This is a genomic window from Bradyrhizobium sp. CCBAU 53340, from assembly GCF_015291645.1.
Classification (GTDB): Bacteria; Pseudomonadota; Alphaproteobacteria; order Rhizobiales; family Xanthobacteraceae; genus Bradyrhizobium.
The window spans coordinates 401175-458135 of the sequence record NZ_CP030056.1 but is presented as its reverse complement, the minus strand read 5'-3'; the positions used below and the strand labels follow the sequence as shown (position 1 = coordinate 458135).

Annotated in this window: 56 protein-coding genes and 1 pseudogene (3 of these 57 only partly in view); 25 read left to right on the top strand and 32 right to left on the bottom strand. The window is 60.1% G+C overall.

Features of this window, described 5'->3' with window-relative positions:
- Window positions 1-872, top strand: the 3' portion of a protein-coding gene (locus XH89_RS38785; RefSeq protein WP_232995548.1) for a benzaldehyde dehydrogenase. Its footprint begins 601 nt before the window's first position; only the last 872 of its 1473 coding nucleotides appear in the window; its start codon lies off the left edge, out of view; it ends in the stop codon at window positions 870-872.
- 139 nt (window positions 873-1011) lie between these two features.
- Here XH89_RS38785 and XH89_RS41140 read toward each other — a convergent pair whose 3' ends face one another.
- From XH89_RS41140 to XH89_RS38760, 6 genes are all read right to left on the bottom strand, one after another.
- Window positions 1012-1188 carry a hypothetical protein gene (locus XH89_RS41140; protein ID WP_188637392.1) on the bottom strand — a complete coding sequence of 59 codons (177 nt, stop codon included), beginning with the start codon at window positions 1186-1188 and terminating at the stop codon, window positions 1012-1014.
- A gap of 90 nt (window positions 1189-1278) precedes the next feature.
- A complete protein-coding gene (locus XH89_RS38780; RefSeq protein WP_128930017.1) occupies window positions 1279-2073 on the bottom strand; it encodes a GGDEF domain-containing protein in 795 nt (264 codons plus the stop codon).
- A gap of 313 nt (window positions 2074-2386) precedes the next feature.
- Window positions 2387-3052: an RraA family protein gene (locus tag XH89_RS38775; protein WP_128930018.1), complete on the bottom strand. Its 666-nt coding sequence runs from the start codon at window positions 3050-3052 to the stop codon at window positions 2387-2389.
- Window positions 3053-3068: 16 nt separating this feature from the next.
- Window positions 3069-3728, bottom strand: a complete 660-nt coding sequence (locus XH89_RS38770; protein WP_206733112.1) for an RraA family protein — start codon at window positions 3726-3728, stop codon at window positions 3069-3071.
- Entirely contained in the window at window positions 3725-4114 is a 390-nt protein-coding gene (locus tag XH89_RS38765; RefSeq protein WP_128930019.1) for a RidA family protein, read from the bottom strand. Before XH89_RS38765 ends, XH89_RS38770 begins: the two co-directional genes overlap by 4 nt.
- A 20-nt stretch (window positions 4115-4134) precedes the next feature.
- Window positions 4135-5133, bottom strand: a complete 999-nt coding sequence (locus XH89_RS38760; protein ID WP_128930020.1) for an amidohydrolase family protein — start codon at window positions 5131-5133, stop codon at window positions 4135-4137.
- Window positions 5134-5242: 109 nt separating this feature from the next.
- On the opposite strand from XH89_RS38760, the gene XH89_RS38755 reads away from it, so the two are divergent.
- Together XH89_RS38755 and XH89_RS38750 are read left to right on the top strand one after the other, a co-directional pair.
- Window positions 5243-6301 (top strand): extradiol ring-cleavage dioxygenase, encoded by a 1059-nt coding sequence (locus tag XH89_RS38755; RefSeq protein ID WP_164935432.1) that lies wholly within the window; start codon window positions 5243-5245, stop codon window positions 6299-6301.
- Between the two features lie 172 nt (window positions 6302-6473).
- On the top strand, window positions 6474-7211 hold the full coding sequence (locus XH89_RS38750) for a TetR/AcrR family transcriptional regulator (RefSeq protein ID WP_164933590.1): 738 nt from the start codon (window positions 6474-6476) through the stop codon (window positions 7209-7211).
- Here XH89_RS38750 and XH89_RS38745 read toward each other — a convergent pair.
- The 7 genes from XH89_RS38745 to XH89_RS38715 all read right to left on the bottom strand — a co-directional run bounded on the left by XH89_RS38745 (window position 7186) and on the right by XH89_RS38715 (window position 14054).
- Window positions 7186-8352 (bottom strand): cytochrome P450, encoded by a 1167-nt coding sequence (locus XH89_RS38745; RefSeq protein ID WP_128930023.1) that lies wholly within the window; start codon window positions 8350-8352, stop codon window positions 7186-7188. The two genes, XH89_RS38750 and XH89_RS38745, sit on opposite strands and share 26 nt — an antisense overlap.
- Complete coding sequence (locus XH89_RS38740) at window positions 8349-9509, bottom strand: cytochrome P450 (protein ID WP_128930024.1); 1161 nt, start codon at window positions 9507-9509, stop codon at window positions 8349-8351. Before XH89_RS38740 ends, XH89_RS38745 begins: the two co-directional genes overlap by 4 nt.
- Window positions 9510-9578: 69 nt before the next feature.
- Window positions 9579-10301: an ABC transporter ATP-binding protein gene (locus XH89_RS38735; protein ID WP_232995550.1), complete on the bottom strand. Its 723-nt coding sequence runs from the start codon at window positions 10299-10301 to the stop codon at window positions 9579-9581.
- Window positions 10294-11046 (bottom strand): ABC transporter ATP-binding protein, encoded by a 753-nt coding sequence (locus XH89_RS38730; RefSeq protein WP_128930026.1) that lies wholly within the window; start codon window positions 11044-11046, stop codon window positions 10294-10296. The genes XH89_RS38735 and XH89_RS38730 overlap by 8 nt, the downstream gene beginning before the upstream one ends.
- Before the next feature lie 63 nt (window positions 11047-11109).
- A complete protein-coding gene (locus XH89_RS38725; RefSeq protein WP_128930027.1) occupies window positions 11110-12027 on the bottom strand; it encodes a branched-chain amino acid ABC transporter permease in 918 nt (305 codons plus the stop codon).
- Window positions 12024-12887, bottom strand: a complete 864-nt coding sequence (locus XH89_RS38720) for a branched-chain amino acid ABC transporter permease (protein WP_128930028.1) — start codon at window positions 12885-12887, stop codon at window positions 12024-12026. Before XH89_RS38720 ends, XH89_RS38725 begins: the two co-directional genes overlap by 4 nt.
- Before the next feature lie 3 nt (window positions 12888-12890).
- Complete coding sequence (locus XH89_RS38715; RefSeq protein ID WP_128930029.1) at window positions 12891-14054, bottom strand: ABC transporter substrate-binding protein; 1164 nt, start codon at window positions 14052-14054, stop codon at window positions 12891-12893.
- Between the two features lie 154 nt (window positions 14055-14208).
- On the opposite strand from XH89_RS38715, the gene XH89_RS38710 reads away from it, so the two are divergent.
- Window positions 14209-15822, top strand: a complete 1614-nt coding sequence (locus XH89_RS38710; RefSeq protein ID WP_128930030.1) for an acyl-CoA synthetase — start codon at window positions 14209-14211, stop codon at window positions 15820-15822.
- Between the two features lie 62 nt (window positions 15823-15884).
- On the top strand, window positions 15885-16823 hold the full coding sequence (locus tag XH89_RS38705) for an SDR family oxidoreductase (protein ID WP_128955140.1): 939 nt from the start codon (window positions 15885-15887) through the stop codon (window positions 16821-16823).
- A 269-nt stretch (window positions 16824-17092) separates the two neighbouring features.
- Here the strand turns inward: XH89_RS38705 and XH89_RS38700 are convergent, their stop codons facing one another.
- Entirely contained in the window at window positions 17093-17521 is a 429-nt protein-coding gene (locus XH89_RS38700) for a DoxX family protein (protein WP_128930032.1), read from the bottom strand.
- A gap of 108 nt (window positions 17522-17629) precedes the next feature.
- Between XH89_RS38700 and XH89_RS38695 the strand changes: the two genes are divergently transcribed.
- A complete protein-coding gene (locus XH89_RS38695; protein WP_128930033.1) occupies window positions 17630-18517 on the top strand; it encodes a LysR family transcriptional regulator in 888 nt (295 codons plus the stop codon).
- Window positions 18518-18560: 43 nt separating this feature from the next.
- Here the strand turns inward: XH89_RS38695 and XH89_RS38690 are convergent, their stop codons facing one another.
- Entirely contained in the window at window positions 18561-19484 is a 924-nt protein-coding gene (locus XH89_RS38690; protein WP_128930034.1) for a LysR family transcriptional regulator, read from the bottom strand.
- A 110-nt stretch (window positions 19485-19594) separates the two neighbouring features.
- Here XH89_RS38690 and leuC point away from each other — a divergent pair, with 110 nt between their 5' ends.
- The 7 genes from leuC to XH89_RS38655 all read left to right on the top strand — a co-directional run bounded on the left by leuC (window position 19595) and on the right by XH89_RS38655 (window position 27304).
- A complete protein-coding gene (gene leuC / locus XH89_RS38685; RefSeq protein ID WP_128930035.1) occupies window positions 19595-21019 on the top strand; it encodes a 3-isopropylmalate dehydratase large subunit in 1425 nt (474 codons plus the stop codon).
- Window positions 21016-21624: a 3-isopropylmalate dehydratase small subunit gene (leuD, locus tag XH89_RS38680; protein ID WP_128930036.1), complete on the top strand. Its 609-nt coding sequence runs from the start codon at window positions 21016-21018 to the stop codon at window positions 21622-21624. The genes leuC and leuD overlap by 4 nt, the downstream gene beginning before the upstream one ends.
- 74 nt (window positions 21625-21698) lie before the next feature.
- Window positions 21699-23018, top strand: a complete 1320-nt coding sequence (locus XH89_RS38675) for a 2-hydroxycarboxylate transporter family protein (RefSeq protein ID WP_237864939.1) — start codon at window positions 21699-21701, stop codon at window positions 23016-23018.
- A 24-nt stretch (window positions 23019-23042) separates the two neighbouring features.
- On the top strand, window positions 23043-24257 hold the full coding sequence (locus XH89_RS38670) for a mannonate dehydratase (RefSeq protein WP_164933591.1): 1215 nt from the start codon (window positions 23043-23045) through the stop codon (window positions 24255-24257).
- Between the two features lie 21 nt (window positions 24258-24278).
- Window positions 24279-25586, top strand: a complete 1308-nt coding sequence (locus XH89_RS38665; protein ID WP_232995552.1) for a lipase family protein — start codon at window positions 24279-24281, stop codon at window positions 25584-25586.
- Between the two features lie 282 nt (window positions 25587-25868).
- Window positions 25869-26189 (top strand): putative quinol monooxygenase, encoded by a 321-nt coding sequence (locus XH89_RS38660; RefSeq protein ID WP_128930039.1) that lies wholly within the window; start codon window positions 25869-25871, stop codon window positions 26187-26189.
- An 83-nt stretch (window positions 26190-26272) separates the two neighbouring features.
- Window positions 26273-27304 (top strand): aldo/keto reductase, encoded by a 1032-nt coding sequence (locus tag XH89_RS38655; protein ID WP_128930040.1) that lies wholly within the window; start codon window positions 26273-26275, stop codon window positions 27302-27304.
- Window positions 27305-27450: 146 nt separating this feature from the next.
- Here the strand turns inward: XH89_RS38655 and XH89_RS38650 are convergent, their stop codons facing one another.
- The 10 genes from XH89_RS38650 to XH89_RS38605 form a co-directional block, all read right to left on the bottom strand.
- Complete coding sequence (locus XH89_RS38650; protein ID WP_128930041.1) at window positions 27451-28347, bottom strand: hypothetical protein; 897 nt, start codon at window positions 28345-28347, stop codon at window positions 27451-27453.
- 58 nt (window positions 28348-28405) lie between these two features.
- Window positions 28406-29140 carry an amino acid ABC transporter ATP-binding protein gene (locus XH89_RS38645; protein ID WP_128930042.1) on the bottom strand — a complete coding sequence of 245 codons (735 nt, stop codon included), beginning with the start codon at window positions 29138-29140 and terminating at the stop codon, window positions 28406-28408.
- Window positions 29124-29771 (bottom strand): amino acid ABC transporter permease, encoded by a 648-nt coding sequence (locus XH89_RS38640; protein ID WP_128930043.1) that lies wholly within the window; start codon window positions 29769-29771, stop codon window positions 29124-29126. Before XH89_RS38640 ends, XH89_RS38645 begins: the two co-directional genes overlap by 17 nt.
- Window positions 29772-29786: 15 nt before the next feature.
- Window positions 29787-30470, bottom strand: coding sequence for an amino acid ABC transporter permease (locus tag XH89_RS38635; RefSeq protein WP_128930044.1), 684 nt, complete (start codon window positions 30468-30470; stop codon window positions 29787-29789).
- A 34-nt stretch (window positions 30471-30504) separates the two neighbouring features.
- Window positions 30505-31302 (bottom strand): transporter substrate-binding domain-containing protein, encoded by a 798-nt coding sequence (locus XH89_RS38630; RefSeq protein WP_128930045.1) that lies wholly within the window; start codon window positions 31300-31302, stop codon window positions 30505-30507.
- A 354-nt stretch (window positions 31303-31656) separates the two neighbouring features.
- A complete protein-coding gene (locus XH89_RS38625) occupies window positions 31657-32451 on the bottom strand; it encodes a shikimate dehydrogenase (RefSeq protein ID WP_128930046.1) in 795 nt (264 codons plus the stop codon).
- 17 nt (window positions 32452-32468) lie between these two features.
- Window positions 32469-32942, bottom strand: coding sequence for a nuclear transport factor 2 family protein (locus tag XH89_RS38620; protein WP_128930047.1), 474 nt, complete (start codon window positions 32940-32942; stop codon window positions 32469-32471).
- Between the two features lie 4 nt (window positions 32943-32946).
- A complete protein-coding gene (locus XH89_RS38615) occupies window positions 32947-33675 on the bottom strand; it encodes a ribonuclease activity regulator RraA (protein ID WP_128930048.1) in 729 nt (242 codons plus the stop codon).
- A 138-nt stretch (window positions 33676-33813) separates the two neighbouring features.
- Entirely contained in the window at window positions 33814-34920 is a 1107-nt protein-coding gene (locus tag XH89_RS38610; RefSeq protein WP_128955142.1) for a mandelate racemase/muconate lactonizing enzyme family protein, read from the bottom strand.
- Window positions 34921-34937: 17 nt separating this feature from the next.
- Entirely contained in the window at window positions 34938-36590 is a 1653-nt protein-coding gene (locus tag XH89_RS38605; protein WP_128930050.1) for an IclR family transcriptional regulator C-terminal domain-containing protein, read from the bottom strand.
- A 293-nt stretch (window positions 36591-36883) separates the two neighbouring features.
- Here XH89_RS38605 and XH89_RS38600 point away from each other — a divergent pair, with 293 nt between their 5' ends.
- On the top strand, window positions 36884-37471 hold the full coding sequence (locus XH89_RS38600) for a type IV toxin-antitoxin system AbiEi family antitoxin domain-containing protein (RefSeq protein WP_232995553.1): 588 nt from the start codon (window positions 36884-36886) through the stop codon (window positions 37469-37471).
- Between the two features lie 218 nt (window positions 37472-37689).
- Here XH89_RS38600 and XH89_RS38595 read toward each other — a convergent pair whose 3' ends face one another.
- The 3 genes from XH89_RS38595 to XH89_RS38585 all read right to left on the bottom strand — a co-directional run bounded on the left by XH89_RS38595 (window position 37690) and on the right by XH89_RS38585 (window position 39893).
- Window positions 37690-38280 carry a mobile mystery protein B gene (locus tag XH89_RS38595; RefSeq protein WP_128930051.1) on the bottom strand — a complete coding sequence of 197 codons (591 nt, stop codon included), beginning with the start codon at window positions 38278-38280 and terminating at the stop codon, window positions 37690-37692.
- Complete coding sequence (locus XH89_RS38590; RefSeq protein WP_128955143.1) at window positions 38277-38729, bottom strand: mobile mystery protein A; 453 nt, start codon at window positions 38727-38729, stop codon at window positions 38277-38279. The genes XH89_RS38595 and XH89_RS38590 overlap by 4 nt, the downstream gene beginning before the upstream one ends.
- 246 nt (window positions 38730-38975) lie before the next feature.
- The gene (locus XH89_RS38585; RefSeq protein WP_128930053.1) at window positions 38976-39893 is read right to left on the bottom strand and encodes a LysR family transcriptional regulator; all 918 of its coding nucleotides are present in this window, start codon (window positions 39891-39893) and stop codon (window positions 38976-38978) included.
- Window positions 39894-40132: 239 nt separating this feature from the next.
- Here XH89_RS38585 and XH89_RS38580 point away from each other — a divergent pair, with 239 nt between their 5' ends.
- From XH89_RS38580 to XH89_RS38570, 3 genes are all read left to right on the top strand, one after another.
- Window positions 40133-41368, top strand: a complete 1236-nt coding sequence (locus tag XH89_RS38580; protein WP_347341926.1) for an MFS transporter — start codon at window positions 40133-40135, stop codon at window positions 41366-41368.
- Between the two features lie 55 nt (window positions 41369-41423).
- The gene (locus XH89_RS38575) at window positions 41424-42611 is read left to right on the top strand and encodes a mandelate racemase/muconate lactonizing enzyme family protein (RefSeq protein ID WP_128930202.1); all 1188 of its coding nucleotides are present in this window, start codon (window positions 41424-41426) and stop codon (window positions 42609-42611) included.
- A gap of 83 nt (window positions 42612-42694) precedes the next feature.
- Entirely contained in the window at window positions 42695-43945 is a 1251-nt protein-coding gene (locus XH89_RS38570; RefSeq protein WP_164933592.1) for a beta-propeller fold lactonase family protein, read from the top strand.
- Between the two features lie 83 nt (window positions 43946-44028).
- Here the strand turns inward: XH89_RS38570 and XH89_RS38565 are convergent, their stop codons facing one another.
- The 3 genes from XH89_RS38565 to XH89_RS38555 are packed head-to-tail and all read right to left on the bottom strand — an operon-like array spanning window position 44029 to window position 47667.
- On the bottom strand, window positions 44029-45324 hold the full coding sequence (locus tag XH89_RS38565; protein ID WP_128955144.1) for a glycerate kinase: 1296 nt from the start codon (window positions 45322-45324) through the stop codon (window positions 44029-44031).
- Between the two features lie 9 nt (window positions 45325-45333).
- Entirely contained in the window at window positions 45334-46410 is a 1077-nt protein-coding gene (locus tag XH89_RS38560) for a tartrate dehydrogenase (protein ID WP_128930057.1), read from the bottom strand.
- Window positions 46411-46437: 27 nt separating this feature from the next.
- Window positions 46438-47667, bottom strand: a complete 1230-nt coding sequence (locus tag XH89_RS38555) for an MFS transporter (RefSeq protein ID WP_371825248.1) — start codon at window positions 47665-47667, stop codon at window positions 46438-46440.
- A 216-nt stretch (window positions 47668-47883) separates the two neighbouring features.
- Between XH89_RS38555 and XH89_RS38550 the strand changes: the two genes are divergently transcribed.
- Window positions 47884-48801, top strand: a complete 918-nt coding sequence (locus XH89_RS38550; RefSeq protein ID WP_128930059.1) for a LysR family transcriptional regulator — start codon at window positions 47884-47886, stop codon at window positions 48799-48801.
- A gap of 608 nt (window positions 48802-49409) precedes the next feature.
- Window positions 49410-49664, top strand: a complete 255-nt coding sequence (locus XH89_RS38545) for a hypothetical protein (RefSeq protein WP_232995554.1) — start codon at window positions 49410-49412, stop codon at window positions 49662-49664.
- A 443-nt stretch (window positions 49665-50107) separates the two neighbouring features.
- Here the strand turns inward: XH89_RS38545 and XH89_RS38540 are convergent, their stop codons facing one another.
- Window positions 50108-51013 (bottom strand): LysR family transcriptional regulator, encoded by a 906-nt coding sequence (locus XH89_RS38540; RefSeq protein ID WP_128955145.1) that lies wholly within the window; start codon window positions 51011-51013, stop codon window positions 50108-50110.
- Window positions 51014-51455: 442 nt separating this feature from the next.
- On the opposite strand from XH89_RS38540, the pseudogene XH89_RS38535 reads away from it, so the two are divergent.
- Window positions 51456-52440 (top strand): annotated as a pseudogene (locus tag XH89_RS38535) (pyruvate kinase).
- Between the two features lie 232 nt (window positions 52441-52672).
- Entirely contained in the window at window positions 52673-53650 is a 978-nt protein-coding gene (locus XH89_RS38530) for a LysR substrate-binding domain-containing protein (RefSeq protein ID WP_128930062.1), read from the top strand.
- Window positions 53640-55307: a GspE/PulE family protein gene (locus tag XH89_RS38525; protein WP_128930063.1), complete on the top strand. Its 1668-nt coding sequence runs from the start codon at window positions 53640-53642 to the stop codon at window positions 55305-55307. Before XH89_RS38530 ends, XH89_RS38525 begins: the two co-directional genes overlap by 11 nt.
- A gap of 4 nt (window positions 55308-55311) precedes the next feature.
- On the top strand, window positions 55312-56526 hold the full coding sequence (locus XH89_RS38520; protein ID WP_128955146.1) for a type II secretion system F family protein: 1215 nt from the start codon (window positions 55312-55314) through the stop codon (window positions 56524-56526).
- Between the two features lie 20 nt (window positions 56527-56546).
- A protein-coding gene (gene gspG / locus XH89_RS38515; RefSeq protein ID WP_128930065.1) for a type II secretion system major pseudopilin GspG crosses the window boundary here: on the top strand, window positions 56547-56961 show its 5' portion. Its footprint extends 56 nt past the window's final position; only the first 415 of its 471 coding nucleotides appear in the window; its start codon is at window positions 56547-56549; its stop codon lies beyond the right edge, outside the window.
- Window positions 56899-56961, top strand: the 5' portion of a protein-coding gene (locus tag XH89_RS38510; RefSeq protein ID WP_313753858.1) for a GspH/FimT family pseudopilin. 510 nt of this gene lie beyond the right edge of the window; 63 of the gene's 573 nt are visible here — the first part of the coding sequence; it begins with the start codon at window positions 56899-56901; the stop codon falls past the right edge of the window. Before gspG ends, XH89_RS38510 begins: the two co-directional genes overlap by 119 nt.

Sequence of the window (56961 nt, the reverse complement as noted above, 5' to 3'; positions counted from 1 at the left end):
TGGCGGGTGTGCCGAAAGGCGTTCTTCAGGTGCTGCCCGGTCGAGAGGATGCTGGTGAGGCTCTGTGCAAGGACCCCAATGTGGCGATGATCCAATTTACCGGGTCGAGCAGGGCGGGGCGAATGGTCGGACAGGTGGCTGGACAGCATCTCAAGAAGGTGTCCCTCGAACTTGGCGGCAAGAACTCACTTATCATCCTAGACGACGCAGATCTGGATACCGCCGTTCGTGCCGCCGCCTTTTCGGCGTTCTTTCATCAAGGACAAGTTTGCATGAGCGCTGGACGCATTCTCGTGCAGAGAAACATCTTCGACGCTTTCAGCGATGCGCTCGTCAGATATGCGAAGACTTTGAAAGTTGGCAACCCTCTCGACCCTTCCGTTGCCCTCGGTCCGATGATCAATCAGCATCAGCTAAATCATGCACTAACCCTGATTGACCGCTCCGTCACCGAGGGAGCTCGGCTGCTAACGGGAGGCAAGGCGGAGGGCCTGTTTCTTCAGCCCTCCGTGCTGGCGGAGATCTCACCCACCAATCCGGCCTATCGTGACGAGCTCTTCGCTCCGGTCGCGGTGCTTGTCCCATTTGAGACGGATGTACAGGCCGGGCAAATGGCGAATGATACCGAATATGGGCTCTCTGCTGTGATCATCTCGCGCAACATCGGCAGGGCAATGGCAATTGGCGAGCAATTACGAACGGGTTTGCTACACATCAATGATCAGACGATCAACGACGATGTGGTCAATCCCTTCGGCGGCTCCGGCACATCGGGCAATGGCACATCGATCGGCGGTATCGCTAACTGGGAAGAGTTCACTCAATGGCAATGGGTGACGATCAAAGCTGAGCTGCAGCCCTATTCACTCTAAACTCGACACTCGATCACTGACTGAATGACCAATGCGCCCGTGGCGCTGATTGTTTCTCTAAGTTCCCGGCGGAGTGTTCACCAAGCTCCCTCCCACTTGGCCGTACTCTACTACCAAGAGTACGGCCTCTCTTTTCGGATCAAGGCAAGATCTGTTCGAAGGCTATCGAGTTGATCCGGACTCGTAAAGCTCGATCAACGTCTGTCTTCGACACACGCAAATCTTTTTTGGGTAGATTGGCCAAAGCCTTGGCCATCCCGATCTTAGCTTTGAGCAATAGCAGGAAGCGCTCGCTCGCGGCGGCTTGACCTGCCACTGAATTTTCATCCAGCAGCAGTTAGAGTCTCGGAGTTCGCGCCAAGTGAGGCTGCTGCGCGCGCGTGGAGAAAGAGTGCGGTTGCTACGATTAGGTGAAGCCCAAAGCGGAAACGCCAATGGTATCGCTATAGCGCACCGAAACCTGATCTCGCCCTGCACGCTTGGCGCGATACAAAGCTTCGTCTGCAAGGCCAAGTACTTTCGACAATCCCTCGCTTCCCTTGGAAACCGCCAGCCCAATGCTAACCGTGACCTTGGTCAAGGCACCATTTCGGGCAACTTCTCTCTGCCCGCAAGCCTGCCGCAACTGCTCAGCGAGTAAAACTGCATCGCTCGGAGATACGCCCAACAGCAGCGCCGCGAATTCTTCGCCTCCATGCCTGCCAATCACGAGGCTATGCTCCTTCGCGAACGACTTGAGCACGTCCCCGATTTCAACCAGCACCGCATCACCGAAATCATGACCGTATTGATCATTTATGCCCTTGAACCGATCGATATCCATCATCAAGCCTATAGCGGGAAGGTGACGATCGTATGCCTCTGCGAGAGCCTTGGCTGCAACCTCGTTAAATCCTCTTCGATTCAAGAGACCGGTGAGTTGGTCAACTCTCGAAAGTCTTAGGAGCTCGGCCTGGGTCGCGATCAACTTTTGCTGCAGCAGGTTGCTGCGCAGGCTCATGGCGCCTCCAATTCCAATGGAGGCGAGCGTACCAAGCAGAGCGACGCAACCTGTCGCATAAAGGCTGCTCACGTTGCCCTCCGGTCCGAACAGATAGGCGTATGCTAGCCAAACCAGCGGAACAGTTAAGACAAGCCCGATCGCAACGTCGCGAACCGTCCGACGGTACACATCTCCCAACGTCATTAAGGGATCATTCATCAATCGCGCTCCGTGACTTTTTGAAAGCCTAGGAGGGATCGACTGGTCGTCATCTTAAAATGCTTGGGGACTTAACAGCGTTACTAACAGGAGGTTAAATTCGGAGCCAGAAATAGGCATTGACGCTCTCCTGTCGAGTCGCCTGCCGGCACGCGCCCGGCGCAGGCCCGCTGCCACGACCGGTATGCGCAACATGCATGGGCTAATTTCCACTATTGGCAGGCCTCTAGACCGCCTGCAGCTTCCTTGAAGCCAGAAACTGCGTGAATCGCAAAGCCGAGCCATCGTCTGCCGAGCAGACGCGTCTCTAAATTCAAGCCTTGGCGCCGCTCTCGCGCGTTTGCAGCGCATGGTAGCGCAACTTCTTCCGTGTCTCGTCGAGGCGATCGCCGCGCAGCACGGCTTCGCGGATCTTCTCCTCTGCGGCTGCGATCTGTCCGGCGACTTCGATCACCTCTTGGACGCGGCTCGCCGGGATGCAGATCACGCCGTCGCCATCCCCGACCAGCCAATCGCCAGGCGCGATGCGGATACCGGCAATTTGCACGGTCACATTGTAGGCGTCGGCAGTGACGCGATCCTTGCCAGTCCGCATCGTGTTGGCCCGGGCATAGATCGGATAGTCGAGTTCGATGCTGCGGTCGATATCGCGGCAGACGCCGTCAATGACGGTGCCGCCGATGCCGCGGCGGTCGGCGACCAGGGTCAGAATGTCGCCCCAGACCGTGGCGTCCATGCGACCGTCATTGTCGATGACGACGATCTGGCCGGGCTGCACATCATCGATATAGTCGCCGACCGAACCGCCGCTCTGGCCGGTCGGTAGCATTCGGATCGTAAAGGCCGGGCCGGCAAGACGCATCGAGCGCGCAAACGGCATGATCCCGAGACACTGCCCCTCGATGCCCAGTCGATCCAGTGCATCTGACAGGGTCGTCACCCCGAATGTCTTGAGGTTTTCAGCCGCGTCCTGTGTCATTTGCTGCGCTACCCTTTCAGCATATCTTCGTAGTTCCCGGCCATGACGTTGCCGATCGCTTCGCCGCGATCGATGGCTGCCGCCATCGCCCGCTCGCGCCCAAAAATGTCCTCGGCTCCGTAGCGATGATCTCCTCGGCGCGGAGTTGGTCGACGAACACCACGCCGCTGCCATCGGCTAGGACATAGTCTCCCGGCTTGACGGCGACGTTGCCGAACGTGATCGGCTCCTGGAACGAATGCTCCGCGATCCGGCCGCGAGCGGTCACGGGTACGGCTGCGCGCGCAAAGACCGGAAGCCCGAGCGCGCGACTTTCATCAAGGTCTCGGCAGGCGCCGTCAATCAGAATAGCGGAAACGCCCTTCTTGACGGCGCCGAGGCTGAGCAGGCCGCCCCAGCCAGACACATCGGTCCGTCCGCGATGCTCGACGACGATGATGTCGCCACGTTCTGCCGCCATCACCGCTCCCGCGCCGAGGTGGCGTTTCGGGAGGTTCGGCAGAGGTGCGCCGAGCTTCGTCGTAACGGCTCGTCCGGCGACTCGCGTCGGGCCGGTGAGGGCCGAGACTCCGATGACAGCGCCCGGCAAGTTGAGCTTGTCGAGCGCGTCGGACACCGCGCAGGTGTCGAGTTCCATCAGTCTGGCGACAATGTCAGATGTCGTTGAGGTGGTCACTCGAGAACCGCCATGGCATCGCATTGGACCAGCATGTTGGCCGGCAGATGATCGTTCTGGAATGTATGCCGTGCAGGTCGCGAAGCTGCATCGGGGAACGCTTCCAGCCAATGCTTGTTGACGGCCGGTCGGGCTTCCGGAACCTTGACGTAAACCGTCATCTTGACGATGCGATCCATCGCACCTCCGGCTGCCGCCATGATGCGCTTGAGATTGTCGAACATCAGTTCAACCTGTTTCTCGACCTCGTCAGGAATCTTTCCTGCCGCGAGATCCAACCCATAGACACCGCCGGTCATGACGATATTGCCGACGCGAGACGCTGCGGGTATCGGCTGAGCGCCATGGCTGAAGCCTTCGATTTCGATGCTGCGGCGTGCAGTCATTGCTGCTCCTCCCCAACCGGTCAGACGTCAAGCCGCGCGAACAGACGGCGCGCGTTGCCTTCGAAAATGCCCTTCTTGTCAGCTTCGCTGATCTCGGTGATCGATTCGATTACCGGCCTGATGTCGTCATAGGGCTTGCCCGAATTTGGATCGATGCCGCCGCCGCTGCCCGGCCGCTCGGTGCCGAAGACGCACCGATCGGCGCCGACCACGTCGAACAGCAGCTCCAGCGATTTCTTGTAGTGCAGTACCGTATCGAACCAGAAGCGCTTGAGCGTCTCGTCGAAAGTCTCGGCCTTCGCCCCCGAGGCGGCGGCGAACATTTGGCGATTCGAGCGCCAGCGACCGACTTGATACGGCACGGAGCCGCCGCCATGGCTGATCAGCAGCTTCAAGCTGGGAAAGCGCTTGAACACGTCGGACCGGGAGATCGAGGTGATGGCAAGGCTCTCTTCCGTGATGAAGTGCTCGTCATACGTTTCGCGGCCGCAGCAGGCGCAGCTGTGGATGTGACCAGGGATATCGTGCTCGCAGAGGAATTCGTATAGGGGATACCAATAGGAATCGCCCATCGGCGGCGACTTGCCGGCCCCCTCCGAAGGATCGGGATTGATCAACACGCCCAGAAAGCCGAGATCGTTGATGCACCGCTTGATCTCGTCGAACATCTTTTCAACCGGCACGCCCGTCGCTTGAGGCAGGCCGCCCACGCCGCGGAAGCGCTTGGGGTGCAACTTGATCGTGCGTGCGATCATGTCGTTGTTGTCCTGCGCCCAGCTGACGATGTCGTCCCAGCGGTTCTCGCCATGCAGCATCATGAAAGGCCGGGGTGAGAGAACCTGGATGTCGGTGCCGACGCCGTCCATGATCTGCACGTTCTGGGCTGCTGATTTCTCAAGCTCTGCATCCGGGATCTTGGCGTGATAGATGCCGTATTGGCCGCGCGCGACCTGGAGATTTCCGCGATGGGCGTAGAAGCTCGGCGGCGCGACGAGATGCGCGTGGGCGTCGATGATCATGCGGACATTTCTCCCTGGATGGATAGCGCGGGTCTTGCGACCACTAAATCTTCCACATGGTATAATTAAAAAGCGACCGTCGCAAGCCCTGGGAATTGCGTCGAGGCGATTGCCATTCGCGATCGCTCGTAGCAATATAGTCCATCTGGTAAAATTAAAAGAGAGGAAATGTCCAATGGCGAAAATCGTTCTCGGCCTCGCCGCGTCGCACACCCCCATGCTCGCGCTGGAGGGAAAGCGTTGGAGCGAGCGCGCGGCTGACGATCTCAAGAACAAAGCTCTCAATCTCTCCGATGGCCGCTATGTGTCCTACGACGAGCTCGCCCGCGAAAACGGCGCTCCTTATGCGGCGCTGGCGACCGAGGCGAAGTTCCTGGAGATCGAGGCCGCATCGCAGAAGGCTCTGGATTACATGGCCGACCGCCTGGCGCAGGTTGCACCCGACGTCGTGCTGATCGTGGGGGACGATCAGGCCGAATTGTTCAGCCTATCCAACATGCCCGCAATCTCCATCTTCTATGGAGAGGAGATCCTGACGCATGAGCGCCATCTCACGCCGCAGACGCCGAATTGGATCGGCACGGTCATGAAGGGATATGCCATGGATGCAGTCCATACGTTTCCGGGCTGTCCAGAGCTCGCCCGCGAGCTGATCCATGGTCTGATCGAGAACGACGTGGACATCGGAGCAGCAGCGAAGGTGGATGACCCGCACAAGGCCGGATTCGGCCATGCCTACGGCTTCATCATCGAGCGGCTGTTCAAGGGAAAGTCCATTCCGGTTCTGCCGGTCCTGCTGAACACCTACTTTCCGCCCAATGCCCCGACGGCACGACGCGCCTATGGCGTCGGACAGGCGATCGCGAGCCTCATTTCACGGTCGAAGTTGGATGCCCGAGTGGCCGTGGTGGCCAGCGGCGGCCTGAGCCATTTTGTCGTGGACGAGAAGCTCGATCGCAAGGTGCTCGATGCGATCAAGCGCAAGGACGTGTCCGTCCTCAAGTCGCTGACCAGGGGAGAGTTGAACTCCGGCTCTTCGGAACTCCTGAATTGGGTGATGGTCGCGGGCATGTCCGAGCATCTCGACAACGACTGGACGGAATACTATCCAGGCTATAGGACCCCGGCCGGTACAGGCACGGGTATCGGCTTCGCCGTCTGGTCCTAAATTTCCCGGCACAGCGAGCGACTGCCGCCGGCGAGGCGACTTGCCGGCGGAGTTCACGCCTGTGTCGCTCCGGTCTGTGTGTTCCGCTTGTGCGCGTCGGGCGCGGTGTTGACAAACCGGTCGCTCCGGCGGATAGGCTTCGTGCGGACATGGCATGCCACGCGGAGCTGTTTTGGCGACGGATCTGACCAAGGAAACCCTCGACGAGGTCGTGAATCAGCGCCGGCGCCAGCAGCGTTCCCTCGACACAAGGGAACGGATCCTGGAGGCCGCTTTCGAGGAATTCGCCGAGCGTGGCTTTGAGGGAGCGTCGACACGGACGGTTGCAGCCAAGGCCGGCGTTCAGCATCCGCTCGTGACTTATCATTTCAAGAACAAGGACGGGCTTTGGCGCGCCGTCCTATCAACGACGAGCGTGAATTTCAGCCGGCACTTCCAAGACTACCTTGCCGGCGTCTCTAAGCAGGACGAGGTGGGACAGCTCAGGGTTCTCCAGGAGCAGTTCATCCGCTTCGCCGCTGCCAATCCGAACTTCCATTGGCTGATGTCACACGAGGGAAAGCGCGAGAGCGAACGGCTGACCTGGCTAGTCGAAGATCGGGTCCGCAACTATTTCAACGTCGTCGCGAAGCTCATCCGTGCGGCTCAAAAGCAAGACCGTTACGTCGAGGGCGATCCCTATCATCTCCAGTATCTGTTCATCGGTGCGGTAACGCGTATCTTCATGCTTTCGGCCGAGGTCCAGCAGGTGATGGGCCACTCGCCTTTTTCAAAGAAATTCGTTGATGAGCACATCCGCACCTGCTGCGCGCTGTTTTTCCGCGAGCCGGCAGAGCAACCTCGCCGGCGTAAGCTCGCTCCGCGAAACAAAGACGCAAAACGCGTTACCAAGCGAGCGGCAAGCTCCTGAAGCCGCGCACCATCAGGTGACGAACACGAACTGCGCGGGCGAGGTCAATCTCGAAGTCCCCGAAAGTGCTCAGCACTTTCGGCAGAATGGTGCGGAGCATGGCGCGTGTCGCGGGGGCGCCGAGGCAAATATGCGGCCCCGAACCGAAGCCGAAATGGCGAACCTTGCCCCGGTCGACATTGAAGGTCTCGGCATTTGTAATTGCGCTCTCATCGCGATTGGCGGAGCCGTAAAGCAACACCACCCGGCTGCCTGCTGGAATGTCGGTTTCGCTGAGGGCGACCGGGCTGGAAGTGATCCGCGCGAAACACTGTGTCGAGGTATCCCAGCGCACACCCTCTTCGATGGTAGCTTCGACCAAGCTCTGATCGGCCAGGATGCGCGATCGCTGCTCGGGGTGGCGCCAGAGCGCATGGACCAGGTTGGGTAGAAAGTGGCCGATGGAGGCATTGCCGGCCAGGAGCACGGTCATCATGTTTGCGACGATCTCGGTATCCGTGAGGGGCGCTCCATCCTGTTGAGCAGCGATCAGGACCGAGAAGAGATCGTCCCCACGTTCGACACGCCGGCGTTCCAACTCCTCGGACAGCAGCGCAATGACCTTGGCGCGTTCTTCCTCGGAGAGCGCAGGCCCCGCGGGGCCGGAATTCCCGCGAAATAAACGCTCCGACAGCTCGGCTGCGCGCTGCGCCGAATCGGGTCCCAGCCCCAGCATCCTGCCTAGCGCGCCGAACAGCACCGGGCGGCTCACTTCGGCGACAAAGTCGCATCGGCGCCGGGTGCCAAGCGCTTCCAGGCCCTTAGCGAGAGTATCGCGGATCCAGGGCAGAACCAGCTCGATACGCGCCGGGCTCAGTCCCCGCATGATGATCCGGCGAAGCTCGTCATGCCGTGGCGGGTCGATCGAGCCGAGCGTCTTGCCCACGCGCAGCGGAGAATCGCTGAGGGCGTTCCCGGCGGAGGACGAGAGCAGGACGGGATTGTTCAGTGCATAGGCGATATCCGCATAGCGGCTCACGAACCAGAGCTTTGTGGTAGGGCAATGATAGACCGGACATTCGGAGCGCAGGCGACGATAGGTCGGATAGGGGTCATCGAGAAACCCATTGCCGGTGAGGTCGAACTCGCTCACCTCGTTCACCAGCGGATCGTCAGCTTGTAAAAGCCGCGTACCATCATGTGAGCGACGCGTTCGGCGTTCGCGACGTCGAGCTCATAGTCGCCGAGCGCCGGCAGCAGAGGGGTCATGACCGTTCGCATCATGGCCCGTGCTGCGGGCGCCCCAAGGCAGATATGGGGGCCGGAGCCGAAGCCAAAATGCCGGGTCTTTGGCCGGCTGATGTCAAAGCGGTCCGGATCCGGGATAGCGCGTTCGTCGCGATTGGCGGCCGCGAAACAGACCACGAGCCGGCTGTCTGCCGGAATTGCGATTCCGTGCAGCTTGACCTCCTTCGTGGTCTGCCGTCCGAAAGCCTGGGTTGACGTATCCCAGCGAACGCCTTCGTTCACGGCGGCATCCAGCAGGGCCGGATCGGCCTGCAACTTGCGACGCTCGTCCGGATTGGTCCAGAGCGCGTAGATCAAGTTAGAGAAATAATGCCCGATGGACGCGTTGCCCGCGAGCAGGACGGTCGACATGTTGCCCAGAATCTCGCCGTCGGAAAGTGGTGCTCCCCCCTCCTGTGCGTCGAGCAGGAACGAGAACAGATCGTCACTGCGGTCCTTGCGACGTCGCTCGAGCTGCTCGGTGAGCAGTTCAAACACCCCTTCCATCAAGCCCGGCCTCGCAGCCGGGCCCATCGGTCCCGTATCGGTATGAAAGATGTCCCGCGACAAATCCGCCGCCCGGTCCGCAGCTTCGCCGTCCAACCCGAGCATCCGCCCGAGTGCGCCATAGAGGATGGGCCTGCTGATATCTGCCATGAAGTCGCACTCACGACGGGTGCCGAACTTGTGCAGCAGTCGATCGACGTCGCGCTGAATGGCGGGCAGCATGGATTCGATGCGCGCGGGCGTGAAGCCCTTCATCACCACACGGCGAAGTTCGTCATGACGCGGCGGATCGGTCGATCCGAGCGTCCTGCCCACCCGCAAGGGTGAATCGACCAGCGCATTGCCACGCGCCGAAGAGAAGACCTCGTAGTCGTTGAGGATGCGCGCCACGTCCTCGTTTCGCGTGATGATGTAGAACCCGCTCCCTTCGTGCAGATAGACCGGATGGTCGTCGCGCAACACCTTGTAGGTGGGATAGGGGTCGTCCACGAAGTTCCGCTCCTCGGGATCGAAACGAAAGGCCATGTGGTTCTCCCAGGAAATTATTATTACGCTAAATCTACCATATGGACAGTATAATGAGCAAGCCTTCGGCTACGCGGCGCGACCGGGTTTGCGGATGCCGACATATTGTTCGAGGGCACCGCGATCCGCCGCAATAGCGCTGCTTTCTCCGTTGCGAACGGCAATGCCGCGCTCCAGGATGATCGCCTGCCGCGCCAGCCTGAGCGCGAAGCCTGCGTGCTGCTCGATCAGAATGACCGCCATGCTCTCGGTCTCGGTGATCGCGGTGATGCAGCGCGCGACGTCCTGCGCGACGACGGGGGCGAGGCCTTCGAGCGGCTCGTCGAGCAGCAGCAAGCGCGGGTTCGTCACCAGGGCTCGACCGATCGCCAGCATCTGCTGTTCGCCGCCCGACAGCTGATCTCCGAAATTGGTGCGACGTGCCTTCAGACTTGGAAACATCTCGAAGATGCGCTCGATTGTCCAAGGTCCGTTCGTCGCGGCAATCTGCAGGTTCTCCTCGACAGTGAGGGGGGCGAATATCTCGCGGCCTTGCGGCACCCACCCGATGCCCAGTCGGCATCGCCGGTGTGGCGCTAGGTCGGCGATCTCGTTGCCGCGAAAACGAATTCGCCCCGAGCGGGGCGTGAGATGACCCGCAAGGGCGAGCATCAGGGTTGATTTTCCGGCCCCGTTTCGGCCCAGAACCGCAAGAGAGCCGCCGGCCTCAATCGCGAAGGACAGTCCGCTGATGACGATTCCTTCACCATAGCCCACGTTGAGCTGGTCGACCTCGAGCAGCGGCTCAGTCACGGTCATCTCCGAGATAAATCCGCCGCACCTCCGGGTCGGTCGCGATCTCGCCGGGCTTGCCTTGGCGAAATACCGAACCGGCGACGAGAACGGTGATCGTGTCGGCAAAACGAAAGACCAGATCCATGTCGTGCTCGATGAAGAGAACGGCGATCTGATCGGGGAGGGATTCGATAGCCTGCATCAGCTCAAAGCTCTCGCCGGCGGGAACTCCCGCCGCCGGCTCGTCCAACAGCAGCACGCGGGGACGGCCGGCGAGGGCGAGAGCAATCTCCACAAGGCGCTGGCGACCGTAAGATAGTTCGGCAGTCCGCCGCAGGCAGTCGCGGTCAAGCCCGACCGAACGCGCCAACTCATACGCCTCGTCCGTGGTGTCGGGCTGCCGATGTAAGGCCTGAAGAGGCCTGCCAAGCCGTCCGCGGCGCCGGGCGACCGCGAGCATGATCGATTCCAGCGGCGTCAGATGCGGGAACAGGGCGTTAATCTGGAAAGTCCGCCCCAATCCGCGTGCGACACGCTGATCGGTGCTCAATCGATCGATTGGCTCGCCCTCCAGCAGAATGCTGCCGCTGCTCGGGGCCAGCACGCCGGTGAGCAGGTTGATCAGCGTGCTCTTGCCGGCGCCGTTCGGCCCGATCAGGGCATGTCGACCGCCTGCCTTTAGCACGAGGCTGACGGCATTGGTGACCTTCAAGGCGCCAAATTGCTTGCAAAGGTCGCGTGTCTGGAGCGCGGCAACCGTCATCTCGCTCGCCTCCAGCGCACGATCTTGCTCCGAACCAGGCTCACGACGCCGAGTAGGCCGCCTCTAGCCGTCAACACGATCGCGATCAGCACCAGGCCGAGCCAGAACATCCAATATACAGGATTGACCGTCGACAGCAGGTCGCGCATCCAGATGAACGCGGCAGCCCCAATGAAGCCGCCGATAAGCGTGCCAATTCCGCCGACGATCAGCATGACGAGGGCCGACACCGATCGTTCGAAGCTCAACGTTTCCAGTGCGACGATCTGTGTGGTCTGCGCCAGCAGCGCGCCTCGCCGCCGATATCGTGAAAGCGATCATCTTGCGCCGTGTGATGGAGACGCCGAGCATCGGAACGCGGGTCTGGTTCTCGCGAATGGCCTGCAGCGCGAGACCCTCCGGCGAGTGGACATAACGCCGGGCGACAAGATAAAGCGTCAATGCGCTGCAATAGGCATACCAGAACGCGGTTCGGCCGAAGAGATCGAACTCGAACAGCCCGAGCAGCGGCCACATCTCGATTCCCTGGAGACCGCTGTCGCCGCCGGTGAGCCAAGGCAGGCGGCTTGCGCCTTCATAGAGCAGAAGCCCGATGCAAAGCGTCACCATGAGCACTGCGGCGCCGCGGACTTTTGCAATCAGCGTGCTGAAGGCGAAGCCGAGAGCGCCGGTCACGAGCCCGGCAGCAAGAACGCCGGAGATCGGCTCGCCCCAGCCATGCGCAGCGAGCAATCCCGCCGTGTAGGCGCCGAGTCCGAAAAAGGCGGCATGTCCGAAGGACGGAATCCCGCCATAGCCGAGCAACAGATCGAGCGACATCGCAAACAGGCCGCCGATTAGGATCTGTGTGAGAAGGACGAGCTTGCCGGGAAAGAGGACATAGCAGGCCGCTGCAGCGATCCAAAAGACCAGCTCGACCAAGGTCCATCTGGCGCGAAAGCGCACCGCAGTTCGCGCGAGGTCGAGAGTGATGTCGCTCATTGCGGACGGCCGGCTAGGCCTTGCGGGCGCACCGTCAGGACGGAAAGCGCCGTTGCATAGATGATAAACGCGCCGATCTCCGGAAGCAGATATTTCCCGGCCACGTCAAGGACCCCGAACATGAGGCAGGCGGCAAACGTTCCGCGCAAGGAGCCGAGCCCGCCGACGCTGACCACGATCAGCAACTCCGTCAGAAATTTGATGGGGAAGTTCGGGTCGAGGCCAAGGAGCTTCACGCTGAGCGCGCCGCCTAGTCCAGCAAGCGCGGAGCCGAGAGCGAAGGCGAGGGCGTACAGTCTTGCGACGTCGATGCCGCAGGATGCCGTCATCCGCCGGTTGAAAACGGCCGCCCTTATCCTGGCGCCAAAATTCGTATGATCGATCAGAACAAGCAGCGACAGAAGAAGTGCCGTGCCGAAGCCGATCAGAAAAAGCCGGTAGCGGCTGACCTCGACAGCGCCGATGCGGACGTTTCCGTCCAGCCATGAAGGCACCGCGATCGCCATCTGCTCTGGACCGACCAGATAGGTGGCTGCGGCAATCGACACGTAGACGACGCCGATCGTCAGCAGGACCTGTTCCAGCTCCGAGGCCTCGTACAGTCTCCGGAAAAGGCTGCGCTCGAGGATCGCACCCACGGCGGCCGCGATGGCGGCAGCCGCTGCCACCGCCGCAAGGAACGGCCACCCGGCCTTGCCGATCAGCAATGCCGCCGTGTAGCCTCCAACCATGGCCAGCGCCGCATGCGCCATATTGGCGAAGCCCATCAGCCCGAGCGTGATGGAGAGGCCACCAGCCATCAGAAACAGCACGAACCCATAAGCGATGCCGCCGATCAGAACGTTGACGAAGCCGACCATGATCTAGCGCGCCGATCCAGGATCCTTGACGTCGGGAATGGTCGCAAACTCCAAATTGACCATCTGTCCGTCCCGATTCTCGACCCTTCGGAAGTAGATGTTCTGCACGATCTCACGGGTCGACGGGTCGATCGCAATCGGGCCGCGCGGGCTTTCGAATCTTGTTTGCTTCAGAAGCTCGATCGTGCGCTCGGGATTGAGATCGCCCTTCTGCGCATCAACGACCGTATAGATGGCACGCAGGACGTCGTAGCTGACGACCGGTATGAAACCGAGCGGCCGGCCCTGCGCGACCGCGTTGAACGCGGCTGCGAACTCTCGGTTGACCTCCGAATCATGCGTCGGGGTGTAATGGAAGGCCGTAACAACTCCGAGAGCGGCCTCGCCCGCGGCAGGTAGTGACGATTCGTCCGTGATGTCCCCGATGCCGATGATCTTGGCCGGATCCAGCCCTGCCTCCTTGAACTGGCGGAGAAAGATCGGCGTCAATTCGCCGGCAGCCATGAACACGAAGATGCCATCCGGGTTCGCGTCCTTGATGCGCTGGATATAGGCGGAGAAGTCCGTGGCCTTGAGCGGCGCCCGCACAGATCCGGCAATCACGCCGCCGGCCGCTTTGTATTCACGGACGAACATCGCCTCCGCATCGAGGCCCGGCTCGTATTCATGCACGAACGTATATACGGATTTCAGCTTTTGCTTGGCGGCGTAGAGCGCGAGCTGCTGCGCCATTTCGGTGGTCGTGAAGCCGAACCGAACGGCGAAGGGATGCTTGGCGAGGATGCCCGAAGTTGCCGAGTTGACGATGAGGAGGGGCACCTTGGCGCTGGTCGATAGCGGCGCAACAGCCATTGTGTTGGGCGTGTAGTCCATTCCTGCGAGGAAATCGACATTCTCGCTGACGATCAGCTCCTGGGCCAGGCGGCGGGCCACGTCAGGTGCGGGTCCCGTCGTGTCGCGCTTGATGATCTCGATCCTGCGACCGGCGACCGTAGTGCCGAACTTGCGGAAAAACACCTGGATCGCGGCATCGGACGCGGCGCCGGCCGCGGCGCCCGGCCCGGTATAGCTCATCAGCCAGCCGATCTTCAGCGGACGGTCGTCGGCCTTTGCCTGAATGCTGACGGCCAACATGGCCGCGGCCACGATTGCGATCCTGGCGATCATGCCGCTTATCCTCCCTTAGACTGATCATGCGGGGTCTCTCCCGGACCCTTGATACAAATTAGACCATATGGAAAATATATGCAAGATAGCGCGAGGCCGGTGGGGCTGCCCTAGCAGGACACGGTCTGACAGAAGCGAGCACAAGGGAGGGGAGATGAACGCAGATATCGGAGTTACGATCGCGAAAGCCCGCGAGCATTCGATTGGCGATCTCTTGCGCCGCTCGGCTGCCCGCGAGCCGAGCAAGCTAGCCTTGAGCTGCGGCGCGGTGCGCTGGACGTTTGCCGAACTGGACGCGATCTGCAATCGACTGGCGCGTGGCCTACCCGGCCTCGGCGTCGGGAAGGGCGACCGTCTCGCCGTGCTGTCGCGCAACTCGCATGCCTTTGCGGCGCTGCGCTTCGCGGTAGCGCGGATCGGCGCGGTGCTGGTGCCGATCAACTTCATGCTCAATCCCGACGAGATCAATTTCATCCTGAAAAGCTCCGGCGCCAGGCTGCTCGCGACCGGCCCCGATTTCGTCGAGGCCGCACGCGCCGCGAGCAGTAAGGGCTGCGCGGTGGAGAAGCTCATCTGGTTGCCGGGCGAGGATCCCGCTGCGCAGCCGGCGGGCCTCACCAGCTTCGACGATCTTCTCGATGCCGACAGCTCGTTGTTTGAGGCCTCCGTCGACAGCCGCGATCTCGCACAGATTGTTTACACCTCGGGCACGGAATCCCTGCCCAAGGGTGCGATGCTGAGCCATGAAGCCGTGATGTGGCAGTATGTGAGCTGCATCATCGACGGCGGCATGAGCGCCGACGATAAAGTGCTGCACGCGCTGCCGCTCTATCATTGCGCTCAGCTCGACGTCTTCCTCGGCCCGCAAGTCTATCTCGGCGCCTCCGGCGTGATCACGGGCAAGCCGACCGCAGACAACATTCTGGCGCTGATCCAGGCGCACGGGATCACCTGCTTCTTCGCGCCGCCGACGATCTGGATCGCGATGCTGCGCTCGCCAAATTTCGACAAGAGCGATCTGTCGTCGCTGCAAAAGGGCTATTACGGCGCTTCGATCATGCCGGTGGAGGTGCTGCTCGAGCTCCAGCGCCGCCTGCCCAACGTCAAGTTCTGGAACTTTTACGGTCAGACCGAGATCGCGCCGCTTGCGACCGTGCTGACGCCCGAGGACCAGCTCCGCAAGGCGGGCTCCGCCGGCAAACCCGCCATCAACGTCGAGACCCGCGTCGTCAACACGGCAATGGAGGACGTTGGCGTCGGCGAGATCGGCGAAATCGTACACCGCTCGCCGCATCTGTTGTCGGGCTATTACAACGATCCCGTGAAGACCGCGGCGGCTTTCGCTGGCGGCTGGTTCCACTCCGGCGACCTCGCCACCGTCGATGCCGAGGGCTACATCACCGTTGTCGACCGCGTGAAGGACATGATCAAGTCCGGCGGCGAGAATGTCGCCAGCCGCGAGGTCGAGGAGATGATCTACAAGATCCCGGCGATCTCCGAGGTCGCCGTCGTGGGCCTGCCCGATCCGCACTGGATCGAGGCCGTAACCGCGATTGTCGTGGTTAAGAGCGGCGAGAAGCTCGACGAGGATGCCGTCATCACGCATTGTGCGGGATCGATGGCGCATTTCAAGGTGCCCAAGCGCGTGATCTTTGTCGACAGCCTGCCGAAGAATCCGTCCGGCAAGCTGCTCAAGCGGGAATTGCGCCAGCGTTTCATCGGCGGCGAGACGCTCGACAAGGCGATCCAGAAAAACTTCGGGGCTTGAGGCGGCCACCCAGCCGCTCGCGGCAGGTTGGGGCCTTCGCCAGGGTTTATTGAGGTCTGTTAATGCGACACGGTCAGAAGAAGATTCCGAGCACGATTCTCATTTTCGGTGCAGCGGCTCATATCGGCGGCCCACTTGCGCACTTCTTGCGCGAGGAGGCGCCGCAGATCAAGCTGCGCCTCGTAACAAGCAATCCCGCCAATTGTGACGTCCTTCGCCGCGAGCACCCGCATGCGGAGGTCGTCATTGCCAGCTATTTTGATCTCGCATCGCTTGAGAAGGCGGTCGACGGAATGGAAGGAATCTTCGTACTGACCAGAAGCGGCACGAACGAGGCCGACGCGATGACAAATCTCGTTGTCCTGCTCAAGAAGGCAAGGTCCGCCGTTCACGTTATACGTCTTGTCGGCCTACAACCCGAAGCGAATCGAAGGCGAATTCCTCAGTCTCTCCGCGAGCATGGTCTTGGTTTACCCATCCAACACCCCATCGCAAAAGAAATCCTCGACGAAAGCGGTCTGCCTGTCACCTACCTGAACATCGGCGCAACCTTCATGGACAACTTCTACTGGATGAAGGACGGCTTGAGGAAGGAGCGAAAGCTGATCTGGCCCGAACGCTTGATTCCCTATATCGATCCACGCGACATTGCGGAAGTGGCCGGACGTCTTTTCCTGTCGAGCAATCATCGGCACATTGGTCAATTTCACACTCTGAACAACGGACAGGACATACTGAGGTTCAGCGACGTCGCCGATCTCATGACCAAGGTTTTTCAGGAAAGAATTGTTCACGACGGCAGCAGAGCGGGCTTCTTCGAGGCGTACCGGGAGCTCGGAGAGATCCGGCTGCACTATCTCTGGGATTTCTTCCAGTACGAAGAACAGAACGAGGTGGTTTGGGCGCGCAATGACTTCGTTGAGCGCACCCTAGGACGGATGCCCGTCTCCTTGAGCGAATGGCTGGCCGAACATCGGCAAGCCTTGCTGTTCGGAATATAGGCCTAAAGCGCCCTCGCGCGATGGAGATCTAGGGATCATTGCCCAGCGGGACCTCCGCTATATCGTACTCATGAAACGCTTTAAGTGGCGCGCAACTGGACACCCGGTTTGCCTGAGGCTGATTGCTGCTACCATCCATTTGGAGGGGCGAAGACATGCTGCGATGAGCGAAGCTGCATCGTGGGAGCGTGCCGCCGGGATAATTCGACGCCAATCGATCCCCTGAGAGCCTTCGGGAAGCACCGCCATGGCTGGTTAGGAGCTCGGCATCAGGATCGGCGCGGCGCGACCGGTATCTTGCGCCCGCGCCCCCAGACAACAAAGACGCTAAGGGCCAGCAAGATGAAGTTGAGAGGCGTGAGCTCGGCCTCGCCGCGAGAGACATGAAAAACGATAGCGAAGACCTGCAACACGGAGCAGCCAAGCGCGGCAAGCACTGTCAGCCGCGGCATAATCCGGGTTAACGCAGGCACGAGAACGCCAATTCCTCCGGCGAGGTCGATCAGTCCGATGACCCGGACAAATGCTTCAGAGTGCTGACCTGTCCATGGCATCATTGCCGCTAACTGCGGAATCGGCATGAACAGCTTCGCGAGCCCGGACGAAGCGAACACGCAAAAGAGGAGGGCTTGAGCGATCCAAAGGCTCACGCATAGGGGACGTTCCCGCGGGGCGGCTTGGGCGGTGGCGGTGGACATGGCAGGCACTCCGACGATCACAGGGCTGTCACCATGTTTGGTCGCTTCACGATTTTGGATCATTATCTGTTTTGGGATGGATTCATTTCCTATATGTTGATGATCTGAATGGATACGCTGGTCAGCATGAAGGTCTTTTGCCTGGTTGCCGAGCTCAAGAGCTTTGCAGCCGCGGCAGAGCGGCTGGGCATCTCGCCCGCCATGGCGAGTAAGCATGTGATGCAGCTTGAGAAGCGTCTGGGCTCACGGCTGCTCAACCGCACGAGCCGACGCGTCAGCCTGAGCGAAAGCGGCGCATTATATTTCGAGCAGACGCGTCAAATGCTCGAGTCCCTGGATGAGGTAGAGGCGGCCGTCAGCAACGTGACCGTAGTTCCTCGCGGCACATTGCGGCTAACCGCACCGGTCTGGATGGCCAATCCGAAGTTTTCGAAAGTCTTGGCAGACTATCAGGCTCGCTATCCACAGGTGCGGCTGAACATCGATCTCAGTGGACGATTGGTCAATCTGGTCGAGGAAGGTTTTGACCTGGCCTTGCGTGCGACGGGCACGCCTGACGAGGCATTGATCGCGCGGCCGATCACAAGGGTCCCATTTTATATGGTTGCCACGCCCGCTTATCTCGATCGCGCAAAGCGCCCGAAGAATCTGGCTGAATTGTCCGGACACAGCCTCTTGCACTATGCGCTGCACTCTCCAGGCGAGAGTATCACCATCCAGGGCGAAAGTGGGACGCAGACTATCAAATTCAACCCCGTTTTGCTCAGCGGCAACGAGACTCTGCTGCACCTGGCCGCCCTGGAAGGCATGGGGCTCGCGGTGCTGCCCAAATGGCTGATCAGCGAGGATCTCGCCGCCGGGCGCCTGGAACAAGTGCTGCCGGAGCAGAGCATCTTCGAAAGCCAATTGTTCGCGGTTTATCCGACGCGCAAATACCTCTCAGCCAAGGTCCGGACATTTATCGACTTCATCGCTGCTGATAAGCGACTGAGATAGCCGGGCCAAAAGCGTGACTGCTGCGGCATCAACTTTACTTACGTCATCGTGAATGTGTGGCTGCTTTCTCGATGTGCTGCCAGAATGCCTCCGCCGCCTGGGCGAGCCGCAGTTTAGGCCGGAATACGTGGATCTCGATCGGCACGTACCACTGCTGCCCGCCTGCCGCGACAATCTCGCCAGAGGCAAGCTGATCACTGATCAGGCTTTCCGGCAGCCACGCCATGCCCCGGCCTGCCTGAACCATCGTGACCAAAAGCTTCGCCAGATGCGACGTGAATGTTGTGTGAAGATGAGCTTGCAAGGGGGAGGTGGCACGCACCGCTTCCAGGATCCGTCCCATCCCTGATTCTGAACGGAAGCTCAAGAACTGTACAGGCGCGCCCTCCGTTCCCGGAAGCTTGAAGCGAGGCTTGCGGTTGCGGCGCGAAACCGGCACCGATGCGGGGATCAGCCGATCGTCACCAACATGCAGCGAGCGAAAATGCGACGGCGTCAACGCCGTCGTGGCGGCCGGATGATAATGGCAAAGCAAAAAATGGGCATCGCTCGCCAAGAGGATCCGTTCGCAGCCTTCCATATGATTGGCAACGAGCTGTACGTTGGGCACGAATGGTAGCTCGGTCTCGATGCGACGCAGCCAATCCGGAAAGAACGTCAGCGACAGCGCATTGGTCGAGGCGAACTTCAGTACGTCCGAGGCACCGCGCGCCCGCTCCTGCGCCTCGAGCCGGCCGGCACTCAATCTGCGCACGATATCGTCAGCAGTGTGACGAAAGGCTTCACCAGCGGGCGTCAGATTGACGCTGTGCGTGGTGCGATCGAGCAGCGATGCGCCAGCCCAGACCTCGAGCGCCTGTATCCTCCGGCTGAGCGCCGGCTGGGAACAGTTTCGCTCCTCTGCGGCCCGTGAAAAACTGCGCGCTGTCGCAACCGCGATGAAATCGTATAACCAGTTGATCTCCATGGAGAGCTCTCGTTTATGCAGGCCTTGCATAACGATATCAGCATCCGGCATTGGATTTCTAGTCGCGCGCGCGTCACGGTGGCCGGAAAGAAGCTTTGGAGGAAGGCGGGATGGCCGCGCGCACGTTGTATGACAAGCTGGTGGACTCCCATGTGGTCCGCAATCTGGATGATGCCGGGCTCGTCCTGCTGTACGTCGACCGAACCGTCCTCAACGAGTATACCAGCCCCCAGGCGTTTGCCGGCCTGCGCGCCGCGGGGCGGAAAGTTTGGAATCCCAAAGCGGCGCTGATGGTGGTCGATCACGTCAACCCTACAGCCGCACAACGCACCCGCGCCATGCCGGATAGCGGCGCCGCGCGCCAAGTTGACTACTTCGCTGAAAACGCCCGGGATTTCGGCATCGAATATTTCGATATTCTCGATCCGCGCCAAGGCATCGAGCACGTCGTCGCCCCCGAGCAGGGCCTCGTCATGCCAGGTATGGTCATCGCCGCCGGCGACAGCCACAGCACCGCCTATGGCGCCTTCGGCGCGCTCGGCTATGGCATCGGGACCTCCGATATCGAGCACTATCTTGCAACCTCGACGGTGCGCTACCGACGCCTCAAAACGATGCGCATCCACCTCACCGGAGACGTCCCGTTCGGGGTCACGCCGAAAGATATCGTCATGGAGATCATCCGGCGGATCGGCGCCGACGGGGCTACTGGCTATGCCGTTGAGTTCACTGGCCCCGTCGTCTCAAACATGAGCGTCGAAGGCCGCATCGTCATGTCCATCATGATCGTCGAAGCGGGCGCGCGTGGTGTCGTGGTCGCCCCGGACCAGAAGGTGCTGGACTATTTAAAGGGCCGGCCGCGCGCGCCAAAGGGCGAGATGTGGGAGCGAGCGGCCAAGAAATGGCTGACGCTCGCCTCGGACCCCGATGCCCGGTTCGACCGCGAGGTTGCGCTCGATGTCGCGGATGTCGCCCCTCTCGTCACCTGGGGAACCAGCCCCGACCAGGCAATTGCAGTGACCGATATTATCCCCGATCCTGCGCAACAGGTGGCGCCTGAACGCAAGGCCGCGGCCCTTCGCGCCCTGAGCTATATGGGGCTTCGAGCCGGTGATCCCATTCAATCCGTCCCGATCGATTTTGCGTTCATCGGCTCCTGCACGAATTCGCGCATCGAGGATTTGCGCGACGCGGCCGAGGTCTTTCGTGGCCGCCGTGTTGCGGCCGGTGTACGGGCAATCGTAGTGCCGGGATCGACCCACGTCAGAGCGCAAGCCGAGGCTGAAGGCCTTGCAAAAGTGTTCACGGATGCCGGCGTCGAATGGCGGCAATCCGGCTGCTCGATGTGCCTTGCCATGAATGACGATGTGCTCAAGCCCGGAGAGCGGTGTGCGTCCTCGACCAACCGAAATTTCGAAGGCCGCCAGGGACCAGGCGCCCGCACGCATCTCATGAGTCCGGCAATGGTGGCCGCGGCCGCGGTCACCGGCCACATCGCTGACGTTCGTTCACTGCTGGGAGTTGCAGGCCAATGATGCCATTCGATCAAGTTTCAGGCGTCGCTGCACCCATGATGTCGCCAAACATCGACACCGACGTGATCATGCCCAAAATGTTTCTTAAGGGCGTGGACCGGAGCGGGCTGGGCGAGGGCGCCTTCAATCTGCTGCGCTTCTCCGCCGGTAAACCCAATCCCGAGTTTATTCTCAATCAGGACGGTTATCGCAACGCTTGCTTCCTCGTGGTCGGCCCAAATTTCGGCTGCGGTTCGAGCCGCGAGCACGCGGTGTGGGGGCTTCAACAGCTCGGCATCCGGGCATTGATCGGCACCAGCTTCGCCGGGATATTCAATGACAATTGCGGCAACAACGGCCTGTTGACGATCTCGCTCGAACCCGATCTCGTAGCTGAGATCGCTAACGCTGTGGCACATCGTGAGCGCAACGACGTCTTCGTTGATCTTGCAGCGCAGACGATCCGCTTCGACCGTGGCCGCCGCCCGATCAAATTCGACATCGAGCCGACGAGGAAAGAGGCGTTCCTGACGGGCCGGGATTTCGTCGCATCAACCCTGGTCCTTGCTGACGACATCCGCGCTTTCGAAGCACGCCATGCTGCGGAGAATCCCTGGATCTTCTGACTGGCAAGCCAGTCCTCGCGGCCAGCAGACTGGCCGCAGCCCGGATGACGAAAATAACAAAATTGGAGGGAACTTTGGTTGACACGACTTTTCGTCCGGCCGCGCCGGAGGCAATCCCTTCGACGAAGCTCAACGGCGTCAAGATCGGCCCGTTGCCAATCAGCATATACGTCGGAGCGGCCATCGTCTGTGCTGCCGCGGTTTACTCTGGAAAGCTCCCGAACGATGTGATCGGCGGTCTCCTGGTCCTCATGCTGCTCGGCTTTCTGCTGGGCAAGCTTGGCCAGACGATACCGGTTCTCAAGCAGATCGGTGGGACCGCGATCCTATGCCTGTTCGTTCCGGCAGCACTGGTAAGCTATGGCTTGATGCCGGATGCCGCCCTTAAAGCAATCACCACGACGTTCCGGACCGCCAATTTTCAATACTTCTTCATCGCCTGTCTCGTCGCAGGCTCAATCCTCGGAATGCCCTACCGCGTCTTGGTTCAAGGCTTCATCCGCATGTTCGTTCCGCTTCTGATCGGGACCATTGCCGCCGTCTCGGCCGGCATTCTGGTCGGGCTGGCATTCGGGTATACTCCCAAGGACACGTTCTTCTTCATCATCATTCCGATCGTCGGCGGCGGCCTTGCCGAGGGCGTATTGCCGCTCTCCATTGCTTATTCCGAGATCTTGCAGCGGCCGCAAGCCGATCTTGTCGCACACATGGTGCCTGCGGCATTGCTCGGCAACGTGGTCGCAATCGTTTGCGCCGGGCTTCTTGCGCGCCTTGGCGAGAGACGGCGCGATCTGAGCGGGCAGGGCATGCTGGTCAAGACCGGCGACAATGACATCCTAGGCGACGTGCGGCCCGATCGGCCTATTGATCTCGGATTGCTGGGAGCAGGTATGGTGCTGTCCTGCGGTCTATTCGTGCTTGGCATGACCCTAGCGCCATTTACAGGGATACCTGGACCGATCATGATGATCATCGCGGCGGTCGCGTTGAAGCTGACCAAGATCCTACCGAACGAGATGGAGCTCGGCGCCTACCAGATCAACAAGTTCATGTCGACCAACCTGACCTTTGCGATCCTCGTCGCCATGGGCGCATTGCTGGTCAAATGGGAACAACTCGTCGCCTCCTTCAACCCGGGATACATCATGATCTGCACCGCGACCGTGCTGGCCATGATTGCCTCCGGCTTTTATGTCGGCAAGTGGCTAAACATGTATCCGGTCGAGGCTGCGATCGTCACCGCCTGCCATTCGGGACTGGGCGGCACCGGGGATGTTGCCATCCTTGGCGCCGCCGATCGCATGGGCCTCATGGCATTCGCCCAGATCGCCACTCGTGTCGGCGGGGCGATCATGATTGTGATCGCGACCCTGCTGCTGAAGTCGCTATCCTGATCTGGCGTGTTGGAGATGCAACAAATGGATCGGCGCGACTTTACAAAGGCCCTATTGGCCATGTCCGCCAGCGCTGGCATGTCAGGTGCAGCGGTCGCGGAGCAGGAGCCAAGCGGCGGCGTCCCTTCGCTTGCCGTGCGCGTCAACGACAAGATCAGGCTGGGTGGCCAACGCAACTTCGACAGAGGACCGGTGACCTCGCGGCAGAACATGCAGTGGCACCAGCGGTGGGGCATTCGCTATCTCGATGTCTCGCTGGAGACGAGAAACGCCGCTCCGGACGTCTTTGGAAGCGATACGCCCGACGAGGGTGCGCTTGCTCGCGCTCAGGCGCTCGGCACGGGCATGGGAGGCGCGCGGCTTCAGCCCACCACGCGCTGGAGCCTCGAAGGCATGATGCGCATCGCCGACACGCTGCAGAAAAACGATCTCATCTGGGAGAGCATCCGGATGGATTCGGCGTACATCGCGATGGCGCCGGGGCCGGAACGCGACCGTTATCTGGATCTGATTTGCGAAAACGTCCAAACCGCCGGCCGCGCCGGGGTCAAGATCATCAGCTATCATTGGAATTTGACCCCGATCCGGCGCAATCGCAAAGTTCAGGGCCGTGGTGGGTCGGAATACGACGCGTTCAAGCTAGAAGACAATTGGCGCGACCTCCCGCCGACCCCTGCAGGCCGTGTCTCAGCGGACGACTATTGGGAGCGCCTGCATGTTTGGGCGTCCCGCGTCATCCCCGTGGCCGCGGAGAGCGGGGTCAAAATGGCTTGCCACCCCTACGATCCGGGCGGCCTGCCTCTCGGCTATCTCGGTGTCGACAGCTTCGATGCCGGCGATTATGCGAACGCGCTGCTCAAATACGAGAAGCTGTACGATTCACCTCATAATGGCTTTCAATACGATACCGGGGTCTCACGGGAATCGATGCCTGAAGGGGTTGATCAGCTTGCGCTGTTATACGGTTTGATCAAGAGAAAGAAGATTCATCAGATCCACTTCCGCAATGTCCGCGCCAGCCAGAACGACTTCGTCGAGGTCTATCATGACGAGGGCGATGTGGACTTGTTCAACATCATTCGCCTGCTTCGCGACAGCGGCGGCTCACTGCTGGCCGATCATAGTCCGCGTCATCAGGATGATCCCTCTTACGTGATAGGCTTTGCGTTCGCAAACGGCTACATTCTCGGCCTCCTGCGCGCTGCCCATGAAGAGGCGCTCAAGTCCATCGCACGATAGCCCGTTATGGAACCAGATCGGATGAAGAAAATGAACAGGCTGCTAAAGCTCAATCCCAACAGGTTCACAATGAAGTCGGTGCTCGCAATCTCGATCCTTTCGGCCTTGGCATTATCCGAGGCCTTCGCGCAGAACACCGCGCTGCCGACTGGCCCCCAATGGGGCGATCAAAACCTATCGGCTTTTTATCGTTGGACCGATCCGCTGCCCACAAGGCCGGGCGTGATGCTGCGTGAAGAGCCAATGAAGGCCCAGCCGGAGATCACGAAAGCGGCTCTCGCCGAACGCATTCTCTACAGTTCGACGGATGTACGTTGGCACGCCGGGATCGTACCGGTGAGCGGGACACTGTATCTGCCGGTTGGAGAACCGCCGGCCGGAGGCTGGCCCCTCGTGGCCTGGGCTCATGGCACGCTGGGCGTTGCGGACGTGTGCGCGCCGTCCTGGGCCGGGCACAAGCCGCGCGATGCAACCTACATCCAAAAATGGCTAGAGAATGGGTTTGCGGTCGTTGCCACCGATTACCAGGGTCTCGGCGGTCCCGGCCCGCATCCTTACCTGATCTGGGAAGCTGAAGGGCATTCCGTGCTCGATGCCGTCCGGGCAGCGCGCGCCGCCCATGGCGACAAGCTCGCTCCCAAGGTCTTCATCAGTGGTCAGTCGCAAGGCTCAGGCGCAGCTTTGGGCGCAACAACGGTCGCACCGAACTATGCGCCAGATGTACCCTTGCTCGCCACAGTCGCCACAGGGGTCGTGTCGACCTTTCCCGACGGCCCTTACCGGCCTGCGGAGGCATTCAAGGTTGGCTCGCCGATTTACCTCACCCTCATGATGCTCGGCGGTTCGCTTCCCGATGAGGCACCCCCCGTAGACAACCTCGTGACTGACAAGGGAAGGCTCGTCTTACGCGCAGCACGAGAAGGCTGCACCGGCGAGATGCGCGCGATCGCGCAGAAAGATACTGTCACCGCCGACAACGCCTATGTCCAACCGATCGCGAACATCGAAGCGAGCCTTGCGTCTCCGACCGACATGAAGCCCGTGCGGCTGCCGGTGCCCGTTCTGCTTGGCACGGGTCTGGCCGATTCAGTACTGCCGCCCCGTCGCCAATATGCAGCCGTGGCGGCCTTATGCTCGGCCGGAAACGAGGTCGTTTGGAACACCTATCCTGGTGCCACTCACAACGGGGGCCTGATTGCCGCTTTCCCGGACGCATTGGCGTTCTTCAAACAGACACTTGAAGGCAAAAAGACGCCAAGCAACTGCGCGCGCATTACCGAGCCGGGGCTTCCGACGACACCGGCGCCTGGTATACCCTTCAATGACTGACTAGCGGTTCTTTGCATCTTAGCGCATCGGTTTGCACGAACCGATGCGATCCAAGCCAGGCAGTCCTTTCTGAGAAGCTCTGGGCTGCCGGTTTGACCTGCGCCTTCGGCTAAATTGAGCCCCTTCCAAGTGCGCCAGGGGAGGCTTTCGTTGGGTTAGTCTCGTCGAGCGCGATCCTTTCGATTTCTAGCGCTCGCGCCCGTGACGACCGGCGGCTTATTTCTTGTTTCTTATCGGTCGGCATATGCCGCGACCGTCTCTCCGCTCTTGAGGTAGAAAGCCATGTCAGGAACTTTAGCCATCGTCGCGCGCTTTGTCGCGAAGGCGGGTTGTGAGGAGGAATTGAGGGCTACACTACTAGAGGCTGCGGCAATCGCCCTGGCGGAGGAGCCTGGCTGTCGTCGCTTCGAAATCCTGCAGGCGGTTAATCCTGATGGCGTGGTGCTGCCGGATACTTTCATGTCCAATGAACTCTTCGACGACTACGAGGCCGTCGAGGCGCACCGTAACTCCAGGCACGCTCCCGTCCGCAAGGCTCGGATCCGTGCTCTTGTGTCGAGCCAGACCCGGATCGAGATGGGCGCTGTGATTGATGAAGTCTGATGACGCTCCCCCGAGATCGAGCATCCAAAATGAGCCGCTTTGCAACGAGGCAAGCACAGGGTGCTTATGGCTAGGACAATGTGATGGAACATAGGGGTGTCGGCCGTTCAGGGCTGAGGATCCCAGCCCTGGCCTTTGGGACAGCGACTTTCGGCGGTGGGAACGAGTTCTTTCGCAAGTGGGGCACGACCGATCTATCGGAGGCCCGACGGCTCGTCGACATATGCCTCGATGCGGGGCTGAATCTCTTTGACACCGCCGACGTCTACTCGATGGGCGCGGCGGAAGAAATCCTCGGAAAGGCTCTGGGCTCACGCCGATCGCAGGCCCTGATCGCCACCAAGCTCGGCTACCGCTCGCATAGCGGGCCGAACGGAATGGGGGCGAGCCGGCAGCACATCATAATGGCGTGCGAGGCCTCGCTGAAGCGACTTGGCTGCGATCACCTCGACCTGCTGCAACTCCACGGCTATGACGAAAATACACCGATCGAGGAAACACTGCGCGCCTTCGAGGAACTGATCAAGGCCGGGAAGGTCCGCTATATTGGGGCGTCTAACTTCTCCGGATGGCAGCTGGCCAAGATGGCCACCACCGCTGACTGGCTTGGCTTGCCGCGCCCCATCTCGCATCAGGTCCACTATTCCTTGCTGTGCAGGGACTATGAACACGAATTGATGCCCGCGGGTTTCGATCAGGGCATAGGCGCCATCATATGGAGCCCGCTATCCGGCGGCAAGCTTAGCGGCAAGATCAGCCGTGACCGGCCGCCGCAGGCCGACAGCCGAGCGGCGAAATTCGGAGGCCTGACCGAGCGCGACGCCAAGCTCTTTGACATCGTGGATGCGCTCAACGATATCGCGCAGGAGCGCGGGACAAGCGCGTCTCAAGTTGCGATCAATTGGCTACTCGCCCGGCCAACCGTCTCAAGTGTCGTCATTGGCGCCCGCACGGCCGAACAGCTCGTTGAAAACATCGCAGCCCTCGACTGGCAACTTTCCATCAAGGAGGTGGAGCGCTTGAACCAAGTGAGCGCCTCGCCAGCACCCTATCCCTATTCACATCAGTCTATGTTCCCTGAATTACTTCGTCCGCTCAGCGGAATCTCTCGGTAATGCATGCAACTGGCAGGCTAGGGTCTCGCAATGTTTGGCACTTTCGAACAATGCTCGCCTGAACGGTCCATCCCTGCCGGGGCGCGGCGCTTGCAAAGGGAGACCAAATGTCCGACGCCATCCGCAGCTTTGACCATCCGCGGCTATCAACTCATGGAAATCACAACAGAGCCCTTCAGCTCGTCTCCGGGTTCCAGAATCACAGTTCCAGTGTCAGCACAACCGCGAGCGAACAGGTTGAACCCGTCCGCAACGTGGCTGACGGGCTCTGCGCATAGATGTGCGGCATCAGCGGGCCGATGCAGCACAAAATGCGAAAATGCAGGATCCCCTCGCATTTCAATCCGATCACCATTCGAGCGGTGAATAACGCAGAGCCCGCGCCATCCACTGCGATAAAGCGTCACCTCACCGGGCGGCAATGAATCTGCTGTGGGCCCGGCAGAATGGGCATCCGGCAGCGCGGCGAGATAGTCCGTCGTCACGGCCCAGTCGATCGGTGCGTCAAACTCTATGTTGTCATCGACTTGGTGCTCGAAATAGGGATGCAGGCCGATTCCACCCGGCATCGGCGTCTGCGCCTCGTTTCGAAGATTGAGACAAAATATGGCACGCGAGGGTTCAAGTTCGACCTTAAGAGTTGCGCTGAACGCCCAAGGCCAGTCGGCGCCTCCCTTGTGCGAGTATCGCATCGTCACCTGCGATGGCGTCAGCGAGATCGTCTCCCAAGGCATCCTGTGCGCATGCCCGTGCAACGTATGCGGCAGCGCGTCGGGATGGGCCGCAAGCTCGTACCGCTTACCCTGGAAGAGAAGAACCCCATCCCTCACGCGGTTGCTATAGGGGACGAGGGGATAGATACCACCCTTGGGCCAGCGCAGTAACTGAGCGGGCTCTACCCCGGCCGGGAACGGACGCAAGACCCGTCGCGGCAAGCCGCTACCCTTGCTGCTGCACAGCTCGAGAGAGGTCACGCGTCCGCCAGCGGACGCCGAGAAGCCAAGTCGAGCCGCACCGGCCGTCAAAAGCTGGTTGGTGATCATAGAACGCCATTCAAACCATTTGAGATGGACCGTTTGAGCGCCCGTTCACTGCCGCAGCTTAATGCTCAGCTGATTCGGCGACGAACGCCGCCAGCTCGGGCGTCGCAGGCATCCGCAGGATGTCCGACGATCCCATTTCGTGCACCTTGCCATCGCGCATATAAATGACGCGGTCCGCCACCTTGCGGGCAAAGGCCATTTCATGGGTCACCAGGATCATGGTCATGCCGTCGGCCGCGAGCTGCTCCATGACACGCAACACTTCTCCCGTAAGCTGCGGGTCGAGCGCTGAAGTCACTTCATCGAACAGCATCAACTTAGGCTCCATGGCAAGGCTGCGGGCAATGGCTACGCGCTGCTGTTGCCCGCCGGAAAGCTGTTCCGGATAGCAGTCCATCTTCTCCCGCAGCCCCACTTTGGCGATCACAGTATCCGCAATTTCGCGGGCCTGCCGCTGCTTCATGCCTTTTACCATGCGCGGGGCCAACATGATATTTTCGGCCACGGTCAGGTGCGGGAAGAGGTTATAGCTTTGAAAAACGATTCCGACATCGCGTCTCAAAGACTTCAAGTCGATGTCGTCATCATGGAGCTCGTGGCCGCAGATCAGCATCGAGCCGCCTTGGATGGTCTCCAGGCGATCCATGCAACGTAGCGCCGTGCTCTTGCCCGATCCGCTCTGGCCGATGATAGCGGCGACTTCGCCCCTGTTCACCTCAAAGGTGACACCTTTAAGGACTTCCAGCTCGCCAAAGCTCTTGCGCACGTCCTTTAATTCAACGATTGGCGACATTGAGTTTCCTTTCGAGGGCTCTGCTTTGAACCGACAGCGGATAGCAGATCGCAAAGTACATCAGGGCAGCGATGCCGAAGTAGAGAAACGGCTCAAATGTTGCGTTGTTGATGATCTTTGCGTTGTAGGAGAGCTCGGCGTATCCGACCACAAGTGAGGCGATCGATGTGTTCTTGACGATCTGGACCAAGAAGCCGACTGTCGGTGGAATGGCAATGCGCAGAGCTTGCGGCAGGATGACAGCCCTCATGCGCTGCCAGCGCGTCAGGCCGAGGCACTCTGCGGCTTCCCATTGCGGCTTCGCCACCGCCTGAATGCAGCCGCGCCAGATCTCGCCCAGATAGGCGCTGCTGTAAAGTGTGAGCGCGAAGGTCGCTGCCGTCAGCGGAGATAAGGAGTCGTAGCCCAAAATGCTCGGCCCGTAAAAGCACAGACCCATGAGGACGAGCAACGGAAGTCCCTGCATGATCTCGATATAGGCCGCCGCCCCGCGCGAAATCGCCCAATTCCGCGAGATGCGTGCCAGAGCGACGATGAAGCCGGCGATGCCGCCAAACAGGAAAGTTAACAGGCTCAATACGACCGTCGCCCATAGCCCCTGGAGCAACGAGAGAATGTAGGCGCTATTCATCTGCTATCTCCATGCTCACAGCGGGGTTCCGAGCTTGCGGCGGCGAGGAAACATCGCAAGCCCGAGGAGAGCAAAACCCCCACGTACCAGTATGGCGAGACCTAGATAGATGCCGCCGAGCACGACGAAGATTTCGAAATTGCGATAAGTCTCGCTCTGGATACGGTTAGAGATCCCGAATAGCTCCTCAACGCCAACCGAGGACACGATGCTCGAGGCCAGCATCAACAGAACATACTGGCTCGACAGCGCCGGATAGACGCGCTCCAGCGCTGGCCGAATAATCACATGCAGATAGGTTTGGGTGCGCGACAGTCCAAGGCAGGTCGCCGCCTCAAGCTGGCCGCGATGGATCGATTCAATGCCCGCACGCACGATCTCAGTCGTATAAGCTCCGATATTGACCGTCAGCGCGATGGTCGCACCAACCAGGATGGGCAACCGAATTCCCATGCTCGCAATGCCAAAGATTAGGAAGTAGCACTGCACGAGCAGCGGCGTATTGCGGATGAACTCCACATACAAGGAGACGATCCAACGGGCCCAGGTTGGCCCGCCGGTCCGGACCACGGCGCAGGCACCACCTAAAAGGATGCCGAACACCGTGCAGAATAAAGTGAGCCGTAGCGTCGTCCAGATACCCTCCAACAGGAGCGGCCAATAAGCCAGCACGGCTGCGAAGTCGAAATTGTAAGTCATAGGACTTTGCTCGTTTCAAGGGCCGTAGGCCATGTCATTGAGACGCGGCGATGACTTCCTGGGGCAGGTCGGCGCCCTGAAACTTCTTGAAGATCGCTTGGAGTTTTCCGTTGGCGATGTTCTTCTTCACCCAGCTGTCGACCCATTCCTTCAGATCCGTATCCTCCTTACGCATGCCAACACCCATAGGCGCGGTCCGAAGCGGCAGCTTCAGCTCAAGCTCTTTGGCCGGGTTCTTCTTATTGATCAGGTCGACAAGGGTCGGCACCTGCGCGACCAAGTCAAGCTGGTTGGACACGACCGCCGTCATGGTCGTTGCTTCATCCTCAAAGCGCACGATTTCCGCATCTCGCGGGGCCGCCGCAGTCACATCCGCATCGTTCGTCGTGCCGCGCGTGACGGCAATGCGCTTTCCCGACAAATCAGCGAACGTCTTGATCTGCATGCTCTTCGGTGCTGCCACATAGGACGTCGCTCCAGAATATGGCAGCGAGAACGCGATCAGCTTCTTGCGCTCATCAGTGATCGACAAGGCCGAAAGGACTGCGTCTGCGCGATGCGACATCAGGAAAGGAATGCGATTGGCGCTGTTCGTCCCCACGATCTCCATCTTCACGCCGAGATCGGCAGCCAAGAGCTTAGCTGTTTCGACTTCCGAGCCAGTGGGATTGAGGTCTTCGTCCTTGAATGCCCAGGGAGGGACACTGAGATCGACGGCGATGCGAATGATACCCGCGGACTTGATCTTCTCAAGCGTCCCGGCTGTCGCTGTTTGCCCCAAGAGGGCCAGCGAGACAACAGCAGCTGTCAAAACTCTAGCAAGAGTCTTCATTTTCAATCCTCCCGATGGCAATTGACTGTTCGAATTAGAGCTACGCCCAGATTTTCGGCTAGAAGAGGTCGATTCGGACTCGGTATTCGGAGCGCATCCGCTTCCGCCCCGGCGTTATTCTCGTCGCGGCGGTGCCAGGCAGAGCGACCACTCAGGGAGCAGGCGGCGATCGATTCCTTTGGCCCGACCGCCTCGATGGCGTTCGCAAGTGTCTCCTCCAGAGTGCCAAGTATTGTTGTTATGATTGCGCGAAACGTTAGCGAGCGCGGCTTTCAACGTGAAGCCCGTCTTTCATTGTCCGCGAGAGATCGTCTCACTTCGTGAGACTGTCGCCGTTAGTGAGCGGTCTGATGCTCAATGACCAGAGGTCATGAAGGAGAACAGAAGCGCGATCTGTCCATCCAGCATGTGCGTGCCGTCTCGCGTGGCGCAGCCAATCTTGGCTGCCTCCGACAGGAGCCTTGTCGGGACCGGATCGGTGATAACGTCGGCAACGATCATGTGCGGCGCAAGTTGAGCGGGATCGACTGGTAGCGGGTCGCCGTCCCGCAAGCCTGCCGACGTCGCATTGACGACAATATCGCAATCGCGAGGAACGGCAGTATCGATGGAGACCTTGCCTGGATATGCCTTACTAAGCCTGTCAAACAGGCTGTTCTGGTTTGACGCGTCGAGGTCGTGGAAGGTCAACCGGCGGGCGCCTTCTTCGAGCATGGAGACGCCGATCGAGGAGCCTGCACCGCCCGCGCCGACCATGAACACGTTTTTGCCGGCGATGGCATGGCCCGCCTTCTTCAATCCGGCAGTCAGACCGGCACCGTCGAAATTGTCGCCGAGCCAGCGGCCGTCCTGTTCTCGTCGCATGGCGTTGATCGCCCCGAGGACCTTGGCGCGATCAGACAGGCGGTCGCAATGCGCGATCGCCCCGAATTTGTGTGGCAGCGTGATAAGAATACTGTCGATGTTGAGCATTGCTTTGAGGGCCGCCAGAGCCGTGTCAAGATTGCCTCTCTCGACCTGCAGCGGCACCAGCACACCGTCATATCCGGCATCCTCCATTCGCTTGGTCAGCCAGCCCGGTGCCAGCACCTGCGAAATAGGCGAGCCTATTAGCGCATGAACGCGTGTCTTTCCGGTCAGTGAGGTCATGAACAGGCCCGGGCGCTTCAGGACAATTTGGGCGGAGGCGAGGGCGGCGCCATGGCATAGCCCCTGGCCTCATAGTCGAAGTCATGCAGCTTGTTGACTGTCTCGGCCTTGTTGACGGGAGAGGCATAGTAGGCCCGGATCTCGGCAATCCGTGTGACGTCGTCGTTGAAGACGTACCATTCATCGCCGCGCAGCACCTCACCAAGGGCCGTCTTCCAATGGGTCCATTCGATCACCGCTTCGTGGCCGTCCGAGCTGGCCAGAACCTTCTCAATGGTCCAGCGCGATCCCATCGTTTTGACACACCAGACCCAGCCGTCGGCTATTGCCTGAGCGCCGCGCCAGGGCGCACCAGGCAGGCCGGGTGGGAAATAGTGGACAGCATTGCTCGTGAAGCAGTCCAGCAGCGCCTGGTGATCGGCATCGTTGCAGGCTTGAAAGTATCGGCGGATCAAGGCCTCCGCCTGCGCGGCTTTCGTGAGCGCACCCATCGCTTTACTCCGCCGCTCGCCGGGCTCGCCATTCCGCGTATTCCTTCAGCGTTGCCTCGTTCGGCGGGTAGGTGCCCCAAAGAGGCGCGCCAGCATCGATCTTGGTGAATAGAAATCTCTCGCGCAGCTCCTGCTCATGAGACTCCTCCGCCACCTCCTCGGCGATGGCACGTGGGATGACGACGACGCCATCGCTGTCCCCGACGATGATGTCGCCGGGGTAAACGGCAACATCGGCGCAGCCGATTGGCAATTGCATGTCAACCGCGCGATGATAGGCAGGGCGCGTCGAGGCCGTGTTGGCCCTGCAGTAAGCGGGAAACGCCATTTTTGAGATTTCTGTCCCGTCGCGGAATGCGCCGTCGGTAATGGCTGCCGCAACGCCCTTGCGCATCATGCGCGTCATCAACATGTTGCCGGCCGATGCGGCACGCGGGTCGTTGCGGCTGTCGATCATCAGGACTTGGCCTGCACCAATCGCCTCCACGGCCTCCCACTGCATATTGTCCTCACCCCGCTTGCGGAGATCAGAAAGATCCCAGTCCTTGTCTTCCCGCGAGGGAATGAAGCGCAAGGTGAAAGCCTCCCCGGCAAACGCACCAGCGCTCGGATTGAGCGGCGTGATCCCAACCAGGAATTGCTGACGATAGTTGCGCTTGAAGAGCTGCGTGGTCAGCGTCGCTGTCGAGCAGGCCTTCAGCTTTTCGAGGGTTTGGGAAGCAATCGGAGCCATGCGTATCTACCTCCAAGAACGGAATCTAAACCAGCGCAAGCAGTGCAATGCTTGCCTTCAGGCATCACCATAGCGGCAGCAGTGCTCGGCGGAAGGCCTATCAAGCTCGCAGCGAGTGCGCCGTCTCACATGTTGAGATCAGGTGCGGGGAGCGTAGCGCTTGAGGACATCGAGATCTGGTTCAAAGCCGATGCCGATGCGATCAGATGCGCTGACAACCCCCTTCACCGGCTTCGGTGTGCTCGCGAGCCACACTTCAGGGTCGACGAACAGGAACTCGATCAGCGTCTTCTCCTGCATCAAAGGCAGCATCGCCAGGGTCGCAAGATATCCCGGCCCGAAGTAAGGCGTATGTGGCATGACGCTCTTACCGTGTCGCTCGCATGCGGCCAAGATCTTGACGAATTCGGAGATCCCGCCGACTTTTGTCATACTCGGCTGTGGATAGGTAACAGCGTTGATGATCCGCATGAAATCAAAGGCCGTGCTGGCGTTCTCACCGCTGCCAACGGGGATTGCGGCCTTCTCAATCTCCTCCATACTCTTGTAGTCGTCGGGCGGGAATACCGGCTCCTCCACCCACAAGGTGTTGCAGGCGCGGAACGTTTCTCGCAAAGCGATCGTCTCCTGCATGGACCAGGCGCAATTGGCGTCAACCATCAGCGCGACACCGGGCCCGATGACCTCGCGCGCGTGCCTGATTACATCCGGGGCGATCTCGTGAAGCTTGATGTGCCGGTAGCCGCGCTCGAGCGCCCGCTTGCATTGCTCAGCGACGAGGTCCTTGTCGCCATACCTGACGAGGCTCGCATAGGCCGGCCGGTGCGTCGGCGCATTCGCCCGGAAAAGCCGCCATAGCGGCACGCCCTGCCGTTTCGCCTTCAAGTCCCACAGCGCGATGTCGACCCCTGACAGCGCGAACATGGTTATGCCGTAGCGTCCAAAGAGATGAAGTTTCTTTTGCACCTCCAGGTTCCAGGCAGCGATATCGTCGATGGCTGCCTCGGTCACAAACGGCGCGATCATGTGATCGACGGCCGCGCGCACCGCCTCCAAGCAGAAATAGGCAAAGGCATCGCCCCAGCCGACATGCCCATCCTCATCTTCGATACGAATCAGCACCATGTCGAGGCGATGCCAGCGGGACGGCGTGCCGCCCGTGCCCGGGCCGCCATCGGCGAACGGAATGCGCACCGGAAAGGTTTGCAGTGAGATGATCTTGGGTACGGTGTTGCTTTGGGGCATAATGCGAGTGGCCTGGGTCAAAGCCTTGCGACTGGATCGGCGAGGCCGCGCTCGCCGACATCGATCGACAGGAGGTGTCCCGAAAGAGGAGCATTGGCGAGGCTTTCGCGCGACAGGCCGGTGCGGGCACTGGTCACGAAGAGCTCGGACAGGGAGGCTCCTCCAAACGCGATACCGGTTGGTCTTGGCACGGGGAGGGCGACGGTTCGCTCAATCTCTCCGCTCTCATTAAGCTTCACGACGCTCCAGCCGTCCGACAATCCAACCCATGGGTTAAATTGCTCGTCGACGGCGAGGGCGCAAGGAGCGCCCGCGACCTTCGGAATATCGGCGAATTTTCGCTTTCGCGCCGCCTTTCGCTCAAGCAGATAGACGCATTGACGCGATGGCTCCGTCGCGAACAGGCCGGCATCACCGCAAAAGGCGATGTCGCTCACCTGGCCTTGCACTTCGAACACCGGTTCCATCCCCGATTGCCGTCGCCACGGTCCAACCAGGCTTATGTTGGCCTCGGCGCTGTAGGCTGCTGCCCAGATCTCACCAGCCTCCGAGACGCGCAGCACTTTGAAGGAAATACCCGGCTTTCCTTCAATGCGCTCCTGGCCGCCCGATAAATTGTCGATCACGATGTCATGGCCAACTGAATAGGCGACGCCGCCCTCGACAAGGCACAGCGAGTTGATGCCCTCAGAGAGCGCCTGCAGCGAGACGGTGAAGGGATGCCCGCCGTCGGCGCGGATAGCAGGCGCCAACAGGTCGGCCCAAACCAAGTTCTGCGCGCGCGCATCCCAGCGCGGCGCCGCGCCCACAAAGGCTGTGCTCTTCGTCCAGACCTTGTAATTTCCCGGATCATGCCGAGCGCTCTTGATGGCAGGTGCGAGCAGGCTCGAAATCCGTCTTGCGACATCAACGAGCTCTTGCCCTAATCGTTCGGCGCGCTCGGCGGTGATGCGAAAAGTCGGGCCGGCCACGCTGATGGCCGCAAGCGGTTTGCCGGCGGGATCGAGAATAGCCGTTCCGACGCAGCGGGTGCCGAGAACTATCTCTTCGTCATCGATCGCATAGCCGCGCGCACGGACGATGGCCAGATGTGCCTTCAACTGCTCGCCGTCACAAATCGTCTTCTCGGTAAACTTGGCAAGCCCGTCGCGGACCACCAAGTCGAGTTGCGCGTCGGAGAGATGAGCGAGGATCGCCTTGCCCTGGCTTGTGCAATGCATCGGTTTAAGCGCGCCGAGCCTCGCATTGGATCGCTCGGAATGTGCGCTCTCGAAGCGGCCGAGCGAGAGCACGTGGTGACCGTCTTGAACCGCGAGATAGGCGGTCTCACCGGTCAAATCGCGTAAGCGCCTCAACTCTACGGACGCAATTGACGCAAGGTCAGACGACGACCAAGCATTCTGTGCAAGATCGAGAAAGTTGAAACCAAGCGTGTAGGCCTGGGTGCGCGGATCTGCCCGGATCAGTCCACGCGAGATCAGCGCCGCAAGGATGCGATACAGGGTCGCCCTGGGGATGCCCGTCTGGTCCGCAAGACGCGCCTGGTCGAGGACGCCGGGTGATCTGCCGATCAGCTCGAGAATATCGCAGGCCTTTCCCAGAAGCGCCGTCCCGGCGACATTCTTAGGATGGATCAGCTCCGGCGACCACTCGACTTCGTGTTCAGACATGGCCCAATTTTAGGTTCACGAGACGAGACCATCCAGCCTGTCGCAGGCTTGGTGCGCCTCATCCAGCCGGGTTGCCCACATGGTGAGACCCGGAGGGGCAGATTCCGAGCCAGTGAAGCGAGGGGTTATGTGCTTGGTTTCAAAAAGGCATTTGTCTTGTGGGAACGTCGCATTGATATAACTCCTTGTGCAAAATCTTGACACTTGCAAGGTTTTGTATCATGCGGGTTTCCATGAGGAAGCAACCACAACGCCAGAGGGATAGGGCGATCTCGCTTCTTCAGAAGCGGGGCATGATGCGCCTTTCTGAATTTCTCCAGGAAGGGATCACGGCCGCAACCATTTCCCGAATGGAACAGAAGGGCACGCTCAATCAGCTCAGCCGCGGCCTTTACCAGCTACCCGATGCACTGCTCGACAGTAACCACTCGCTCGCAGTTGCTGCGAAACTCATTCGAAACGGCGTCATCTGTTACGAGTCTGCGCTCGCCTTCCATGAGCTGACAGACCGCATCCCGCCCTATGTATGGATGGCGATCGGTCCGCGCGACTGGCGGCCCAAGATTGCGCGGCCTCGCATTCAAATTACGCGCTTTGGTCCCAAGGAGTTTGACAAGGGGATCAAGCATTACACCATCGAAGGGATCTCGGTACCGATCTACACACCGGCCAAAACTATCGTCGATCTCTTCAAGAGCGGCCAACGTCAAAAAGCCTTCTACAACGTCCCCACAGGCCTTGCGCACGCCACGCAAGCGATGAAAGACGCGATCAGACTGCGCAAAGCGACACCCTCCGAAATCGCAAAATACGCCGCCGAAGCCGGCATATGGGACAAAATCGTTCAGCCGCGCCTTGAGACGCTGACCTTGAATGCGTAGGCCGCTGACGAATGTCGGAGCATCCATCCGTGGCCGCCTGCTCAATCTTGCAAACAGCGTAACGAGCCTTTCGATCTCTTGCTCACACAGTATGCGTTCGAACGGCTGCTCTACAGGCGAAATCTGCGGATCCCTGCTGTTGATTCCGACGTAGACCGAGTTAGCTAAGGAAAGCGCCTTGGTTTAGTTAGGGTTTGCCCGATGGTGGGCCGGGCATTTTATGATCGCGCGAAAGCGATGAGGGGCCCGAAATCATGGTTGTCGGCAGCCTGAAGCGCTGCAATGTAGGCCCTGCGTGCGGTGCCGGCTGTCTGCAAGCCGGCGGCGCCCCATGTAAAGCGCCGGCCCCCAAGCTGCACGATCAACAAGTCAGCAGCCAATCGTGACCAGCGACCGTTGCCGTTTGGGAACGGATGTACGGATACGAGGCGGTGATGGAAGCGAACCGCAAGTTCGTCCGGTGGATAGGTGTTGTTCTCAATCCAATACCTTGCGTCGTCGAGCACCTGATGCAGCGAAATTTCGATCAGATGTGGCGCGACACCAAGATTGCGCTCCGTCGTTCGAAATTTTCCAGCCCAGCGCCAGACGCGTTCGAACATGCGCCGATGCAAACTCTTGAGAAAACTTTCCCGCGTCGGAACCTTGCGGCGGCCAAACGCCCAGCGGTTTGCCGTCGCGATGTTCTGCTGCTCCAGTTCGTTCAACTCGCTACGTAAGGTAATGTGCGTTGGGATAAGATCTTCGCGCTCCTGAGGGGTCAGCGGTGTCGCGTGATCGTCGGCGGCATGCAGATCAGTCTCAGTCATTCGTCGTCCCAGAGGCGCGCGGGGCGTTTCAACAAATCCTCGATCGCTTGTTCCCGAAGCGCGCGGGCAGCCTGATTGTCCTCCACCGCTTGGTCCTCGAGCCGCATCGTTTGCTCGATAGCTCGTGATTGCCGCTCGGCGACCTCAGCAGCTCGCTTGGTTACAACTTCTGCGAGGGGGCGGTCGGGTACAAGCACATAGACCAGCCTGCAGCCGAGGGCCTCGGCCGCGCGTTGAAGCGTATTGAGGGTTACGCTGCCGCCTTGCTCGGATTTTTCGAGTTCCACGATGCGTGGCTGCGAAACCCCCAGCCTCTTGGCATATTGGGCGGTGGTCATGCCGAGGGCGTCGCGGATCGCGCGAATCCAGCCCTTGGGAGGGCGCTGGGAGTGCGAGAGCGCTCGGAGCGCGGCAAAGCGGCTGTCGAGATGCCGGATAGCGTCTTTCATCCGATAAGATATACCATATAACGAGCTGATAAATCTATAAGGAATACCATATTAATATTTCCCGCGGTAATAAGCTTTTTCTTATAATACACAAGGTTGACAATAAGATAAATCTTATCGAAGTGACGCAGGGCCTTCACTACGACCTTTCGTCAACCATTTAACATCATTGCAGAAGTAAGCGACGAGCCACCCCAGGGCGGCGGTGGCGGACCGAATCCGGGTCCGCGTTCTGGTTAGTGGCCTCTAGGGCTGCAGCTGCAAGGGCCGGCGGACACCGCTGCCCTCGTCCCGAAAGGCAAGCTCGCGCAGGCGCGGTAAAACAGGATTGCGATTGTCACTTCTCCAGATGGCGTGCAATTCAGCAAAGATAGAGCGCCCAAAGCGGATAGGCCGAAACACGACATTGTCGAAGCAGGCATTGCGGGTCTCTCCGGGAACAATCGCAAGACCCAACCCCGTGCTGACCAGCGCGAGGATGGCTTGTGCCTGGCTCATCGACTGCACGACATTCGGCCGGATGCCGGCGGCTCCAAACGCCATGGTCAGCAGCGAGTTCATGTAGGGGCCAGCGCTCGAATACATGATGAAGGGTTGCCCATCGAGCTGCTCAAGCTCGGGCCGGCGCCGCCCCGCGAGCGGGTGATCGAGTGGCAGGGCGAGCGCCAGCTCCTCGCGGAACACGCATGCGCTTCTGACCGTCTCGGCCGTCTGCAATGGGCGCACCAAGCCGAAATCGATTTGCCCTGATTTGAGAGCTTCGAGCTGCTCGCGCGAGGTCAGCTCGACAAAGCTTGCTTCGATGTGCGGTAGTTCGCTGCGCAAGCACGAGGCAAGCCAAGGCAAATACCCGTAAGTTGTAGCACCCACGAAGCCGATCGTCAGGGCACCACCAGCCAATAAGGCTGCTTGTCGCGCAGCCTTCACCGCATTCTCCCGTTGCTGAAGCAGCCCTCGCGCTTCAGAGAGAAACGCCCTTCCAGCGACGGTCAGCTCAACCGACCGGCTCGTTCGCTCAAGCAGCGTCACATCGAGCTGTTGCTCGAGCATCTGGATGTGCCGGCTGAGTGGCGGCTGAGTCATGTTGAGGCGCTTGGCCGCTCGCCCGAAATGAAGCTCGTCGGCAACCGCAACAAAGGCACGAATTTGTGCAAATTCGATCATTGATAACTTTAAGGTATTAGCTCGATCCAAAATTGAGTTTAGACGTGAATTGATCCTGCGTCTAGGTTGGGCTCCGTGATCGGCGAGAGATCGATCCGGGAAAACCTCGACGGGAGGATCGTATGTCAGGGAGCAGAGTGGCGCGCTTCCAATTTCGTTTCGTGATCTTGGCACTCATCACGATGTTGCTGGCACTAAGCAGCGGCGATCGAGCGACGCTCTCGATCGCGGGCCCCAATATGTCCAAGGCTCTTGGCATCAGCCCGGTCGAACTCGGCTGGATGTTTTCCGCTTTCGCATGGGCCTACGTGCTGGCTCAGGTGCCCGCTGGCTGGATCACGGACAAGCTCGGCGCAAAGCTCAGCATCCTGGTCGGATTGATCCTCTGGTCGGTCGTCACGTTCCTGATGAGCGGCGTGGCCTGGCTCGCCTATCCGTTTCTGGCCATGCTCGCCTTGCGCTTCCTGCTTGGCGTGTTCGAATCTCCAGTCGGGCCGGCTGCTGGGCGCATCATCGCTGCCTGGTTTCCATCGAGCGAGCGCGGCATTGCCGGCGCGATCTTCAACAGCGCGCAATATGTCTCCCTCGTGATCTTCACGCCTTTGATGGGCTATCTAGATCATCGCTTCGGCTGGGAGCACATCTTCACTGTGATGGGCGTCCTAGGGCTCGCATTCTCCGCCCTCTGGTTCGTCACGTACTATCCGCCTGCTCAACATCCAAAAGTCGCGCCAGCTGAACTCGATCACATTCGCTCTGGTGGCGGCCTTGTCGACCTCGGCGCAGCTCCTGTGCGCTCCGCCGAGCGCGGTCCAAAATGGTCGGATCTGGCCGAAGTCTTCCGCAGCCGCATGCTCGTCGGCATCTTCCTCGCGCAGTACGGCATTACATCCATCACCTGGTTCTTCGTCTCCTGGTTTCCGAGCTATCTCGTCAAGGCCCGCGGCTTTTCGGTACTCGACGCAAGTTTAGTGGCGACCATCCCGGCCATCGCCGGCTTCGTTGGCGGCGTCATGACCGGCTTCTTCTCAGATTGGCTTCTTCGCAGGACCGGATCGCTAAGCACCGCGAGGAAGACGCCGATTACGATTGGTCTGTTGATGACGATGCTGATCATCGGCTGCAATTACACAGACTCCACCACGTTGATCCTAGTCCTGATGAGCGCCGCCTTTTTCGGCAAGGGCTTTGGATCGCTAGGTTGGACCGTAGTGGCCGATACCGCGCCAAAAGAAGTCATCGGGCTGACCGGCGGCGTCTTCAACGCGATCGGTAATACTGCCGGCATCACGACCCCGGTTGCGATCGGCTACATCCTTGCAGCGACCGGATCCTTCAATGGCGCGCTGCTCTATGTCGGCCTCCATGGCCTACTCGCCATTATCAGCTACTGGGTCATCGTGGGCCCGATTCAACGTGCCGTCATTCAGGAAAGGCCCGAGCTTCCTCGCGCTGCGCCAATACCAGCCGAATAGACGCCGGGCCGCAGAAGAGTATTCAACGACGAAAGAGGACGAACAGATGAACTTTATGCAAAACACGACACGCATCATTGCCAATCCGCTAGCTGCGGGACTTGCGCCCGGCGAAGCCACCACCGATCGAATCGCATGGGTCAAGCTATCGCTGGTTTTCCTTCCACTTGCCGCACCGATCAGCGACGCGAAGGTGCTTACCGGCCGCCAAAAGCCGCTCACGGAGATCGCGTTCCTGTTCGCGGAGATCGAAACCGAGCAGGGCCATAGTGGCATCGGCTATAGCTATTCGAAGCGCGCGGGAGGGCCCGGGCAGTTCGCTCATGCCAAGGAAATTGCCGGTGAACTTATAGGTGAGGATCCCAATGACATCGCGCGCATCTGGGACAAGCTGGTCTGGGCCGGCGCTTCCGTCGGGCGTAGTGGACTGTCAACCCAGGCAATTGCCGCCTTTGACATTGCGTTGTGGGATCTCAAGGCCAAGCGAGCGAAGCTGCCGCTGGCCAAATTGCTCGGCGCCCACCGAGATTCGGTTCGCTGCTACAACACATCCGGCGGCTATCTCTCCATGCCCATCGAGGAGGTCAAGGAGCGCGTCTCGATGGCGCTCGAAAAGGGCATCGGCGCCATCAAGCTCAAAGTCGGCCAGCCCGACCCGATGGTTGATCTCGCCCGCATCGAGGCAGTGCGCAAACATATTGGCGACGTACCGCTGGCGATCGATGCCAATCAGCAATGGGACCGCACGACTGCACTGAGGTTTGGTCGCATTGCCGAGCAGTTCAGCCTGACCTGGATCGAAGAGCCGCTGGATGCTTACGATTACGAAGGGCATGCCGCGCTCGCCAAGGAGCTTGCAACCCCGATCGCCACGGGTGAGATGCTAACAAGCGTCGATGAACATTACGAGCTGATCCGGCACAATTCGGTCGACTTCATTCAGCCAGACGCCCCCCGCGTCGGGGGCATCACCCCCTTCCTGAAGATCCTCGCGCTTGCCGACCATAAGAAGCTGCAGCTCGCTCCCCATTACTGCATGGAGATCCACCTTCATCTGACGGCGGCTTACGGCCGCGAGCCCTGGGTCGAGCACTTCGAGTGGTCGGAAGCCATGTTCAACGAGAAACTCCATGTCGTGAATGGACGCATGATCGTGCCAAACCGACCGGGCCTCGGCTTCAGCCTCTCGGATCAGGCTCGGGCATGGACTCGCGCCACTCACGAAGCCGGAAAGCGGCCCTAATAAACAGAAGGCTGGTCCGGCCCCGCCGGCCCAGCCTTTTGAGGCCGAGTAGACTTAGCAGCACGTTACGAGGAGTTGAACGCATGAACCGCGCAGTGTCACTCAGCCGCCGTACGTTTGTAGGCCTCCTTGCCGCAGCGGGGCTATCGCCACGAGCAGTTGCTGCGCAGAACACAGCTCGCGCGGTCCTCTACGTCGCAGTTGGGTCCGAGCTGATGTGTTACGAGGCCGACGACACGAAGCTCGCCTTGCAGAAAATTGACACTATTCGCGTGCCAGAGGCGGTTCAGTACGCCTGGAAGCATCCATCAAAGCCGCTGCTCTACGTGGCTTTTAGCAACCGGTATACCTCCAAGGCTGACGACCGGCACGGGGTCGCGGTCTATGCGATCGATCAAGACACGGGGCGGCTGCAGCAATTTGGAGAGCCTGTCTTTCTCAAGAACCGCCCAGTTAACCTCACGCTCGATCCGGCAGGGCGCTATCTGCTTGTTGCTTACAACATGCCGTCAGATCTGACCGTCCATGCGCTCGGGGAGAACGGCTCCATCGGAGTTGAAATCAAGCAGTCCGGCTCAATCGATGCCGGCATCTATGCTCACCAAGTCCGTGTCTCACCGTCTGGCAAGCTCGTCGTGCTTCCGACGCGCGGCAACGATCCGGGCGCCGGCAAGCCCGAAGATCCCGGAGCCCTGAAAGTCTTCCGATTTGAAGCGGGGCAGCTTTCGCATGAGACTTCGATCACTAAAGGAAACGGACTTGGCTTCGGCCCGCGGCACGTCGACTTTCATCCGGAAAAACCGTGGATGTTCGTATCGATGGAACGCAACAACCAGCTGCTGGTCTATGGGACGAGTGACGAAGGCATCGATCCTAAGCCGCTGTTCGAAAGATATACTGCTGAAAACCACGAAGCTAGGCTACCGGTCCAGTTCGTCGGCCCCATCCACGTGCACCCCAACGGCCGGTTCGTCTATCTTGCCAACCGCTCGGACGGAACGATCGATTTCGCGGGCCGAAAGGTCCATGGGGAGGGAGAAAATACTGTCGCCGTGTTTTCGATCAATCCCGCAAGCGGAGAGCCGACGCTCATCCAGACCATTGATACCCTGACCTTCCATTGCAGGACATTCTCAATCCATCCGGCCGGACGAATGCTGGTCACAGCTGCGGTTGCGCCGCTTGACGTTCGCGACGGTGGCGCCGTTCGGACGGTTCCAGCAGGGTTGACAGTATTCGACGTCGCCGACGATGGCAAACTGAACTTCGCTCGCAAATACGAGGTCGATATCGGCAAAGATTGGATGTTCTGGTGTGGAATGGTTGCTCTCTGAGCATGCAGCTCTGCACGACGCGCTCGCGGGAGCTCTCGCACGAGCGGGCGCCTTATGTAGGCGAACGAACGAGCTTTGCCAGCTTACGACGTCTGTTGCCTAGTCGGCGCAATCAGAACGGCCCGAATGTCATTGACATTTGTGAGAGTGGGACCTGTTCGAACGAGATCACCAAGACGCTCGAAAAAGGTGTAACTATCGTGAGCCGTCAGAAGCGCGCGGGCATCGAGCTGGCTCGCAGCGGCGCGATGCAAGGTATCTGGCGTCACCAAAGCGCCGGCGGCATCCTCCGTTCCATCAATCCCGTCACTATCCCCGGCAATGGCCCAAATGCCCGCCGCTCCATCAAGGGCCACCGCAAGTCCGAGCAAGAACTCGGTATTGCGACCACCACGACCTGCTCGGCCATGACCGATGCTAACTGTCGTCTCTCCTCCTGAAAGCAGAACGGCCGGCGCCTTTACAGGATGCCCGTGCTGAGCGACCGACCGGGCAATTCCGGCCATCATGGTACCGAGCTCTCGGGCCTCCCCCTCGATTGCGTCCCCAAGTACAACAGCGCTCAATCCCTCGCGCTTGGCGAGCTGCGCTGCAGCATCAAGGGCCGTGAGTGGCGCGGCGATAATACGGACATCTTCGGCAATGTCCCCAGGCTTCGCCGTATCTTGTCCGCCGTCTAGAACGGCTTGCGCAGAGTCGGGCAGCTTGATCCCGAAACGGCGAACGATCTCGCGCGCATTGGCCTTCGTGCTGGCATCCGGCAGCGTCGGGCCGGAGGCGATCGCAGCCGGATCGTCCCCCGGAATGTCTGAGATCACGAGGGTGAGGAGGCGCGCAGGGCGCGCTGCAAGCGCCAGCCGACCGCCTTTGATCGCCGACAGGTGCTTGCGCACCACATTCATCTCCGCAATCGTCGCCCCGCTCGCGAGTAATGCCCGGTTTACCGCTTGCTTGTCCGCGAGGGTCATCGGAGGGGCGGGAAGGGCCATCAGTGCGGACCCGCCACCGGACATCAACGCTAGGACCAGGTCATCCTTCGTCAGCCCTCTGACCGCATCCAGCATCCGCAGCGCCGCGGCCTCGCTCGAGTGGTCCGGGACGGGGTGCGACGCCTCAAGGACTTCGATCCCGCCCGCCGGCACCGCGTGCCCGTGCCGCGTCACAACGACCCCCGACAATTCGACGTCGGGCCAGGCCGCATCGACCACCGCAGCCATTGCCGCGGACGCCTTGCCGGCTCCGACAACAATACAGCGTCCGCTGGGCTTTGGCGGCAGATGCGTCGTGACGGCTATGCGCGGATCAGCGCTCGCGATTGCGGCATCAAAGAGTTGCCGCAGCAAGCTGCGAGCCCGTGCGTCGGTCCACACAGCGGACATTGGGGGGCTTCACGCGTTTTCCGCTTGGATCGCGCTCACGACAGCGTCTGTCACCTTGCGGGTGTTCGCCGATCCTCCAAGGTCTGGCGTATGCAGTTCGGGGTTGGCGGTGACGCGCTCGATTGCCTTCATGAGCCGCTGCGCGGCTGCATTCTCCCCCAGATGCTCAAGCATCATAACCGCCGACCAGAATGTCCCGACGGGATTGGCAATGCCCTTGCCTGTGATGTCGAAGGCGGAGCCATGGATGGGCTCGAACATCGATGGGAATTTGCGCTCGGGATTGAGATTGGCGGTCGGGGCGATGCCAAGCGAACCGGCAAGGGCAGCGGCAAGGTCGGACAGCACATCAGCATGGAGATTGGTAGCCACGATCGTATCGAGGCTCTGCGGGCGCATGACCATGCGCATCGTCATGGCATCGACCAGCATCTTGTCCCACGTCACGTCAGAAAACTCGCGCGCGACCTCCGCTGCAATTTCATCCCACATGACCATTGCATGCCGCTGTGCATTGGATTTCGTCACGACGGTCAACAACTTGCGGGGACGAGACCGTGCAAGGCCGAAGGCAAAGCGCATGATCCGCTCCACACCGGCGCGCGTGAACATAGCGACATCGGTTGCTGCCTCCAAAGGAGATCCCTGATGGACCCGTCCGCCGACGCCCGCATACTCGCCTTCCGAATTTTCCCGAACGATGACCCAGTCGAGCTCCTTGTCCTTGACGGCACGCAAGGGCGAGGTGATGCCGGGAAGGATGCGGGTCGGACGCACATTCGCATATTGATCGAACGGCTGACAGATCGCGAGCCGCAGGCCCCAAAGCGTGATGTGGTCCGGAATTTCTGGGTGCCCTGCGGAGCCAAACAGGATTGCATCGTGATTACGGATCAGATCGCGCCCGTTTTCGGGCATCATGCGGCCATGCCGCTTATAATATTCCCCACCCCAATCAAAGTGGTCGAAGTGAAAGGTGAATGCCCCATCGCGCTTCGCCAGCGCCTTAAGAACTTCGACGCCGGCATCCACAACTTCGGAGCCGATACCGTCGCCTGGGATTGCCGCAACGTTGTAGGTCTTCATGAGAGATATCCTTCCTCTTCCGTATGATTAGTGCGCGACGGCCGCCTGATGGCGGCCGATCGAGCGCGCGAGCAGCAACGTCAGCGTGGCGGACAACAACAAGAGTGCGCAGACGAAATAGAGCCCGCCCTCGAAGCTGCCGGTGAGGTCCTTGATCCATCCGATCATGGCCGGACCGACGAAGCCGCCGAGATTGCCGATGGAGTTGATGGTTGCGATGCCGCTCGCCGCGGCCGGACCGGCCAGGAACAGTGTCGGCATGCTCCAAAGCGGCGGCTTGGCGGCGCTGATGCCGACGTTCACCAGCACCAGCGCAGCGATAACTGAAGCAACGCCAGTCGACATGCCTGCCAGCGCGAGCCCGGCCGCCGCAACGAGGCAAGCGATGACTACATGCCACGTCCGTTCGTTGGTGCGGTCCGAATGCCTTGACCACAGATACATGGCCACCACGGCGATCGTCGGCGGGATCGCATTGAGCGATCCAACCGCCATATTCGACAGGCCGAAGCCTTTGATGATCTGCGGCGCCCATACCCCCAGCGTGTACAGTCCCGCCGACGTGCCGAAGTAGACGAGGGACAAAGCCAGAACGCGTAGATCCGTCAGTCCCCGCCAGACGCTATGGCTCGCCGACCCTGCCTTGGCCGCCCGCTCCGCATTCATGGCCTCGACCAGCCAGGCCCGCTCATCATCGGCAAGCCACTTCGCCTGTTCCGGCCGATCCGTCATGAATCCGAGCACGATGAACCCAAGCACGATGGCGGGTAGCGCCTCGAGGAGAAATAGCCATTGCCACCCCTTAAGGCCGAACAAGCCGTGCAACTCCAGAAGAGCGGCCGAGACGGGCGATCCGAGGACCGTTGAAAGAGGCGCCGCTGCCATGAACAGAGCGGTGATCCCGGCACGCTGGCGCGCGGGAAACCAATAGGACAGATAGAGGATAATTCCTGGGAAGAACCCAGCTTCGGCCGCGCCGAGCAAGAAGCGAAGAACGTAGAAGCTTGTTTGCCCTTGGACGAACGCCATTGCCCCGGATATCAAGCCCCAGGTGATCATGACCCGAGCGATCCACAGTCGGGCTCCCACCTTGTCCAAAATGATGTTGGAGGGCACCTCGAACAGGAAGTAACCCCAGAAGAAAATGCCCGCACCAAATCCGTATACGGAGGAGGAGAAACCAAGATCCTTGTTCATCGTCAGCGCTGCGAAGCCGATGTTCACTCGGTCGATAAACGCGACGAAGTAGAGTAGCATCACGAATGGCACGATCCGGTAAGCTACTCGACGGATCGTGCGCTTCTGAACCTCGTTCACCACCTTGGGCCTCCTCGTTTTTCGGCTGGCGCCCCGGCTGGCAGCCATGCCTTTTATCTACGGCCAGCCTAGAAGGAAGAGACGGCGTCACTCAATACGCCCTTATTTGTACAAAAAAATGGTATAATGGCTCGGATTCGACAAAAGGGCCTGCTCATGGAGCTGCGTCAATTGAGATGTTTCGTCGCCGCCGCCGAGCAGCTGCATTTTGGCCGCGCGGCCCAACACCTGCAGATGCTACCTTCCGCCTTCGGCCGCCACATCAAACTCTTGGAAGAGGATCTTGGTACGCGGCTGTTTGCAAGGACCACGCGAGCCGTCTCTTTGACCGACGACGGCGCGCTACTTCTTCGGGAGGCGCGCATCATTCTCTCAAAGGTCTCGACCGTGGAGGCCGTCTTGCGCGGTCGCTCGCGTTCGGTCGGAGCCCGGAATCTCAAGGTAGGCGCCATAGACAGTGCTGCGGCCGGGCTTATGCCGCAGCTGTTGCGAGACTTCCGCGCGAAATACCCCGACGTCACCGTTCATCTTCTGGAGGAAAAGACGTTCCGGCTGCTTCCCAAGGTCCTTTCCGGAGCGCTCGATCTCGTTTTCATCCGTCCTCCGGAGAAGATGGACCGAAGGCTCGAATGTAAAACTCTGCTCATGGAAACCGCAGTGGTCGCCCTTCCCCGCAGGCACGCGCTTGCACGTAACGAATGTCTGTCGCTCTCGGCGATCGCTCATCAACCGATGATCGTTCCTGATCGGCGATCTCGGCCCCACAGCCACGACTTGACCATGAAGCTGTTCGAGGACGCCGGGCTGACGCCCCGCATCGCTCAGCTCGCCGATGAAAAGCAGACGATCGTGAACATGGTTGCGGCTGGACTGGGACTGGCCGTCGTCCCCCGCTGGACCTCTCGCATGGCTGTTGCGGGCGTTCGCTTTGTTCCGCTCAAGCTGGAGCGCTTTGGAGCAGTTGGACGGCTTCCGCTCGCTGCAAGTTGGCTGCGTGGTTCCCGCGATCCTATTCGCGATACGCTTTTGACGGTCCTCGAAAAGCGGTTGCGGTCTTATGCCAAAGGTGCCTGATGATTCTTGCAGAAAGCCAGGCGCCGAGCTCCGATGCGAGCGCAAATGTCAAGCTCGCCGGTCCGAAAGTGTTTGAACCGTGTTCGGTCGGGTACCGATGGTCATCGTTGAGCGCATCTGGAAAGGGAGGCAAGGAGCACGAATACTCATGAGCCGTCGATTGTCGAGGCATCCTGCAAGCCCACTTCGCGTGCGTTTCGATGTTCATCAGCGCGATCCAAGTTGGACGACCGATCGGGGGTGCGATCCGCTGCTAGCCCCCGAGCCGTAACTATTGCGTTTCACAAACACCTCTGTTCGACCGCGACGGTCGAGGAATGCAGATGACCGAGGCAAGCCTTCTCTTGCACCGGAGCGCATCTCAGATCCTGCGTGACCTTGCCGGTTAGGAAGTCATGGCCGACGGAAAGCATCTCACCAGTGATGTCATCATCGGTGCTACCCCGTCCGTCATTGCATTGGCAGGCGCGGAGCTGATCAGGGCCTACCGGGAGCGTCTGCCCGAGTACGCCCGCACTTGCTAGAGGGACGTTGACGCGCTCGATCGACGTCGCGTTGGTCCACGTCTTCAACCAGAAAGCCCACGCTTAATCAGCAAGCGCCTCGCAGTGGAGCGGCTGTTCGCAATCGGGCCGCCAGAAATGTTCGCCGGCGATCCGGTCAGCCCCGCGAGCCTGCTTGCTATACTCTTTCCCTCTGCTCAAAATCCGATTCGAAGCCTTCTCGACGCCGGTGCCGCGGGCATCGATCTGTCGGTGTCGATTGTGCTGGAGATCGACACGATGATTCCTCTAAAAGACCTCGTCCGGCAGCGCCTTGCCCCGGCGTCCTCCCGTTCTGCGCGGTCAGACATGAGTTCGTGACGGAACTTTGAGCGCCGGCTCAATCGTCAGGCCGAAATCAGAAGGGATCTGGGCCTTATCTGCCTTGCGGATCCGGCCGCCGACGCGCGTCGCCTCCGAGCTGATTGCCCGCTTCGGTATATCCTGCGCAAGATCGTCTCCGGAAAGAGAGGACACGGTTTCGTCGATCCGATAACCGCCTAAGATAGTAGGCCCCTAAATATACAGCGATGGCGCGATGAGGCGGCGCTCCACCAACTTTGGAAGCACAACAAAACCAAGATCCGCGGTGTCTATAACGCGGCCGCTTGAACCCCATGGGCTTCTTCCGAATCTACCTCGAGTGGCCCGAAATGATGTAGCCTTCCGGCCCGGTGGTTTTCCCAGTCTGCCTAACTCCCAAAAAAACGCCCGCCATAGGTGGCGGGCAGTCTGCGGGAGAGAGTAGTGCGATCGGGTGCGACTCAAGCTTCCTTTGCGTAAGCTGCAAGATCGGCCCGCAGCATCTTCAATATGTCGTCTCGGATGGGATCCCTGGTCCCGCGCGACCAAGCAGCCGCAAGGGGAAGTTTGTTCATGTCCGACGCCACGAGCCGGACATAGCGAACCCCGCGGCTCGCCAGGCGCGACGTCCAGCTAGGTACGATAGCGATCCCCAAACCGGCCGACACCAGGTTGACGATCGTTTGCTTTTCCTCCGCAATCTGAGCAATCCGGGCGTCTAGCCCGGCTTCCGCAAAGAGCTTCATCGTTAGATCGTGGCTATGAGGCCTGGACCGCCGTTCGGGAACGATCAGTGGCTCGTTCTTGAGATCCGCAACCTTGACCATCTTCCTCGACGCAAGTCGATGATGGTGCGGAAGGGCTACGACGGCTGTCTCAAAGAAGAGAAATAGAAACTCCAGCCGCTTGTTGGCGTCTTTTGGGGGGCGCACGAAGGCGAGATCAAGCCGTCCGGTCAAAAGGCGCGGCAACAGACGAATGGTCTTATCCTCGACCAGTTGAATCGTTGCATCAGGCCGACGCTTGCGAAAGTCTTTAAGAAGTTTCGGAATAAGTCCGGCGGCAGCACTGTCGATGGCACCAACGCGTATGATTGTTGCCCCTTTGCGCGAGCGCGTCCGAAATCTGACCGCAAGCGCATCGGCTTGCGTCAGCAGCGCACGCGCATCTTTAAGCAAGACAACACCGTCGTCCGTCAGCGCGACGTTTCGCGTCGTGCGCGTCAGAAGCCGCGTGCCGAGATCCTCCTCCAGCAGCCGAACAAACCGCCCCAGGGCCGAGGGAAGCATATTCATTCGTTGCGCCGCTCTTCCGAAGTGAAGCTCTTCGGCTGTTGCTACGAAGCAGCGCAGTTGTTGCAGGTCCATCAGTTCCTCCGTACGACGACGATAACATCAAAAACGCCGGTCTTATTATGTCATTCTTTTGTATAAACGATTGGAGATTGAATCCGCTCTGCCTTGATTGCAGCGTTTTCTCGATAGCGCCGTCGATGCGCAGAACAATCAAACGCCGATCGGGCCAGGAGCCCATCCGGCTTGACGAACGATCTGGAGGTCCGGTTTGCGAAAGTGATGCTGCTCTACTTGGCTGGGACGGAGACGCCGAGTGCGCCAGGCACGATCGTGCGCCGAGCGCGCTAGGCCAGGCACATGCGGCACACTTCGATCCGCTCTTGCCTCGCGGCCCGCGATAGCAACGGCCTTCTTGATCGCGTCGGCGCTCTCATTCGCATCGATTCGATACGCACGAACGTCGGCAATGTCAGGGCTGTTTGATGGGCGGCCCCGCAATTTCGCGAGGTAAAACATGCATCGTCGGCGAGCCAAGATTATTGCGACCGTCGGACCCGCCAGCCGTTCGCCAGAGATGCTCGCGGCATTGGGCCAGGCGGGCGGATACGTTCCGACTTACAGGCAGATCACGCAAGGCGTCATGGCGCAATTCGTCAACTCGAACGAAGATTCAGCCGCCCTATTGGTATTCTTCAGGACTTGCAGGGGCCAAAGATCCGGGTTGGTACCATAAGGAATGGCAGATTTTCCCTCAGTGCCGGTGACGCCGTTCGCTTTGTTCCGTCGGTCGGCGTCCGGGCATATCGATGACATCGTGCGCCTCTCCGATGGGATAGTGATCGCGCGCGTTGATCTTGGCGTCGCAATTCCGCATGCGGAGGTTCCCGGCCGACAAAAGGAATTGATCCGATCGTGCCGCCTCGACGCTCAATGGTTGCTGCGCCGACGCCGACACGCGCCGACACTTCGGATGCGGCCACAGCGATCTATGGCGGAGCCGACGCGATCATGCTGTCCGCGGAATCTGCGACCGCGCAATATCCGTGCGAGGCCGCCACCAACATGAGCCGCATAATCGAAAGCACCGAGCGACATAAAATGTATCGTTCGATCGTCAATGCGTCGGAGCCGGACGAGGAGCAGACCGCCCCGACCGCGGCGGCTGCGGATCTCGCAACGATGATCGGAGCCTCAGCGATCCTCGCCTTCACCTCGAGCGGTACGACTGCAACGCGCATCGCGCGCAAACGTCCCAAGGTACTGATCCTCGCGATCACACCGGAGGAACGGGTCTCGCGCCAACTATGCCTGTTGTGGGGGCGCCCACGGCATGAAGTCCCCCAACATAAGCTCCTACGAGGAGATGGTCGAACGCGCGACGCAAACCGCTCTCAACGTGAACTTTTGCGGAGAATGCCGATGTCATCGTCGCCGTGGCCGGCATACGTTTCGGCGATGCCGGCACAACCAATAATTTACGCGTGGTGACGATTGCTTAAGCGCTTCGCCGCCATCCTGGCCGCCCCCTTCCTCTAACCAGCTGACGTCGCAGCGCGGCCTATGCCGTTTGCCGGCCCAACCTTGCGCAACTGCCCAGCAGATCACGTCCTCGCAAGAAATTATTCTAATCGTTTGTATATTATAATGAGCATTGAGGTCAGCGAGCCAGTGACCTTAAGATTATAGATTAGCGGGCGAATAAGTTCCGTTTTGCAATCGGGAAACGTCGGGGTGAAACCATTAGCACAAGATCTTGAGGTGTTTATCGTTGCGGCGCGGCGGGGAAGTTTTGCTGCGGCGGCGACAGAGTTAGGTGCGTCGCCTGCCTACGTCAGCAAGCGCGTCGCGCTACTTGAGCGGGCACTCGGACGCGTGTTGTTCCTGCGTACCGCTCGACAAGCGGTGCTCAGCAGCGATGGGGAAGTGTTGCTGTCCAAAGCGCAGCGCGTTCTCGATGCCTATGCGGATTTTGTAGCTGACGGTCCTGAGACCGATTCCGTCGCCCGCGGCAGCGTACGAATTACGGCAAGCTCGGGTATTGGCTGCAATCATGTCGCACCACTTGTATCGGAGTTGGCGCTCCTACACCCGGAATTGGATATTCGGCTGGAAATCGTCGATCGGAGCGTGGATCTGGTTGAGGAGAATGTCGACATTGACATTCGGGTCGGCAGGGTACGCGAGCCTCACTTGCTCGTGCATCCTATTGCGCAGGGAAGACGCATTCTCTGCGCGGCTCCCAGCTATCTCAATCGACGCGGCATGCCGGAGGAACTCGGCGATCTCGCTGGACATTCGTGCCTGGTCATGCGCGAACGTGACGAGGTGTTCGAGCGCTGGACTTTGCATGGTCCCATCGGGATGCGCACCATCAACGTCACCGCTGCCCTCTCCACCAACCATGGCGATATCATCCGCAATTGGGCGATTGCCGGCCGTGGGATAATGCTGCGTTCTTATTGGGACGTGGCCAAGGGGCTCGCGAATGGCCAATTAGTCCACGTGCTTCCCCTCTGGTGGCAGCCGGCTGATATATCTGCCGTCACCAAAGTCCGCTCAAGCAGTGTGTACCGATATTATCTTTGCGTCCGCTATATTCGCGAGCGGCTCCGTGACGGGCCATTCGCACTTGCCACAAAGCGATGGCCCGAGACTCCAGGTGAAACAGAGCTCACACTTGAGGAGGCTCCCGCGCTTCATGAGGCCTGAAACCGTGACTGAGTTTGCAGAGCGCCTTCGGGGCGATGCGCATGTCGCAGCCGGCATGGGCGGCCTTGTCGCCGAAAAGCTCACGCTGCGCCAGCTTTTCGAATCGTCCGACCTGTCGGCCCAGGAGTTTGCCGACGCGGTCGCAGCCTTTTTCAAACATGACCGTGCGGCTTTAGCCGACCTCTTGGCTGGGACGAGCTTGGTCGAACACTTCTCGCCTCGCTTCCTCCGGGAAATGACGATTTTTCCGTATCAGCTCGCGAATGGACGCGCCGTGATTGCCCTGTTCGATCCCACGGACACGGCAGCGATCAGCGCCGCGGAGATTGTACTCGGCCCCGCGGTAAAGGTCGCCATCGCGTCGTTTGAGGACATTGATACCGCGCTCTCTCAGCGCCTTAGCGAAGGCGAGACCACCGCAGCGAATAGGGATAATACCATCGCTGTCCGCGAGGAGGATATCGAAAGCCTCCGCGACCTAGCTAGCGGCGCGCCGGTCGTCCGTGCCGTCTCCGAATTGATCGAAAAGGCCGCCGAGCTTCGCGCCAGTGACATACACATTGAGCCTTTCAGGACGGAACTGGCAGTGCGTATGCGGGTTGATGGCCTGCTTCGCCATATCCCCTCACCATCCCATGTACTCCCACAGGCCATAGTCTCCCGCATCAAGATCCTGGCGGGTCTCAACATAGCCGAGCGCCGATTGCCTCAAGATGGCGCCGCGCGTGTCCAACTTGGGCGAGCTGAAATGGATTTGCGCGTCGCTATCATGCCGACGCAGCATGGTGAGTCTGCCGTCATTCGGCTTCTGCCCAAGGAGCGGGGACTCCTTGCGATCGAGAAGCTCGGCTTTGCGCCCGACGACGAAGCAAAGCTCCGCGCAGTCCTGACGCTCCCGCACGGTCTCATCGTGGTCACCGGACCAACCGGCAGCGGTAAAACCACGACGCTTGCGACCGTGCTCGGCCTCCTCAACGAATCCTCCCGGAAGATACTGACGATCGAGGATCCGGTAGAATACGAAATCAAGGGCATCAATCAGTCCCAGGTAAACTCTGCTATCGGCCTGACTTTCGCGAAGGCATTGCGCGCTTTCGTGCGGCAAGATCCGGATGTCATCATGGTGGGCGAGATCCGTGATGCCGAGACAGCGGAAGTAGCGATCCACGCTGCCCTGACCGGGCACCTCGTCCTGACCACGCTGCACACCGAAACCGCTGCGGCCGCCGTGCCGCGACTGCTGGACCTCGGCGTCGAGGCGTTTCTGTTGAGTTCAACCCTCCGTGCCGTGATCGCGCAGCGGCTGGTGCGGCAGCTTTGCGACCGGTGCAAAACAACGAGCCGGCTCGAGCACTCGGAGTTTGCGGCCGATCGGCGGTACGCCGCGATCGGCCTTCGGGTTGGTGATGAAGTTTACAAGGCAGGCCGATGCGAGCGTTGCGGCGGAACGGGCTACCGCGGCCGCGTTGGCCTGTTCGAGGTCCTTGAAGTGGCCGATGAGGTTCGTCAGCTGATGAATGCGCACTGCGACGCCGTGTCGATTGATCGAACAGCGGTTCGATCTGGAATGACCACCATGATCCAAGACGGCCTCGCGAAATGCCGAGCCGGCGTCACGTCGCCCGCGGAAGTTCTCCGCGTAACGACCATACGATAACGTGATGCAAACCTTTCGCTATCTAGCTATGACCCAGAGCGGTGAGCTCGTAAACGGTATGATCTCCGCGTCCACCGCGAAGGAAGTTTTCGCGCGTATCGAGTATCTCGGTCTCGTTCCGATCGAAACAGTCGCTCAGGACACTAAGGTTGCGGTCGCTCATATCGCTGCTGGTTTTCTTGGGCGACCACGCGCCGAAGACGTGACCATCTTTACACGTGATCTTTCTTTGCTGCTCAAGGCGGGCGCGAGGCTTGACGATGCACTGGAGTTGTTGTGCTCAGATGACGACATCGGCCGCCTGCGCCCGATTGTGAGTAAACTCCGCGTCGCAGTGCTTGCGGGCGAAAGCTTCGCTGAAGCCGTCGGCAAATATCCGAGTTGCTTTCCGCCTATCTATGCGGCGCTCGTGCAAGTCGGCGAAACGTCCGGGAAGCTCGGCCACCTTCTCGATATGCTGGCAAGCGAGCGCGCGCGCACGGAGGCCTTGCGCCGAAGAATTACTGATGCGCTGCAATATCCTGCATTCGTGTTGCTCGCTGCATCCTGCGTGCTGGCATTTTTTGTTCTCGTGGTACTGCCACAGTTCGGAGCTGTGTTGCGCGATTTCGGCGCCAAGCAGGACTCGCTGATTGTCACGGTGCTTGGCGTTTCTGAATGGACGCGCTCCAACGGTCTGGCGATTCTTGGAGTCGCAGGGGCCGCCATCTTTGCAGCCTATGCCGTCCTCCGCCGGCCCGTGATCCGGTTCCGGCTGCTCGCAACACTGATGCGATTGCCGGGCCCCAGTTCGATTTTTCGGGCCTACCAAACTGCGGTGTTCTGCCGCAATCTCGGCATCCTTGCTGGCAGTCAGGTACCTTTGACCACCACCCTGCGCATCCTCGTCGATATCATGTCCTTTTCGGGCGATGTTCCCGCCTGGACAACCGCGGCTGATCAAGTACGACACGGCGCGAAGCTTTCTGACGCCCTTTCCCAGTCAACGGTCTTGCCCATGATGGCGATCCGCATGATCCGCATTGGCGAAGAAACCGGCCAGCTGCCAATACTCGCCGGGCGCATCGCGGAGTTCTACGAAGCCAAGCTACAGAGGAGTCTTGACCGGCTCGTCGCCGTTATCGGACCGGCGGCCGTGATCGGCATTAGCGTGGTTGTCGGCGGTCTCATCGTTTCCATTATGACGGCCCTGCTGTCTATCACTCAACTCGTATCGTGATCTCAAAACAGCGAGCGCAAATGACGCTTATCTCATCCCGCGCAATGGCCTGGCGGCGGCGGTCGTTCGCAGCGGGCGAGAATGGATTCACCTTGGTCGAGATGCTGGTCGTCATTACGATCATCGGGCTGATCATGGGACTGATCGGCCCCCGCGTGTTGAACTATCTCGCTGAGTCCAAGGTCAAGACGGCCAAGATACAAATCCGCAGCCTCGCCAGTTCGCTCGATCTCATGTTTCTCGACACGGGACGCTATCCGTCATCTTCGGAAGGCCTTAACGCCCTGGTAAAACCCGCAGCTTCGATGGCCGGATGGCACGGTCCCTACATCGATGGAAATAGCCTACCGAACGACCCGTGGGGTAGGCCCTATGTTTACCGGTCGCCCAGTGGGAACGCCAAGTTTGAGATCATGTCCTACGGGGCTGACGGGC

Bases quoted from the DNA above. Each gene is read 5' to 3' on its own strand.
- XH89_RS38765 (WP_128930019.1), bottom strand. From the start codon at position 4,114: ATGACTGCACGCCGCAGCATCGAAATCGAAGGCTTCAGCCATGGCGCT.
- XH89_RS38575 (WP_128930202.1), top strand. From the start codon at position 41,424: ATGCAAAACACGACACGCATCATTGCCAATCCGCTAGCTGCGGGACTT.
- XH89_RS38610 (WP_128955142.1), bottom strand. From the start codon at position 34,920: ATGCCCCAAAGCAACACCGTACCCAAGATCATCTCACTGCAAACCTTT.
- leuD (WP_128930036.1), top strand. From the start codon at position 21,016: ATGATGCCATTCGATCAAGTTTCAGGCGTCGCTGCACCCATGATGTCG.
- XH89_RS38700 (WP_128930032.1), bottom strand. From the start codon at position 17,521: ATGTCCACCGCCACCGCCCAAGCCGCCCCGCGGGAACGTCCCCTATGC.
- XH89_RS38625 (WP_128930046.1), bottom strand. From the start codon at position 32,451: ATGACCTCACTGACCGGAAAGACACGCGTTCATGCGCTAATAGGCTCG.
- leuC (WP_128930035.1), top strand. From the start codon at position 19,595: ATGGCCGCGCGCACGTTGTATGACAAGCTGGTGGACTCCCATGTGGTC.
- XH89_RS38725 (WP_128930027.1), bottom strand. From the start codon at position 12,027: ATGAGCGACATCACTCTCGACCTCGCGCGAACTGCGGTGCGCTTTCGC.
- XH89_RS38630 (WP_128930045.1), bottom strand. From the start codon at position 31,302: ATGAAGACTCTTGCTAGAGTTTTGACAGCTGCTGTTGTCTCGCTGGCC.
- XH89_RS38730 (WP_128930026.1), bottom strand. From the start codon at position 11,046: ATGACGGTTGCCGCGCTCCAGACACGCGACCTTTGCAAGCAATTTGGC.
- XH89_RS38540 (WP_128955145.1), bottom strand. From the start codon at position 51,013: ATGGACCTGCAACAACTGCGCTGCTTCGTAGCAACAGCCGAAGAGCTT.
- XH89_RS38715 (WP_128930029.1), bottom strand. From the start codon at position 14,054: ATGATCGCCAGGATCGCAATCGTGGCCGCGGCCATGTTGGCCGTCAGC.
- XH89_RS38585 (WP_128930053.1), bottom strand. From the start codon at position 39,893: ATGATCGAATTTGCACAAATTCGTGCCTTTGTTGCGGTTGCCGACGAG.
- XH89_RS38615 (WP_128930048.1), bottom strand. From the start codon at position 33,675: ATGGCTCCGATTGCTTCCCAAACCCTCGAAAAGCTGAAGGCCTGCTCG.
- XH89_RS38550 (WP_128930059.1), top strand. From the start codon at position 47,884: ATGGAGCTGCGTCAATTGAGATGTTTCGTCGCCGCCGCCGAGCAGCTG.
- XH89_RS38560 (WP_128930057.1), bottom strand. From the start codon at position 46,410: ATGAAGACCTACAACGTTGCGGCAATCCCAGGCGACGGTATCGGCTCC.
- XH89_RS38665 (WP_232995552.1), top strand. From the start codon at position 24,279: ATGAAGAAAATGAACAGGCTGCTAAAGCTCAATCCCAACAGGTTCACA.
- XH89_RS38740 (WP_128930024.1), bottom strand. From the start codon at position 9,509: ATGGCCTTTCGTTTCGATCCCGAGGAGCGGAACTTCGTGGACGACCCC.
- XH89_RS38570 (WP_164933592.1), top strand. From the start codon at position 42,695: ATGAACCGCGCAGTGTCACTCAGCCGCCGTACGTTTGTAGGCCTCCTT.
- XH89_RS38645 (WP_128930042.1), bottom strand. From the start codon at position 29,140: ATGTCGCCAATCGTTGAATTAAAGGACGTGCGCAAGAGCTTTGGCGAG.
- XH89_RS38720 (WP_128930028.1), bottom strand. From the start codon at position 12,887: ATGGTCGGCTTCGTCAACGTTCTGATCGGCGGCATCGCTTATGGGTTC.
- XH89_RS38620 (WP_128930047.1), bottom strand. From the start codon at position 32,942: ATGGGTGCGCTCACGAAAGCCGCGCAGGCGGAGGCCTTGATCCGCCGA.
- XH89_RS38760 (WP_128930020.1), bottom strand. From the start codon at position 5,133: ATGATCATCGACGCCCACGCGCATCTCGTCGCGCCGCCGAGCTTCTAC.
- XH89_RS38670 (WP_164933591.1), top strand. From the start codon at position 23,043: ATGGATCGGCGCGACTTTACAAAGGCCCTATTGGCCATGTCCGCCAGC.
- XH89_RS38660 (WP_128930039.1), top strand. From the start codon at position 25,869: ATGTCAGGAACTTTAGCCATCGTCGCGCGCTTTGTCGCGAAGGCGGGT.
- XH89_RS38775 (WP_128930018.1), bottom strand. From the start codon at position 3,052: ATGACACAGGACGCGGCTGAAAACCTCAAGACATTCGGGGTGACGACC.
- XH89_RS38565 (WP_128955144.1), bottom strand. From the start codon at position 45,324: ATGTCCGCTGTGTGGACCGACGCACGGGCTCGCAGCTTGCTGCGGCAA.
- XH89_RS38605 (WP_128930050.1), bottom strand. From the start codon at position 36,590: ATGTCTGAACACGAAGTCGAGTGGTCGCCGGAGCTGATCCATCCTAAG.
- XH89_RS38635 (WP_128930044.1), bottom strand. From the start codon at position 30,470: ATGACTTACAATTTCGACTTCGCAGCCGTGCTGGCTTATTGGCCGCTC.
- XH89_RS38520 (WP_128955146.1), top strand. From the start codon at position 55,312: ATGCAAACCTTTCGCTATCTAGCTATGACCCAGAGCGGTGAGCTCGTA.
- XH89_RS38710 (WP_128930030.1), top strand. From the start codon at position 14,209: ATGAACGCAGATATCGGAGTTACGATCGCGAAAGCCCGCGAGCATTCG.
- XH89_RS38525 (WP_128930063.1), top strand. From the start codon at position 53,640: ATGAGGCCTGAAACCGTGACTGAGTTTGCAGAGCGCCTTCGGGGCGAT.
- XH89_RS38650 (WP_128930041.1), bottom strand. From the start codon at position 28,347: ATGATCACCAACCAGCTTTTGACGGCCGGTGCGGCTCGACTTGGCTTC.
- XH89_RS38600 (WP_232995553.1), top strand. From the start codon at position 36,884: ATGATGCGCCTTTCTGAATTTCTCCAGGAAGGGATCACGGCCGCAACC.
- XH89_RS38590 (WP_128955143.1), bottom strand. From the start codon at position 38,729: ATGAAAGACGCTATCCGGCATCTCGACAGCCGCTTTGCCGCGCTCCGA.
- XH89_RS38580 (WP_347341926.1), top strand. From the start codon at position 40,133: ATGTCCAAGGCTCTTGGCATCAGCCCGGTCGAACTCGGCTGGATGTTT.
- XH89_RS38595 (WP_128930051.1), bottom strand. From the start codon at position 38,280: ATGACTGAGACTGATCTGCATGCCGCCGACGATCACGCGACACCGCTG.
- XH89_RS38690 (WP_128930034.1), bottom strand. From the start codon at position 19,484: ATGGAGATCAACTGGTTATACGATTTCATCGCGGTTGCGACAGCGCGC.
- XH89_RS38555 (WP_371825248.1), bottom strand. From the start codon at position 47,667: ATGCTACTCTACTTCGTCGCGTTTATCGACCGAGTGAACATCGGCTTC.
- XH89_RS38780 (WP_128930017.1), bottom strand. From the start codon at position 2,073: ATGAATGATCCCTTAATGACGTTGGGAGATGTGTACCGTCGGACGGTT.
- XH89_RS38695 (WP_128930033.1), top strand. From the start codon at position 17,630: ATGGATACGCTGGTCAGCATGAAGGTCTTTTGCCTGGTTGCCGAGCTC.
- XH89_RS38705 (WP_128955140.1), top strand. From the start codon at position 15,885: ATGCGACACGGTCAGAAGAAGATTCCGAGCACGATTCTCATTTTCGGT.
- XH89_RS38655 (WP_128930040.1), top strand. From the start codon at position 26,273: ATGGAACATAGGGGTGTCGGCCGTTCAGGGCTGAGGATCCCAGCCCTG.
- XH89_RS38640 (WP_128930043.1), bottom strand. From the start codon at position 29,771: ATGAATAGCGCCTACATTCTCTCGTTGCTCCAGGGGCTATGGGCGACG.